Below are 57,671 nucleotides of genomic sequence, written 5' to 3'. Positions count from 1 at the left end.
ACACCCCTGTGTTTCCATGCTTAGCAACGTTTTGTCCAGCTCCAGCAACTATGAAAGAGGCTAAGGTGGAGATATTAAAAGTATCTTTTCCATCGCCACCAGTACCACACAGATCCATCGCATCATATGCTGCAATATCCACAGGAATACATTGCTCCAGCATGGCTTCTCTAAACCCACCTAGCTCTTCTACTGTCACAGACCTCATCATATACACAGTGAGAAAGGCCGCTATTTGGCTTTGATTGTACTCTCCGGATGTGATTTTGACTAGTACTTCTTTGGCTTGCTCTTTGCCCAATGTGCGATGCTCTATCAAATGGTTCAGTACTTCTTTCATGGTCTATTGGTGATTTTATTAAATGGTTGCAATGTGTATTTGATCATGTCTAGGAAAAGGCAATTAAATATGCTACTTAATACCCCATTGATTCCTAACTTATAACTTCTTGGATTTTGATTGAAAACTATCCTACTTGATACTATTCAGTTGGAACAGCAACTTATGATAAATGATTTCAAACGCTTTAGGGCTAGTTCCACTATCAGGAAAGCCAATTTTTCATCAATTCGATACCATGCTCTGTCAGTACAGATTCTGGATGAAATTGAAGACCGCGTACTTTATAAGCCTTATGCTTAACCGCCATAATCTGTCCATCAGGGGTACGTGCAGTTACTTCCAAGTCAGGGCTCAAAGTTTGTTCATTAATCACCCAAGAGTGGTATCTCCCAATTTTGAATCGCTCTGGTAGCCCTTGGAATAGAAGGTCTGACTTGACAGTAACTTCAGAGGCTAAGCCATGGACTACCTCCGACAAGTTGGTCAGTGACGAACCGAAGGCTTCCCCAATCGCCTGATGTCCTAAGCATATTCCAAGAATATCTTTTGTTGCTGCATATTTTTTTATCAGTTCAGGCATAATCCCCGCTTCTGAAGGCACTCCGGGCCCAGGTGACAAAAGAATCTTATCATATTCAGCAACTTCCTCCACGCTGATTTTATCATTTCTATAAATATCCATTTCATACCCTAAGGTTCTGATGATATACACTAAGTTGTATGTAAAGGAATCGTAATTATCAAGGACAAGTATTTTCATAAGTGATTTTAATCTTGGGAATTTTAAGATTGGTAGATTAGAGGATTACATGGTTGTAAAGTTGGAATTCGAAGACTTTAAGATTGGAGGATTTAAATAAATTACATATTTCTAAATCTTCAAACTTTTTTGGATCCTCCAAATTTTACAATTTTTAAACCTTCAAGTTTCTTTATTTTTTTGAGATTGCTATTCTGAGGTATAGCTAAACCAAACATTTAAACTTTCTTAATCAATTGAATATTGAATTCTATGTAAATAAAAGAGGTATGTCAGGTCATTACTTTTTGGTTTTCTAGATTTCTTCTGCTGCTTTCAGGGCTACTCGGAGGGCTTCTAGCTTGTTGGAGACTTCTTGAAGCTCTGATTGAATGGAGGATTTGGCCACCACACCTGCACCAGCTTGAAATCTAAGCTGATTATTTTCTGACACAAAAGACCTAATCAAAATCGCATGATTAAAGTCTCCTTTGAAGCCCAAGAATCCGATAGCACCACCATAGAACTTCCTAGAAGTATTCTCTAATTCATCAATCAGTTCCATTGCTCTAAACTTAGGTGCTCCAGACAAGGTCCCCGCAGGAAAGGTATCCGCTACAAGTTGTAATGGATTCGCTTGCGCTGGAAGGATTCCAGTGACTTTGGATACCAAATGAATAACGTGAGAATAATACTGTATTTCTTTAAACACCTCTACTTCTACTTTTGAAGAAGATCTACTAAGATCATTTCTAGCCAAATCTACCAGCATGACATGCTCCGAATTTTCCTTTGGATCATCATACAGCTTCATAGCAAGGCTTGCATCCGCTTGATCATTGCCTGTACGTTTGAATGTACCAGCTATTGGATAAATTGTTGCTTTATTGTTTTTGACCACAATCTGCGCCTCAGGAGAGCTTCCAAAAACCTTGAATGAACCATAATCAAAATAGAATAAATATGGTGAAGGATTAACCGAACGTAAGGCCCTGTAGACATTGAACTCGTCACCTTTGAACTTGGTGGTGAAATTCCTGGACAAAACGATCTGAAAAACATCTCCTCTAAAGCAATGCTCTTGTCCCTTTTTGAGAATATCTAGGAACTCAACATCCGTATAGTTTGATTGCTCTTCTCCTACTAAATTAAAGCTGTAAGAAGGTATATTTTTGTTTTTAAGCAAAGTTTCTATTTCACCCAACACTGGCTTCATCTCCAATCCTTCCACAGTATGTTCTATCAGATGCATTTCATTTTTGAAATGGTCTACCACTATCACGTGCTGGTAGACGGCATAATGCATCATCGGAATAGAAGATTCCTTTGTATTTGAAAGCTTGATATCTTCAAAACTCGCTACAGTATCATACTGCATATAACCAAATAGCCCATTGGTGATAAACTTATAATCTTGAGTAGAAGCTTCAAACTTTGCCGAAAACGCCCTCAAACTGTCTATCAATTTCTGCTCCTGGTTCAATTGAACATGTTGAGGGGATTCTCCTGGGAGCTTCTCTGTGATAAGTTTACCATCAAAAGAAAAAGATGCCAAAGGATTGAAACAGACATAAGAATAACTATTCTCCTGTCCGTGATAATCCGAACTTTCCAAAAGAATTGGATTGGCGTACCTATCTCTGATTTGGAGATAGATTGATACTGGAGTGATAGTGTCTGCGAGTAACTTCTTATGTTGCGTATTCAGTTTGATTTGAGCCATAGGTGGTTGCAATGCTGTTTGAGATTTTGGAATAAAAAAAGGCTTACCGGGGAAAACCAGCAAGCCTCAATATTTCTTTTACAAGTATAGATATTAGACAATAGCAATAGGTTCTTCCCCTAGAAAAGAATTCAAATGCCACCACCAATATTTTGCTTGATTGTATTTCATAACCATTAAGATGGCTCAAATATAGAAACAGCAAATTGAATGACAAAAGTCAAAGCAAAAAAATCAAGATATTTTTTTATCGAACCTAAATTTTGACATGAATTTTAAACCTGAAAAATAGAAAATTTTGAATCAGCACATAGAATTCTAAGAAACTGGAATAAACTCATTGGTCTACTTTTCGGGAAAATCATGATTTTACGATTTTTCTTTAGACCTTTGTCTATATCTACTGTGTGAATACTCAAATTGTGACTGCCTATAGTTTTAATCGATAATAATTGAATAATCAAACGCTTAGCCAGAAAAAAACAGAAAGTCTCTCAAATAAGATAGTTATGAAGCAACTTTTACTAATTGTGACATTTTTTATTTCTATAACTTTTGCTTTTGGTCAGACAATCAGCCGGATAGATGGCAGTATAATACCTGTGGATAGTTTGAATACAAAAATTGAAGACTTGATGGAAACTGCAAATGTTTCAGGAATAGCTATATCTGTATTTAACAACAATCAACCTGTTTTCAGCAAAACTTACGGACTAGCGAATGTCAAAGAAAACATTCCTATGCACCAGTCCTCAGTCTTGTATGCAGCATCATTTGCTAAAATGGTATTTGCTTATATCACCATGCAGTTGGTACAAGAAAAGGTAATTGACCTTGATAGGCCACTTGTAGAATACTTAAGCAAGCCCTTACCCGATTATAAAATTAATGGCTGGAATAGAGGGTACCAAGACCTAAAGGATGATGAACGATACAAGAAAATCACAGGCCGAATGTGCTTAATGCATATGACAGGCTTTCCAAATTGGCGTTGGCTAGAAGCAGACAATAAGCTTAAATTCAAGTTTGAGCCAGGTACTCGTTACAGTTATTCGGGTGAAGGACTTTATTTACTTCAATTTGTTATTGAACAAATAACTGGCAAAGACTATGAAAGCATTTCTCAGGAAAGGGTTTTTAAACCATTAGGTATGAGGAATTCAAGTCAAGTTTGGCAAACTCGTTTTGATACAAATATTTGTCTTGGCCACAACCCATTAGGAGAGCCTTATGAATTGATGAAATGGGAAGAAGCTAGTGCTGGTGGATCAATGAGTACTACTTTGGAAGACTTTAATAAGTTTTACACAACTTTAATAAGCAACAAAGGACTTTCCAAAAAAAGCTTTAAAGCAATGACAACCACACAAGTAAGAATAAAATCAAGAGCTCAGTTTGGCCCGCTTTCAAAAGAAGACAGTACTGACAATGATGATATTCAATTAGGATATGGTTTAGGAGTAGGGACTTTTAAAACACCTTATGGCAGGGCATTTTTCAAGGAAGGACATGATGATGGTTGGGGGCATTATTCAATTTGCTTTCCTAAGAAAAAAATTGCGATTGTCATAATGACAAACAATGATAACGGTGAAAGTATTTTTAAAGAACTTTTGGAATACAGCATTGGAGATACATTCACTCCTTGGCGTTGGCAGAATTACATTCCCTATGATCAAAAAAAATAATTTATTTAAAGTGGTTTTGAAAGAAGTATTTATCCATAAAAGAAAAAACATGTCAGCAATAGTAAGGTATTTCAAGAGAACATTTGACGATTATAAGGTATTGGTAAAAGTAAATCCGGAGGATTATACTGGAACAGAGCTGATCATACACCCTGATGGCAAAATCGAAAAAACTGAAATGGAGTTTGATGAAGAAATTTTTGAAGACTTAGCCGTAGATGAATTCGAAGAGTCAGGCGCAATGGAATTTAATCTCTACGTGGCTAATCTCAAATGAAGATTTCCAAAACACTAATTGAAAAAACCCTTGAAATGAGCTGTTCTCTCTTCAAGGGTCTTTTCTATACAATTATTGTTGGTTACCTACTGGAGGTGCGGCTGGCATCCAGCCTGGTGTTAATTCTCTTTCCTCTACTTTGATCAATGTGCCGTTTTCAAAAGTAGCCAAAACATAGAATCGGTCTCCCCTATCAAGTCTATACACTTTTAAAGGTCCTTCCATGTTACTCAATACAGCTGCTCTGTTTTGTCTCAAAAACTGACCTTCTGACATCCCCTCTCTGAATTCATGCCTAGGGGTAAAAACCGCACATGATCCTAACAAAAACACAGTAAATACAAAAACAATTGATTTTTTCATAGTTTGATTTCTTTTGTTCCAAAAATCGACAAAAACTTTGCCATACTTTTTCAATCTGACATTGAGCTGTTTAGATTTTGAATTAGAATATTCTAATATCCACTTTTGGAATAGCAGAAAATTGACTTACCTTTGTGACGGCGGTACGACCAGCTCCTGCTGAATCCCCCAGGTCCGGAAGGGAGCAAGGGTAGGCGGTTGTAGCGGTGCGATACCGCCTCTTTTTTTTCTCACCTACCAAGTCTCCTATTATCAGCTTTTTTTAATTTCAATCTTGCTTACACTTCCTTTTCCTTCTTGACAATCTTCACAGCGGTACCACTAGCTGTCACCATCAGCATACCATCACGGATTGTTTCATAATCTAGATCAATGCCCACAATGGCATTGCCTCCAAAAGCATTTGCTTGCATCTGCATTTCAGTCATGGCTGTGGTCTTTGCTTCACGTAACACCCGCTCATAAGCTCCTGATCTACCTCCAACTATATCTGTGATACTGGCAAAAAAGTCTTTGAATAAATTGGCTCCTATGATGGTTTCACCAGTGACTACACCTAGGTATTCTTTGATTTCATATCCTTCCAGGGATGGGGTTGTTGATACTATCATATTTATTGCGTTTAATGGAAATTTGTTCTTTTTCACGTACAATTTAGCACCCTGGTTTCCATTTATGAATGCTATCGGTGAAATTTCGGTGTATAATCAGAAATACTACCGAAGCTTGGCTATAACACAAAACAATTTTTGTAAAATCTTTTTGAAGCTGATATAATAGACAAAACTCAACACAAGTGGTATTCATCAAAATTTAAAGAGTTTATTCTCCTGATAGCGATTTTCAGCACATCCAAATTAATAGATTTAAAATAAACATACTATCTTTTATTCAACTGCTCCAGTCCTCCATCTATGGCAGCTCTATCTTCAGCAGCAAACCCTTCTCATTAGTCTACTTCATCTTCAATGTTAAAATCATCCAAATGCTACTTTCTTTCTGGAAAACTATCACACCAATCCTTGATGAACAGCTTGCAACAAATAGCCACAAAGCAAAGCGCCATAAGTTCCCACAGCATATCCTAATACAGCCATCAAAACTCCTACTGGAGCAAGTGCGGGATTGAAAGCTGAAGCCACAATAGGTGCAGATGCAGCTCCTCCTACATTAGCTTGTGAACCTACTGCAACAAAAAAGAATGGGGCTTTGATAAGAAAAGCGACAAGCAACATGATCAATACATGGAAAATCATCCAAATAATCCCAATCAAAAAGAATAGTGGATTATCAAAAATTGCCATAAGATCCATTTGCATACCTATAGTAGCTACTAAAACATAAAGCATCACAGAGCCCAATCGTGAAGCTCCAGCTCCTTCTAGCGCCCTGGCTTTGGTGAAGGATAATACCAAACCTCCAGTGGTAGCCAATACCACAATCCAGAAAAACGTAGAATCCAATGAATAATCACTCAAAGCTGGATAATGCTCCCCTATATATGGTGCAACATAATCGGCTATCAAATGAGCTATAGCTGTGATTCCAAATCCCAAACCTAATATCTTCATGGTATCTGCCATGGTTGGAATCTTTAAAATTCCTGCCCTATATTTCTCCACTTTTTCCTGAAGCTCTTTGATAGCTGAACTATCCGCTTTGAATAACTTATCGATTTTTTCTGGTTTAGCTGCCCAGTAAAGCAATACAGCCATCCATACATTGGCAACTAGGACATCCACGGCGATCATTTGTGAGAACAAAGTCGGACCCGCACCAAATACTTCAAGCATAGCTGTCTGATTTGCACCACCACCAATCCAGCTTCCAGCTATAGTTGATAAGCCTCGCCAGATTTCATCTGGACCTACTCCACCAAGAATTTCTGGATGAATCACAGAAATTATAAACAACGCCATAGGACCTCCAAGCACAATCCCCATGGTACCTGCCAAAAACATAATCAATGCTTTCGGCCCCAATTTTAAAATCCCTTTGAAATCTATGCTCAAAGTCAATAACACCAATGAAGTTGGCAATAAATACCTTGAGGCCATAAAATACAATTGAGAATATTCTCCTGAAATCAGCCCTACTGAATTGAGAATCGCAGGAATAAAGTAGCAAAGTAAGATCGAAGGAACTATCCTGTAAAACTTCATCCAAAATGGATTCTTACTAGAGGATGTGGAGAAAACTAAAGCCAAAATGGCCACTAAAATACCAAAAACTACTGCATCATTGGTCAAGAAAGGTGTCTCTTCTATCATTATATTGGGGCTAATTGAAATACATAAATACATCAAATGCCCGAAAAATCAAACTTTTACATTTTCCCAAAGGTACATAAACTCTCCGAGCATCATGGCAGTAGCTCCCCATACCATTTCGCTATCAATATCAAAATAAGGTGCTTGTAGCTTGTAATTTCCCCTAACCACAATTTCTCCTTCTTTCCTGATTTTCTTATCAATGAGTTGATTGACTTGGCACTGTATGATTCGATCTACTTCATAAGGGTCTGGAACAAATTTAGGTTTCTGGTTGATAAAACCGAGATATGGCCTAACTAAAAAATTACTAGGAGGTATAAACAAATCTGATAAATTACCTATCAACTCGACTTTCGCCGCATCTACTCCAATCTCCTCTTCTGCTTCTCTCAGCGCAGTAAAGCTCAGGTCTGCATCAGTATCATCCCATTTGCCACCAGGAAGTGCCACCTGACCGCCATGAGGTCCATCATAACTTGGTCTTTTGATAAAAGGGACGAAAGCATTTGATTTATCTGGATAAAAAAGTATCAATACCGCACCTTTTCTCACATCATCAGGCACCATATTTCCAAATCGTGACTCATCTACAGGTCTTGGTGACATCGAAAGCTGTCCCACTCTCCCTGGAAGCGGACTTTCTAACATCTTTTGCACCCTTTCGATCACTTTCTCAAACTCCATCTGATTGTTTTTCTACTGAAAACCTCTTGGTTAAAAACCCTTCTCGCCTGTAATCATCTGTCGTAAGGTTTGACTCATATTGATGAATCAATTGACTCTCAGGATAAATGATCCATGCTTTGGGAGATACACCTGCGTCACTTTCAAAGTGACCTACCACTAAGAGTGCCTCTGAATTTAACCATATGGCATCTTCGAATGCTCCAGAAGGTCCTATAAAAAGAAGCCTTTCTCGCATCCCATCAGAACGAAAATAGGTAACTTCAGAATCAGGGTTAAAATATGGCTTACCCTCTTCTGGGAAGGTGATTTTATAGCTATAAATATCTACAGTTCCCTTTCCATCTGGCTGATCTTTTAGATAAGCAAAAAAAGCGTTCCCCTTAGTGATGAAATTCTCTTCAGGCCTTTCTATGGTCTCTATACTATCTACTCTAGATAGCTTGAAATCATGCAGGTCAAAACCCGGAACTTGCCGCTTCCAATGAGCTGTCCATTCTGTGAGTTGTTGGAATCCATTCTCTAACAATTGCTTTTCTTCCAAAGACTCCTCCCCCGTTATAGTAGCATCTAAAGATGTCTCTTCATTAGACGATCCACACGACCACACAAGTAGCATAAGGTAAGCCATGAAAGTGAATTGGATGAGTTTAAATTGGCGCATATGAGTGTTAACAATGAGAATACGAAAAAAGTGTAAATTCTTTAGAAATCAAAAAAGGTTTGGACATTGCCCAAACCTTTTTTATCTCTCAAACCTATTAAACCTATTGTAGATATTCAGTATGTGAATAACATGGCGGAAAGGTAGAAAATGTTTTTTTATTGTACAAGCAATCGATTGCGAAAATTTTATTTTGTGTATAAAAATAGTTTCATTCGTTGAAAACCATGTCAATTTCGCTAAAAAACATTACAAAAAGTGCTCCTACAAGCTCAAGTATTTTGGGAAAGAAAACGCAAAATATCTTTTAACCCTTTTATGGATAAAATCCACCTTTGGTAAAAGTAAGTTAACATTACATTAATTTGATTGAAAAAACCTTATTCACTTAAATAAGCCCAACTTTATTCATAGAAGTTGTTTTTTTAATGGTATTCATGAATGCTTTGCATTTGTTTTTCTTATACAAGAATGGATATCCTTCACGATTTTCATAGGGAATACCTTTTCTATCACATAACAATTGATTCAGACAGCATTCTTGAATACAAATTAAAATTGATCCATCATGAGCAATCTGAAAGATTTACAGCCTGTCCTGTTTTGGGATACGTTTCTCCTGCGTAACAAGACAGTTTGTGAGAGGTTTGTGCGTAGGATTCTCCTTTACGACACTTTGCAATGACTTTTAAACCTTACTGATTAGTTTATATATTTCTGGTAGCCTATGATTGAAATAGTCTGGTACTTGATCAATCATGAGCACCATTTCTCCATTTTCAACTTGCAAAATATTGGTATACACATCATTTTGTTTTGAATTATTCACGAACAAAACATTGTCAAAAAAATTATAATGTAAGTTTACATTTTTGTAGCCAGCTTTCCATTTTAGCTCAATGGTTTTATTATCAACAAAGTGACCTTTGAATTCTGTCCTTACTTGAATCCTGTGTTTAGCAATATCCTGGCCGGCTAAGCAAAAGAAAATTAAATTTAGTTTGTAGCCATTTTCTTTAAATTTTCGCGGCCAAAAAATGGGGAGTGAATCAAAATTAGTCTCGTAACAAAAATCCATTTTTTTGAAATAGACGCTTCAATTATAGTCTCAAATTCCTTTGAGGTCTGATCTTTAGCAAATTTTTCTCTCAATTCGCTATCGGGAAGACTATTGTAATGCTCCAAAAATATCCTGTCATAATCGAAAGAGATTAACCCTTCGGGTAAAAATGATGTGGCAAAAGTTGACTTTCCCGCACCATTGCATACCGCAATCACTGTCAAATTATGAATTGGTTTTTAGGGCACTTATAAGCTCTTTACTCAACTTACCCTCTTTTTTTCGAATTTGAAACAGCTCTTCTCTAGGAATAACTTGACTATTCAGGATATTCCTAGCTTTACTCATTTGTTGAGCAACATTGATCCCAGTTATTAATTTTTCTTTACACATATTATAAAGTAACAAATTTTACTGCAAATTTATTCAATTAAAACATACTCTCTGAGCTATTTGCCATTTCATAAAACTTGGAATGATAAACCAAGTGTTTCCCGAACCACAAAAGGAAGTTTGATAAGACCACACTCAACACCCAAAAACAGTCAGGTTGATAGTGTTTAAGTCAGGAATCGGATAAATTATGAACCTGAGTATCCAACTCCTCTTAATTTACTTACAGGATCTAAGAAATCAATCATTGGTTCAGGGGCAAACTAGAAAACCAACCCAAATAATGGGTAGGGCGATAAGATCCTCAAACCAAAAGCCCCTCTTAATACAACCAAAAGCTAAAATAGACGTATGCACCAATCAGGGCTCATCAATAGGGGTCCATAACAAAGACTTTTCTCTGTTATGATAAATTTTGAGCTTAATTGTTTTTTATTTCAGTTTAGCGTTTAAATTTTTACTTTTCACTAATATTCGGAAGTCTTTTATATTTTCACCAAATGACTCTTTTGGTAAAACATTAGCTACTTGTCTGTTTTGGTAAATCAATATCCAATCCTTTAATTCTTTAATCTCATATGTCTTCCCCCAATCCAATTCAGAATTGAAAGTTTCTCCGGTAATTTTAATTTTCTCGCTAGTGAATTCATAAAAACCTTCTACCACTAAAATTAGATTCACTTTTTAAAACTTGAATTTTCAATAGACACAATTTGGAATATTAAATAGATTGTTAGAATTTCGATTAAGTTGAAACATTTGAAATGTGTTTTAAGATGAAGAAATTCATACAAATAAAAGCCTACTTTTAGATCAATTTCTGAAAAGCGGTACAAGTTATCAATTAATAGCTGGGTCTTGAAACACTTTTTATGAATTGGTTACTGGTATCCATTTGGATTTCTATTTAAAAATCTAGGCACCTTCATTTTGATAATTGATTTTAGAATAATGCAAAGTAATCCATTTTCTTTTTACATAATAGTACAGCTATGAATACCGAACGAGAAGTAAGCCTTACCACCACTACCATTAGTAAAATCACTGAAGGTTTTGATCATTATATCAATGAGTTCAAGAAGCTAACGGTCCTCGCCCCTGAATTTTTCAAATCAAGAAATTGGACAGAAATGCAAGCCAATCATAGAAAAAGGCTAAGGTTATATAAAGATCTAGTAAGATCTTGCTGCAACTCAATCTCAAATCTGAATACAAATCAACGTGAAGAAAGAACCTTTTGGGAAGAGGTCAAAAAAGGGTATTCCAAAGCTATCCTTGATCGACAAGACAAGGAATTGGCAGAAACATTCTACAATTCTGTAATTCGAAAATCTATGCCAAAACTGGCGGTGGATGAAGACTTGATGTTTGTATATGAAGGCTATGATACCTGTGACCTCCACCCTAATGAGAACCTTTACCATAGCTACCCATCTTCTTGGGGATTGCAAAAGATAATTCGGCAGATCATTCAAGATTTTGATTTTGGTGTACCATATTTCAACAAAGAAGAAGATATTCAACACTTGGTCAGAGCAGTCAGAGAAGTGATATTGAGCAGGTATGAACCTACAAAAGATACGGTAACTCAAGTATTAAAAAGTGTGTTTTATAGAAACAAAGCTGCTTACTTGATCGGAAGAACCAGAGTGGGTGATAAATGGATGCCTTTTATTATCCCATTTCTACACAATGACAATGGAGTCTATGTAGACACCTTGATTTTTGATCCAAAAATCATGGCACATATGTTCAGCTTCAGTAGGTCATATTTCATGGTTGAAGTAGACATACCGTCTCAAATGGTCTCTTTCTTAAATGCGGTGATAAGTCACAAACAGATTCATGAATTATACAATGCCATTGGGTTCAACAAACATGGCAAAACAGAGTTTTACAGAGATTTTCTACTACATCTTGAAGAAAGTGGTGATCAGTTTGAGATAGCCGAAGGCATCAAAGGCATGGTGATGACAGTATTCACCTTACCTAGTTACAATATTGTATTCAAACTGATCAAGGATCATTTTGAACCACCCAAAGACATGACTCGTCAGGAAGTAAAAGAAAAGTACAAACTCGTTTCCTTGCACGACAGGGTAGGGAGAATGGCCGACACACATGAGTTTGAGTATTTCACATTCCCTTTAGATAGGATGAGCCCTAAGTTGATTCAGGAATTGAAAAATACTGTCAATTCCCTACTGATCTTCACAGAAGATAAGCTTATCATCAAACATTTGTATACAGAACGCAAAATGATACCGCTAAACATGTATTTGGAAACTTGCGATCATGAGGATGCAAAGTTTGCAGTAGAGGATTATGGGAATAGCATCTTGCAGCTGGCACAAGCAAATATTTTCCCTGGAGACATGATGACCAAAAACTTCGGAGTTACCCGTCAAAAAAGGGTTGTTTTTTATGATTATGATGAAATTGAGTTTCTTACTGACATGAATTTTCGCTGGAAGCCTAGGCCCGAAAACTATGAGCAAATATATGCATCTACACCTTGGTACGACATCGCCAGAAATGACATTTTCCCAGAAGACTTCAAGAGATTTATGATCGGAAGAAAAGATGTAAAAGATCATTTCCTACAGTATCATGAGGACTTGTTCGATCCTGATCATTGGAAAAAAATCCAACAAAAGATCACCCAAGGTGAACTATTGCATGCCTTTCCATATCCTAAAGAAATCAGGTTCAGAACTGACCTCACTGCCTAGAAAGGATACCCAATAGCAAAATTGAATATTAAGTTTTCTCTTCTCCAGTCTCCACTTCCGATATCGAAAGTATTGCCCCACCTTTCATTTTCGGGCAAATACGGTACCCGAAGTGGAGTTGCCAAATCAAACCTTATGACAAAAAACTCAATATCAATTCTCATACCGAATCCAGCTCCTACGGCTAATTCTGACCACCAATCCGAAGTAAATTTCCCACCAGGAAGTGCTTCATTTTCATTCATCAACCAAACATTCCCAGCATCCATAAACAAGGCCCCTTTGAGTACTGATACGATAGGAAATCTATACTCAATATTTCCCTCAAATCTGATATCACCTGCCTGATCGAAGAAAGCACCTATCCCTGTATTCTCTGGTCTGTATGTACCAGGTCCTAAAGAGCGAATTCGAAAAGCCCTTACACTATTCGGTCCACCTGCAAAAAACTGCTTCACAAATGGCAGTGATTCCGAATTACCGTATGGCAAACCTACTCCGCCAAACAACCTCGTTGCAATGGTATGCTCTTCATTCATCCTGTAATAGTAACGAAGATCCACATCCCCTCTAGAATACTGTGCATAATTGAGACCTAAGAACCTTCCTTCTTCCCATCCTGCTAAGGAATTTGCTAGACCGAGTGCATTACCAGCAAAATCTAAGGTAGTCCCAACAAAAATCCCATGAGTCCTAAACCTTCCGGATAGCTTATCAAAATTGAAGGTATAATTGATCCCTGCGATAAATTGCTGCTCAAAACTCCTCCTCAAAAACGGGTTGCTATCTAGAATCTCTTCAAACTCAGGAGAAGTCCTTGTCAAGTTCACGACATTCAAGCTGATAGGATTGATTTCGTGAAACACAAATCGATTAGCATTCCAGAAATAACCATAATTGGCAGAAAATGTATTCAGTCTGTACAAACCTCCCCTACTTTGATACTCTGTACCCAAACTCATTTTTGTTTTTGGTACTGAATAGCTAAACTTCTCCTTGATAGGTACAAAGAAAATAACCCTTGGATAAACCAAATCAGCTTTGAGTCCTAGCTCTATGGAATTCAATCCAGATAGATCTCCACCCGCTAGTTGGGTTTCAAACCCAAATTTTCCTGTTAGACTTAACGTCTCTCCTCCTTTGAATAAATTCCTATTCCTATACACTAAATTCAGTGCAGGACCTGCAAAGTTATTGGATTTTGACACACCCTGAAGCTCGGCTCTCAAAGACCTTTTGGTAAGTGGCGACAAGTAAATATTGGCTTCAAGATTACCAAATTCTACGCTATCCTCCACCTCTTCGTAGCGTAAGTTTACAAAGCGGTAAGTTCCAATAGAACTCAATCTATTGCTAGTCAACCTGGATCTCAACGGGCTATACCTATCTTCCTTTTCCAATAGGATGTACTGCTCCAACAAGTTTGGTTTAAAGACCAGATTCCCTTGGATAAATTCCTTTCCGTCTACGACCACTGTATCGAGCTTATCTTCATCTTCAGTCACTGAGTAATTTGGAAAAACCTTTATTTTCTGCACTTTATATGGAATGATACCATGCTGTGGAGCACTTTTTCGAAACCTTAAAAACAAATCAAACTCGCGCTTGTCAGTGACATTCGTATCCGCCTCAAAAATCAAATAATTTGGATTGAAGTTATAATACCCTCTATTTTTCAATGCTTCATCTAAACGCTCTCGCTCATCATTGAGCTTTGAAAGATTGAACCTGGTCCCTGGCTGAAGCTCACTTTCCTCCATAAGCTCAATGATTTCCCGATCTACCTCCAAAGAATCCCTGTCTATTTTCAATGCTCTCAAGACATAAGGCTCAGTCACGGTAGCTTGGTAACTCACAGAAGTAAACTTCCCATTCCTATTTACCTCTGAAGAAGTCTCTGCAAAGAAAAACCCATTGTTTTCAAGCCTATTGAGCATCAGTTCTTCTGTCGTTTGGGGATTGACGCGACTAAAGTACACAGGTTCTTCTCCAAAACGCTTTTTCAAAAATCTATTGATAAACCCTGGTTTTTCCTTACTGCCTTTATAATGAGCCCATAAACCAAAGTACATTCCGAGAAATTTGCTATTCGGTTCTGGTCGAAACAATCCTTCTAGCTCTCTTTGGATTTCTTTTTTATCCTGGATGTCTCCTTCAGACTCAATCTCCAAATCAGAGCCAGTAAACAAGCTTTCATCTTCTGGAATGAATTTCTTTACACTACATCCATGCAGTATCACCACACCTAAAACTAGGCCTACTAAAAATTGATTAATCCTCATTTTCCTCCTTTTTCAAAGTTTCGGAATTGCTTTGATTACTAGTTTCTTCATTCTTTTCTTTCTCCTCATTCTCTACTCCCTCCTTTTCTTCCTCTTCCTTCTTTTCAGCTTCACCATTCTCTTTTTTCTTTTTCTCCTGCTTTTCCTCTTCTTCTTTCCTTTCTATGCTATCTATTGGATTTGTACCATTTTCGGAAGCATCTACTCCTTTCCAGAGCTCAAAGAACTCATTAAATTCCCTATTGAAAATCAAACCAAATCCTGTCACTATCAATTGACCATCGATAATACTTTCAAACTGATTTTTCCTAAATGCCCTAACCCTGTAGCGTCCATTTTCTGTAAGCATGTATTCTAAGCTGACATTTCCAAGGACTGCATTGGCTTGATCTGGATTCTGAGAACTCCCTTCTATATCCATTTGACTCCCAACTTGTACGATCAGCCTATCGTCAAAGAATCTTTTCCTCGCATTCACATTGAGTTGGGTTCTATCCTGACCAGTACCACTTTGGAAGTCCGTAAAACTATCCAAATCAAAGTCAAGCTCTAGACCACTATTGCCAAAGATATTGCTTGACAAAGCATTGAGCTGCCCTGAAAGCACTTGACTCACACTGCTCCTTGCAATAGCCGAAGTTCCCCCTCCGGACCCATCACTTCCTTGAGAAGGAAAAAATCTATTGAGCACCAAAAGTGAAAATACCTGCTTGTTCAACTCATCCTCCTGATCATTAACTTGTAACACCCTGCTGTACACATTTCCTCCCAAAGCACCGCGCTGATCTTCTGGCATATCCAGTCTAAATGATATCTCTGGCCTTAGAAGTTCTCCATTCACATTAAGAAAAACCATAAATGGCAATTCTTGCTGATATTGAACCCTAGCATCCGAGCTTGTACTGCTCAGTTGTGATGCCATCAGTTCCGAAGAAGCTGTTCTTACATTATAAATAGCTGATATATTCAAGTTTGCGTCCATCGGGTCGCCATTCCAAGAGATTGTACTACCTTCTGCTATTTCAAACCTCCTATTTACAAGGTTGTAAAGAGACATCTCATAGTGTCCTTTGGTCAACTCATAGGTACCACTAAGGGTGATCCTACCATTTGGATTGATCTCCATGTTCAAGTCTGCTTGACCAGACACGCTCAAGTTGTCTCCAGATCGTTCATCTACGATTACCTTGAAAACGGCATTTGGATCAACTTTCAACACTGCCCTTATATCATACCCTGTAAATGCATTGATAGATTCATCAGTCTGTCGTGTCAGGATATCAAATGGATCTTGGCGATTGACAAAGATTACTGTACCATCACGCTGCACCACATCCAATTGGGATTCTGGTATGATCACATTAAAATCTGTCCCATCTTTGATTTTCAACTCAGCTGTAACCCTTGGAAGATTCATGTCACCTCTGATTGTTACATCTGCATCAATGATTGCCGTCCCAAAAAAGAGGTCGTTATCATCTCTAGTAGAACTTACGGCCCTAAAGCTCTTAGCCAACAGCTTCAGGTCAAAACTAGGATTAGTCAGATCATCTGTCAAAATTGACCCATCTATAACGAAACTTTGATTATCCGCATCTCTAATCGTAAACTTGTTTAATTTGAGCCCTTGATTGTCTACTGAAAGCTTTTCATTGGATAAAGTGTATTTGGCATTCAGCTGTGATACTATAAAAGATGCATCGTTGAAAATCAAATCTCCATCATATTCTGGTGCTGTGGTACTTCCTGAGGCATTCACACTTCCTGTGAGGTTACCAGTAGCATCCCTCAGCTCTCCACCAGACAAGTCCGCCACAAGTCCCATCTCAATTTTATTGATATCCAAATCTAAATCGAAGTTGGCACCAGCCTCATCTGCAACAAAACTTCCACCTAAATCCAAATCAATTCCACCGTCTTTCAATGCAAGCTTTAACTTATATTCCCCTAAGTTTTCTGCCTCAGCATCTAAGCTTAGGTTTCCCATGGGGACATTCAAGGCTTTTAAATCCTGAATCTTCAATTCTGCCAAGAACCCAATTGCTCCAAACGGATTTTCAACGATGAGTTTCCCATTGAGTAAACCACCGGCTATAAGTTCATCAGGATTCAACAGACTCGTAAATGTCTCCAATCTAAACTCACTGAACTCCAGGGCGACATGCTCCTGAGCAACATCCTCCACATCATCTCTGATGCTTAGTGATTGATTATTCCTTGTAAACTCAAAATTCTCAAAGTGCATAAAGTTCGTAGCAAACAAAATCTCATTGCTCTCTGGAATATTCCACTCTCGCTTGTTGAGCATTAACTCCGCTGGTGAGATATGAATACTCAATGTATCACCAAACAAACCGATATCAGAAGCCACGTGCACCATTCGCTCATCTCCATCAAAGGAGTTGAAGTCAAAATAAAGTCTTGAATTGTCCAGTTCCCCCGTGAAGTAAGTCCTATCCATATCCAATGGACCAGTATTTAATTTCAAAAATCCGAATGCCAAATCGAGGTCTTCTTCGTCTGCATTGATCCTTAAGCCCAAGCTATCCAATTCTATACCTCCATATTTCAAATATGGGAAATCCAATCGCGTCGTCAATAATGCTGCTTGCAGATCAAAATCAATCTTCAACTTGGCTGTATCCAGCTTTTCCAATGCTGGCAAAAGGACTTGATTTAGAATAGGCGCTTGATTGATTGTAAAATCTATTTTCATTTTCACATCCTCAGCCATCAAGACTTCCAAGGTATCTTTTGTATCAATGTAAGTCCTGAGGTAGTGTGTCAAAGATTCGACAAGTAAGTCTGGTGAAGCATTGGCTTTCATCTCACCGTTTAGCATCAAGCTTTTGATATTCACGTTGGTCTCATCCTCACGAATCTTTGCGTCAATATCAAATTCGCCTAATGGGTATGTCCTTTGATCAAAAACAACGAGCGCATCAGACATTCTGGTTTTCAAATCAAAAGCTTTCTCATTACCATCAAACTGTGCTTCAAAAAGCAACTTTGCCCTAGTATCTTGAGGAGTGAAACCCAATGCGTACAAATCCGCTCCTTGAAGATCCAACTTCAAATCAACATTATAATTTACCGTATCTAATGCCAACTTGGTCAAAAGTTCAAATTTCAGATCTTCAGAATCAAGCCCCATTTTGATATCTCCATTGCCATCCACTAGCTCTCCTGATAGTTCTAAACCTGAATAATCATTGCCATTCAGTCTTAATCTTTCAAAGTTAGAAGTAAGTGTAGCGTTCAAGTTCGATAGATCTGACCCCTCACCTACTGCTTCCAAGCTAAAAGTGAGCGTATCCAGCATTGGGTTCTTGAGCAAGTTGCCAATCTGAAATTCATCAACTTTCACTTCTACATCAAAAGCCATGCTTCCAGCATCTTTATATTTAGCCAAAAGTGCCAAATTCCCAAGATCTGATTCAAGCTTAATTTCTGAAAGTAAATCTTCTACTTTTCCCTTTGCTCTGGCTTCAATTTTCACCATTTCAGGCAATTGATAGCTTTCTCTTTGAGTCTCTGAAAGAAACTTCCCAATCGTAGCACCGCTTGCCTGTAGGTTCACAGTTGGAAAATCAAAATAAAGCTGATCAGTATCCAATACATTTCTCAAAGATCCCTTGGCGGAAACTTTTGCATCTGACCAAGAAGTCTGGAAATCATTCACCCTCAATGCCGCCATGTTTCCTCTGACATTAGCTTTCGCCAAGATAGGCTGAGTACTGATTTTTCTAATCATCTCATCCCTAGACAGCTCAGGCTGGAAGAAAAAAGCATCTCTTACATCGGCTCTTAGGCGGTTTAACTTCAAATCCATGTTAACCAATTCTGGTTGCTCGATAAGTTGATCGATCGATGCATAAGACATATCAACTGAAGCCCTTAGCTCGCTGCGTGATGTGTTAATTGCCAGCTCATCTATCTCAAGGCTAGTATCATCAAGTTTTATGGCCACAGCAAATTGCTCCAAAGCAAATCCCCCAGCCTCCTGAAAATTAAAGTCTCTAAGCTTTAATTTTGCAGCATTGTCTGCCAGGGCAATGTTGGAAACATTTAGGTTCAAGTCTTGAAACTCCATGGATTCAGGATTAAAAAACCCTTGTCGTGGCGCTACATCTTTGGTTTTATATATCAAATTAATGTTTTCCAAATCAATATACCCAACTTCTACCAACCAATCAGGCCACTCAAAACTAGAAGGTGTTTCTTGCTGGACGGCTACTTGTGCATCCGTTGAAGTCTGTAGAGAAAAATCTTGATATGCTATATTTGACTTCTTCAAGTCAAGGCTATTTAAAATCACTTTTTGGCCTTCAAGGTCAAATTCAGGCATGCTAACTTCAAGCAATCCAAGCTTTACAGAGGCTTTTTGCTCATTGACTTGATCATCGTAAAGTAGAGAAACTTCTTCAATCTTGAGCTTTTTCAATGCAATCAGCAGGGGAATTGATTCAGAGGCTTGCTCTTCTTCTTTTTCCTCTGTTGGTTTTGATTGGATATAACTCACCTTGCTATTGACCAAAGAGACTTCATTGATATCAAATTCAAATTTTTCTAAATCCAAATGAGGCACATCAATCAAAAACTCCTTAAAACTCAAAAAAGCTTCCATACCAGCTTCTCTGTCAATATATTTCACTTCAAAATCCTTGAGCTTCACGGGAGCTATACTAATTTTGAGTGGCTCAGAAGACTCCTCAGTAGGCTGCACTTCAGGCTCATCCACACTGGCAGAAGTACTATCTTGGGGTGATACAAAAGCGTCAATGATAAATTGATAATTAAATTCCTCTTCACCTTCATCCCTGTGAACGTTTGCCCTTAGACCTTCCCAATCCAGCTTAGTGATGGCAATCTCCCCAGTTCTCAAAAATTTCACCAATCCAAAACCCACCTCTAAATCCTTGGAGTAAAGTAAAGTATCGGCTTCCATGTCCTCTAAATACAAGCCTTCCAAGTAAACATTTCCTTGAAATGTTACAAATAATCTATCAATTGATACTTCTGTACCTGTTTTACCAGATACGTACGCTGTAGCCTTGTTAACAATGATATCTTGCCCCCATGGACTTCGTATAAAAAGTATCAAAGCTACCAGTAAAAGCAGCAAAATGGTCATTGCAATCCCTGCAATTTTCAAAAACTTATATAAAAAGCGTTTGATATTATTCTATGTTTAGGTGAAATTCAAATATAACAGTTTCAAGATTTATTTAAGCAAATCAAGAGCCATTTCGTTACAACTTCAAAATAAATACGTGACTGAAGTCTGTCATTTTGTCGGTATTTTGTTAATTTCGCATCTTCAAATTGAAGTATTATATGGAAAATATCATCAAGGACATAGACATCATCTCAGCTCAGGAAGCACAGGCATGTGATTACAAGACTACTGAAGATGAAAACACAGGGAAATCGAAAAAGTTATACATCGAATCATATGGTTGTCAGATGAATTTCTCGGACTCCGAAATTGTCGCTTCGATCATGAAAGATAATGGATTTGATACAACTTCGGACTTTGAACAAGCAGACGTAATATTTTTGAATACTTGCTCAATCAGAGAAAAAGCAGAGACCACAGTCCGCAAAAGACTTTCACAATTCAATGCTATAAAAAAACATAAACCAGAGATGACGATTGGGGTCTTGGGATGTATGGCAGAAAGACTGAAAGAAAAACTCCTTGAAGAAGAGCAAATCGTAGATGTGGTAGTAGGTCCGGATGCTTACAGAGACCTTCCCAACTTGGTAGCCACAGCAGAAGAAGGCAACAAAGGAGTAAATACTTTCTTATCCAGAGAAGAGACCTATGCTGATATTTCTCCTGTCAGGCTGAATTCTAATGGTGTGAGTGCATTCATTTCCATCATGAGAGGTTGTGACAACATGTGCTCATTTTGCGTAGTACCATTTACTAGAGGAAGAGAAAGAAGTAGAGACCCACACTCAATTGTAAAAGAAGCACAGGAGTTATTTGATAAAGGATTCAAAGAAGTCACCCTACTAGGTCAGAATGTAGACTCCTACAAATGGTCACCTGAAGAGAATAATAAAGCTCGACTGAATAAAAAAGACGATGCAAGTGAGATTGTGAATTTCGCAAATCTACTAGAAATGGTCGCTTTGATTGACCCTAAGTTGAGGGTAAGATTCTCCACCTCTCATCCAAAAGACATCACTGACGAGGTACTTTATACGATGAAGAAGTACGACAACATTTGCAAATACATCCACCTGCCAGTGCAAAGTGGTAACTCAAGGGTGCTTGAGCTTATGAATCGTACTTATGATAGAGAATGGTATATCGAAAGAGTTTCAAAAATCAGAGAAATACTAGGTGAAGAATGTGGCATTTCTTCTGATATGATTGCAGGGTTCTGTACAGAAACAGAGGAAGAGCATCAGGACACCTTAAGCATCATGGATATTGTAAGATACGATTTCTCTTACATGTTCTATTACTCTGAAAGACCTGGGACCTTGGCTGCTAAAAAATTCAAAGATGATATTCCTTTGGATATCAAAAAGAGAAGGCTCAATGAGATCATCGATAAGCAAAACAAATTATCGGATGAAAGAAATAAAATGGATATAGGCAAAATCCAAGAGATTCTCATCGAAGGAGAATCTAAAAGGTCTACAGAGCAGCTAAAAGGTAGAAACACCGCCAATAAGGTTGTCATCATCGATAAAGGAAACTTCCAAAAAGGTGATTATGTAACCGTGAGAATCACAGATTGCACACCAGCCACATTGTTTGGAGAAGTAGTATCTTAAACCAAAGCTAGGAAAATGATCACAGCATCAGAGATTCAGAGTGTAAAGCAAAGATTTGGAATTATAGGCAATAGTCCATTGCTCAACCATGCCATACAAGTGGCTATGCAAGCCTCTCCTACCGACATGACTGTGCTCATCACTGGTGAAAGCGGTAGTGGAAAAGAATCTTTTTCCAAAATCATACATTCTCTCAGTGTCAGAAAGCACGGGAAATTCATTGCCATCAACTGTGGGGCTATCCCAGAAGGCACGATAGATTCAGAACTTTTCGGTCATGAAAAAGGATCCTTTACAGGTGCTCATGAAGCCCGCAAAGGGTATTTTGAAGTAACAGATGGAGGTTCCATCTTTTTGGATGAAATCGGAGAAATGCCACTTGGGACTCAGGCGAGACTGCTTCGGGTTTTAGAGAATGGTGAATTTATCAAAGTTGGCTCTTCTAAAGTTCAAAAGACCAATGTAAGGGTCATCGCAGCCACTAATGTCAATTTGATCAAAGCTGTGGAAAAAGGTAAATTCCGTGAAGACCTTTACTACAGGTTAAACACAGTACCGATCTACGTCCCTCCATTGAGAGAAAGAGGCGAAGACATGGTGTTACTCTTCCGAAAATTCACCACGGATTTCTCCGAAAAATACAGCGTCAAACCCATATCACTTGATGAAGATGCCAAGCAGCTCCTCATGAAATTCCCTTTTCCAGGAAATATTCGCCAGCTTAAAAACTTAGCTGAACAAATCTCTCTCCTAGAACAAGAGAGAGAGATAGATGCAGCTACATTGGGGAGATACTTACCTTCTGACCAAACTAGATTACCTGCGCCTTATACAGGAAGCGGAGCTAGCCAAGAAGGCAGCAAAGATTTCTCAGAAAGAGATATCTTGTATAAGGTGCTATTTGATATGAAAAAAGACATGAATGAACTTAAGCAGCTCGTTCTAGAAACATATCAGTCAGGTGAATTGAATGCAAATATCATAAACAAGCACCAAAATCTCTTCGAAGATCTCGAACATTCAGTCAAATTTGACGAAACAACTTCTCAACCTTCTTCACCAGTGAATTTCCCTTTAGTGATCGATCAGATGAAGAAGAATGAGGATCATGAATCATATGAAGAAGAAGCTATAGAGGATATCATCCATGAAGAAGACGATAATTCACTTTCGCTAGAGAAAAAAGAGAAAGAAATGATCGTAAAGGCATTGCAAAAGCATAATAATAAAAGAAAACATGCCGCCAACGACCTAGGAATCTCCGAAAGGACGTTATATAGGAAAATCAAGCAATATGATATTGATTAAATCACTCAAGAAAAGACTGGGCATTTTTATAATCCTTGCCTTTTCTATTCAAGCCTGTTCGGTGAAGTATAGTTTTACTGGAACCAACATAGATTACGACATCACGAAAACATTTTCAGTTGAGAACTTTTTCAATGATTCAGGAGGAGGTCCTGCAAACATGGGACAGTTGTTCACAGAATCATTGAAAGATTTCTATCAAAGAAACACACAACTAGAGCTAGTCAGAAGTAATGGGGATCTCCAATTATCCGGCGCCATTGTAAGGTACAACACGGCTCCACAAGCCTCTGTGACCAGTACTGATCCCAATGTCCCAGACAGGGCTGGTCAAGAAAGGTTGACCATTGTCGTTGAGGTAGAGTTTATCAACCTGCAAAATGAAGAAGACAACCTTAAAAGAAGCTTTTCATTCTTTTCAGATTACAACCCTAGAACAACTTCATTGCTTCAAGTAGAAAGCACATTGATAGAAGAAATATTTGAGAACATCATACAGGATATCTTCACCGCTACTGTGGCCAATTGGTAAAATTGATTATATTCGAAACTCGATAAGTAGAAATAAAGTGAACGCAGAACAATTTCAAGAAATCATCAAACATGGAAATCAGCTCACCAAAGAGCAGGTCAACCAGTTGATCAAGGTTCATGAAAATTTCCCTTATTTTCAAGTTCCAAATGTCCTTTTGGCTAAATATGAATATCAGCATTCAAAAGGCAAAGGCAATGAATTTCTACCATGGGCGGCAATAAGTAGCCCAAACAGGCAATGGCTGAAACAACTTCTTGAAAAAGACATCGCATTCCCAGAGCCAACAGACTACTCAACAAAGCTCCCGGCTAATCCAGAAATCAAAAGTGAATCTAAAGAACCACTTGATCTGGTCCCCACACCTTCTGAAGAGCAAAGCCCTAGTCAAAGGGCCAATATTCTGAAAAAATTAGATGAAGACCTCCATCAAAAGAGTGCCCCAGAGACGCCAGAGGATATTCCAGAGAAAAAAAAGGGAGTAAGTAAGAAAAAAACAAAAAGAGCAGGGAGTTCCGATGATCTGATAGAAACTATCAAAAGAAAAGAGAAGAAGGAAATTGTCGATAGTAAGAAAAAAGAACAGATAGATATCATCAAAGCCTTCAGCAAGAAAGAAATCAAGCTTGCTACAATCAAAGAGATTGAAAATGTTCAAAAACAAGAAGATCTTTCTGAAAAAAGCACCAAGCTTAATCCAAACATCATTTCAGAGGCCTTTGCCAAATTACTCGTAAAGCAAGGAAAAAAAGGAAAAGCTAAGGAAATTTATAAAAAATTAATTGTGAAATTTCCAAATAAAAGCACTTACTTTGCGGACTTGATAAAAGAATTAGAAGAATAAAGTTAAAAATATGTTTACCATTCTTATTAGCATCATCATTGTATTGGCCGTATTGTTGATTTTGGTCATCCTTTCGCAAAACTCAAAAGGTGGTGTAGGCGCAGCATTTGGTGGAAGCGCATCGCAAATTATGGGTGTTACTAAAACCGGTAATATTCTTGAAAAATCTACTTGGGTATTGGCTGTAGCCATACTTGTTCTTTCATTGGTAAGTTCTGCATTCTACACTTCATCAAGTGTGGATTCTTTCAGCTCGCCAAATATCGAGAATGCAAAGAGACAAATGGTAGCTCCTCAATTTGACAGTAATGAAGAAGGCGGTTCCCTTTTACCATCTACTCCAGCTGAGTCTGAAGGATCAGAAGCACCCGTAGAAGATTCTAACGAAGATTAATCTACCAAAAAAAATAGAATCAATGAAAAGGCTCTCCTCAACCGGAGAGCCTTTCTTATTCTACACTTTTAAGCAAAAGTCTTTTACTGATCGGGATTAGGCTTTCTTGTATCGGCACATGAAATTTGGAATGAATACGATAGGTCGCTGGATTTGGCAGTTCCTTATATTCCTTCACCAAGTTCATCTTGATTTGCTCAAAAGTATTAACCAAAGAAAGCCTCACATTTTTTATAAACTGAAGCATGATTCCTTTATAACGATCCACACTATTCTGAAACAAATTGACTTGATACCTATAAATTAAAATATCTTTGGTCTTCTCTTGAGACAACATCATGTAACCTTCTTTTTGATAAATGGGACATATACCCACTGGCTCTATAGACATCTCCCCTTCTAAGAAATCATAAATTCTTTTGCCCTCTTCAATACGATCCTTGAACTTTGGTAGAGCATATTGCACTATCTCCTCAAGCTGTTGCATCGTCTCATCATCAATATGAAGTGGCTTGTAATTGAATTTTAGCTGTTCCATATCAGCACTTGTGATGAGCTTTGGAAAAGCGGCTTTGAGTTGTTCCTTGTTCTCGGCAAATTGCCTCAGCCTGCCATAGTGATGAATCAAGTCTGCCAATGGCGGGTACAGCTTGACATTTTTAAAATCATGATTTACATCTTTCAGATATGCTAATAGCACATATTTCTTATACTCGAAATCTATCCAGCCCTCTGTGATCCAATTTTCAGATAATGTTTTCATAACGATCAATTTAAGCAATAAAAAGATAGTAAAATTCTGACAGATTTTAAAGTTATGATTGAAATTTTGACAGAAAAAAAATTAAAAAAATCATTTCTGACAGACTCTCGGGAGGCATTTTAAGACTTTATGGCAGGAACGAGCCAAGTTCGAGGATTGGCACAAAAAGTGAACAATGCTGCACGAAAGAAATTTGAACTAACCTTAATTAAAACTTATAATTTATGTCACAAGTCAACATCAAGCCTCTTGCAGACAGAGTTCTGGTAGAGCCTGCTGCAGCTGAAGAGAAAACCGCTTCAGGATTGTACATTCCAGATACAGCAAAAGAAAAACCTCAAAAAGGTACCGTAGTAGCCGTAGGCAGTGGCAAAAAAGATGAACCATTGACTGTAAAAGTAGGTGATACTGTACTTTACGGTAAGTATGCTGGTACTGAACTTTCTGTAGATGGTAAGGATTTCTTGATCATGAGAGAAGCTGACATCTTTGCAGTACTTTAATCATTCTATCAAAACATTCAAAAACCAAAAAAGAAATTAAAAAATGTCAAAGCAATTATTTTTCAATACCGATGCCAGAGATCAACTTAAAAAAGGAGTTGACGCCTTGGCCAATGCAGTGAAAGTAACCTTAGGCCCAAAAGGTAGAAATGTCATCATTGACAAAAAATTTGGTGCACCAACCATCACTAAAGATGGTGTATCTGTAGCCAAAGAAATCGAATTGGCAGAGCCAATCGAAAACATGGGAGCTCAACTAGTTAAAGAAGTTGCTTCAAAAACAGCTGATAATGCTGGTGACGGTACTACAACAGCAACTGTACTTACACAAGCCATCTTCAATGCAGGAATCAAGAACGTAGCTGCAGGAGCCAATCCAATGGACCTTAAAAGAGGTATCGATAAGGCCGTACAATCTGTGGTAGCTTCATTGAAGTCTAGCTCTAAAGTAATCTCTACTTCAAAAGAAATACAGCAAGTAGCCACTATCTCGGCAAACAGTGATGATGAGATCGGAAAGATGATCGCTGATGCTATGGAAAAAGTTGGTAAAGATGGTGTGATCACTGTAGAAGAAGCTAAAGGTACAGAAACCGAAGTAAGAACTGTAGAAGGTATGCAGTTTGACAGAGGATACCTTTCTCCATACTTCACTACCAATACTGAAAAAATGGAAGCTGAATTGGAGAGACCATATATCTTGATCTACGACAAGAAAATCTCTTCTATGAAAGAGTTGCTTCCTGTATTGGAGCCAGTAGCACAAGCGGGAAGACCTTTGGTAATCATAGCTGAAGATGTAGATGGTGAAGCATTGGCTACTTTGGTAGTTAACAAAATCAGAGGAGCTCTCAAAGTTGCAGCTGTAAAGGCTCCTGGATTTGGTGATAGAAGAAAAGCAATGCTTGAAGATATCGCTATCCTTACAGGTGGTACTGTAATCTCTGAAGAAAGAGGATACAAATTAGAAAATGCTACCATCGATTACTTGGGAACTGCAGAAAAAGTAAATATAGACAAAGACAACACTACCATCGTAAATGGTGCAGGTGATGCTTCTGCTATCCAAGCTAGAATCGCAGAGATCAAGTCTCAAATTGAAAAAACTACTTCGGATTACGACAAAGAAAAACTACAAGAAAGACTTGCTAAGCTTTCTGGTGGAGTAGCTATCCTATATATCGGAGCAGCTACTGAAGTAGAAATGAAAGAGAAAAAAGACAGAGTAGATGATGCACTTCACGCTACAAGAGCTGCAGTACAAGAAGGTATCGTAGTAGGTGGTGGTGTAGCTTTGGTAAGAGCTGCTGCTTCTTTGGACTCACTAAAAGGTGAAAATGAAGACCAAGATACTGGTATCAATATCGTAAGAACTGCCATCGAAGCTCCATTGAGAACTATCGTAGAAAACGCAGGTGGCGAAGGATCTGTAGTCGTGAATAGAATCAAAGAAAATTCTGGACACTATGGTTACAATGCAAGAACTGATGTTTACGAAGACTTATTCGAAGCAGGTGTAATCGATCCGACTAAAGTAACAAGACTTGCATTAGAAAATGCAGCTTCAATTGCGGCGCTACTCCTTACTACTGAATGTGTGGTAGCAGATGTGAAAGAAGAAGGTCCTGCTATGCCTCCAATGGGCGGTGGCGGAATGGGTGGCATGATGTAATCAATGACACCAATTCATAAATAAGTTTATAAAAAAGGGAGTTATGCTCCCTTTTTTTGTGGATTAGATCCAGTACATGTTTCCATCGAATTAGTTGATACATCTATGGATACACGTCAATTGAGCAATTTTTCTGGTATTATTTTTCAAACATCCGAATATAATTGTACTTTAGTAGGAAGTTACCCAAAGTTAAAGTCCACTTTTATCGCGATTAATATTAATGTATCAATTTTATTCCATCATTCTAGTAGACGATGACCCGATCAACAACCTGATCAATAAGAGGCTCATCTCCAAAATGAATATCGCAGAACAAGTGGAAGAATATCTTGAGGCTGAAAAAGCACTAGAAAGATTAGCTAGCATTTCACCTGACGAAAAAACACTTATTCTGCTAGACATCAACATGCCTGTGATGAATGGTTGGGATTTTCTCAATCAATATTTAGAAAAAAATAAGCACAGAAAAGACAAAATAATCATGCTTTCAAGCTCGATAGATTTCCAAGATCAGCAAAAGGCAAAAAGGTATGATTGTGTAGATGGGTTTATTGAAAAACCTCTTACACCAGAAAAATTCAAAAATCTTCTTTAAATTTCTGAATGGAAAATGCCACTTTGACGAGAAGTTTTGAGCTATATGCATTTGCAGAAAATCATTTTGAAAAGCATCACCTCAAAAGCATACAAGAAATCTCTGGTTTGATCACGCCAGACAAAAAATTCTGGCTCAACATTTACAAAGGCGATGATGATAAAGTATTTAAAGATGTTTGTGATTTTTTTGAAATTCACCCTGTAGCATTCGAAGATATTCAAAACACTGATCAAAGACCAAAACTTGAAGATTTCGACAATTTCATCTTGATTGTCACCAAGATGCTCTACACCAAGAGTTCCATAGAAGCACTGGAAATGGAGCAAGTAAGTATAGCCTTCAACAAAAACTTGGTCATCACCTTTCAAGAGCATGCCTATGATATCTTTGACCCAATAAGGGTTAGGTTAGAAAATCCCTACGGCAAAATGCGAAAATTAGGTACTGACTATTTTTCATATACCTTACTTGATGCGATACTAGACCAATACTATGTCATCTTAGAATTGATCAGTGACCAAACTGAAAAGCTAGAAGATGATATCATCAATGATCAAAAAAAGGTTCACCTTGCTGACATCTATAGACAACGGAAAAATCTTCAAGAAATAAAAAAAATCGTGTGGCCCACTAGAGAGCTTATTTCCTCTTGGCGAAAATCTGAAAGCCCTTTTGTCACCAAAAAAGTAAATCCTTTTATCAATGATATCTATGAAAGCGCCGTAGAAATCATCGAAAATCTTGAGATGCAAAGGGAATCCATTACCACTTTGGTCGAAATCTTCATGTCAAATATCAGCTTGAAACAAAATGAAGTAATGAAGACCTTGACAATCATTGCTACTATTTTCATTCCATTGACCTTTATCGCTGGAGTATATGGGATGAACTTTGAAAACATGCCCGAACTTAACTGGAAATATGGTTACTTGACCAGCTGGATTTTCTTCATAGTAGTATCTTTGCTCATGGTGATTTATTTCAAAAGAAAACGCTGGTTTTAGCAAATCTTCTAGAGCTAAAGCATATAAATGTAGCATTTCTACAAGTATCCGAGTAATATTGCAACAATTTGACAATTCGGATATGAATCAATTGAATTTTTGCGTAATCAAAATCGGGTCTAATGTATTGACAACCCAAGAAGGAAAGCCTGATTTTGAGAGAATGAAACACCTGACATCCCAAGTTGCATCTTTGGTCAGAAAGGGTACCAAAATAGTTCTGGTAAGTTCGGGGGCTGTTGCTTTTGGCCGTCAAGAGCTTAATATTTCAGATAAAATCAACCCAGTGATCAGAAAACAAATTTGGGCTTCCATGGGTCAAATCGAGCTGATCAACACATACAAATCCCTTTTCCAAGACCACCAACTGGCCATTTCCCAAATCCTAGTCACCAAAGAGGACTTTAGAGATAGAAAGCATTTTCTCAATATGAAAAACTGCCTGCTCGGACTCTTGGATCAAAATATCATCCCAATCATCAATGAAAATGATACAGTGGCTATTACTGAATTGATGTTCACTGACAACGATGAACTTGCGAGTCTTACAGCAGCCATGGTAGATGCGGATTCACTCATCCTTTTGACCAATGTTGATGGAATATATACAGGCCCACCAGCTGACCCTACCTCCGAACTGATCCAAAAAGTCGATGCCCAATCTGACAACCTGGCAAGCTATATATCAGCTACCAAATCTTCTTTTGGTAGAGGTGGTATGCTTACCAAGCTCAACATGGCAAAAAGATCTGCTAGCCTAGGCATACAAGTGATCATAGCCAATGGAAAAAAAGACAATATTTTAGATCAAATTCAAAACAAGCAAGGATCATTCACCTATTTTGAACCAAGCAAAGTAAAGCATGGTACCAAAAAATGGCTAGCTCATGGGGATCAATACTATAAAGGTGAAGTCATGATCAATGAAGGAGCCAAAGCCGCACTATCGAGCCAAAAAATCAGTAGCCTTCTGCCTATTGGAGTTGTCTTGGTAAATGGGGAATTTGAGAAAGGTGATATCCTCAGGATTATAGACCAAGAGGGTCAGAGGCTTGGTCTCGGGAGGGCTGAATATAGCGCAAAGACTATTCAAGAAAAAATAGGTCAGAAAAATCAAAAACCAATTATTCACTACAACTATTTGTACATTTTCTAACATGAATCACTTTCAAGATACTTTTGCAAAACTAAAAGAAGCCTCAAAGTCACTTTCAAGAATTCATCCCGACTTGATCAATGCGGCTTTGGAACATCTAGCTGACAATACTTTGGCATCTATGGGGGATATCCTTGAAGCCAATGAGAGAGACTTGGTGAAAATGCAAAAAAGTGACCCAAAATATGATAGACTTCTCCTCAATGAGGACAGAATCCGAAGTATAGTATCTGAAATCCTCCAAATCAAATCTCTGCCGTCTCCACTTGGAAAGTCCATCGAAAGTCGTTCCTTAGACAATGGGCTGCAGCTCAACAAAATTTCCGTTCCTCTTGGAGTCCTTGGGGTAATCTATGAAGCTCGTCCAAATGTAACATTCGATGTGTTCTGTATTGCCCTGAAGTCAGGAAATGGGCTAGTACTTAAAGGAAGCTCGGATGCAGCTGAATCCAACGAAGCCATTATCAAGGTAATTCATAGGACCTTAGCTCAGCTGGAATTACCTAAAGAAGCTTTTACCCTACTGCCAACAGATCGATCTGCTACAAAAGCCTTGCTTGAAGCTGTAGATTTTGTGGACATCATCATCCCAAGAGGTAGTCAGAACCTGATTAATTATGTCAGAGAGCATGCTAAAGTCCCTGTAATAGAAACTGGAGCTGGTATAGTTCATTGCTATTTTGACGAATCAGCTGATCTAGCAATGGGTAAAGCTATCATTCATAATGCAAAAACTAGAAGACCAAGTGTTTGCAACAGTCTAGACTGCTTAATCATTCACCAAAACAGACTCTCGGACCTTCAAGAGCTAGTTGAGGATTTGCTTGAGTCAGGAGTGGAAATTTTTGCAGACCAGCAAGCTCTGGAAGTACTTGAAGCGAACGATCAAATCAAAGCTGCCAACCAGACCCACTTTGGGACAGAATTTCTTGCTTTGAAAATGTCTATCAAAACGGTAAAAAGTATAGATGAAGCCTTAAAGCACATAGACCGATACAGTTCAAAACACAGTGAGTCTATCATCAGTAATTCTTCACAAAATCAAGAGCTATTCCTTCATGTAGTCGATGCAGCAGCTGTATATGTAAATGCTTCTACAGCATTCACCGATGGCAATCAATTTGGAATGGGTGCAGAAATAGGGATCAGTACTCAAAAACTACATGCAAGAGGGCCTATGGCTTTACCAGAACTGACCAGTTACAAATGGGTGATTCGAGGAACAGGTCAAATCAGATAACATCATAAACCCGTATCATATTGCAATAATCGATTGATCTATAGCGATAAAATCCTTATCAGATATCACGCAATGGTTTCTAATAATTGATTGGTAGTCAATAAAACCTGAAAGGTCTGCGGGTTTTAGAGATTATATAAATTTTCATAAAGATACCCCAGTGGAGAAACTGTTTATAACAAAGTCAATTGAAATTCCGCTGCCCCAATGGGTCAAATTATTTAAAACAAAGACAACAGAAATCCCCTGCCCCAACGGGGCAAACTGTTTGTAGAAAATAAATTAGCAACCATAAAATAGCTCCCTAGGTGCGACCTGTTAATACGATGCCCAATACCTATACACAAATTTACATACACATTGTATTTGCCGTAAAAGGCAGATAGATCCTTATTACAAAGCAAAATAGAGAAGAATTACATCAATACATTACAGGAATTGCACAAAACAGAAAACAAAAAATACTTTCCATTTTTGCAATGCCAGACCACACACAAGTGTTAGTTGAACTCAGTCAACTTAGCTTTCCAGCTTGGATCGTAAGAAAGCTTTCCTACAGCATAGAGATAGAGCACCTTCGAATACCTTAGCATAACTGGGATTAAGATAAGGTTGGCCACCATAACAGTAGATACATATACCCATACATCTGGGTCGTCAAAAAAGTAATTGAGAATTATCAATACATTGACCACCAAAGCAACCGAAAATGCATAGCTGATATACATGGCTCCATAGAAAAAATCTGGTTCGGGTGTGAGTACAGCTTGACATTTTGGACACCTATTATGTACATCAGACAACTTCCTATAGCTAAGCATAGAAACTGGGAAAATATTACCTTCTCTACATCTCGGGCAGTTTCCTTTGATAATTGCACCTCCTAAACTTTTATGACTCATGCTTTTTTATCTTTTCACAAAGATACAATACATCGTGCGAAAAGCTACTAAACAAAATGTTATTGATTTAGTAAAATACATAATTTCAAAATCTTTATATAGAATCACTATATTTGCAGTCATGTTGACCAAATCAAAAACAAGGAATCAGTTAATTAAGTGGATCAATATCCTCTTAGTGATTAATTTCATTAATCTGTCAGCAAATTTTTACAACTCCGACACGGTAGTACCTGACGGTATCAAAGTACATGATCCTATTGACACACTAGCCGAGATCATTGTAGAGTTTATTTTTGACATGGATAACGAAATCATTCCAGACACGGAGAGCTCTCAAAATGAAAGGAAGTTTAAGGACTTTAAACTTTTCTGTAATCAGTTTGCCCTAAAAGAAAAAAATGAGTTCAACTTGGTGAGCAAGTCATGGCCAAGCATAGCTGAAGCCATTCATTTTTCAAGTGCCAACGATGTCACTGGCCCACCTCCTGAAGCTTAAATTAAAGAACTACACATTACTCTTGGATCAAATAGGAACCTCGATTCTCCATTTCAAGAGAAAATTAATGCAAGTAACCAAAATTTAAGTTTAAAAAACAACATGAAATATTCAATACCCTATAAGCTTTGGATAGCTTGTAGCACTATATCTATATGCACCCTATTTACTGCTCCACTATTTGCACAAGAAGTAGAGCAAGATAGCGCCAGGCAAGAGAGAATACAATTAGATAGTATCTTTATCGCCGAGATAGAAATCCAAACCCCCAAACAAAAAGCAAAGGTACTTCATGCAGAACCATTGTACATAGACTTGATCAGAGATTTGGGGGCTAGAAAAGGAGAAAAAGAATGGAACTTGGGAATGGGCATGACAGACAAAAGAGGCTTTGATGAATATGAAGCTTTGGTAGAGTATGAATGGGCACCCATTGATAGATTAGGTTTTGAGATTGAGGTACCTGTTACACTGTATTCAGCTAGAGGAGACATATCTTCTAGAATCGATCGGCCAGAAAATCGCGTAGAATCCTTAAAATTAGCCACTCAATGGTCCTTCTTAGTATCTGAAAAAGCAAAAACTACACTTGCCCTTGGCTACATACATGAATTTGAATTTGTAGATCTTAACAGAATTGGTCGAGGCGAAGTTTTCAAGGGGAACATTTACAACCCATTTTTTGTAGCTGCAAAAAGATGGGGAAGAAATTATCATACTTTAGTGTACACAGGCCCTAGGGTAGAGAAAATCTTCAACGAGCGTAGAGAAATCTCCTATGAAGTTCATTCAAACTTCCACTACATGATCCCAGGAACACGTAACTTCATTGGTGTAGAATTCAACAAAGAGTTCCACCACAATGAGTTCATTGGTGTGTTACGGCCACAGATGAGGGTTGGTCTGGCAGAAAACCTAATGGTCGGTATCGTAACAGGTATCCCAGTGAGTGGTACTGAAAAAAGCATGAGTTCATTTGTGAGAATCATTTACGAGCCTGGCTTCAAAACATTCCATTGATATAAAATACCTTCTCTGTAAAAAAATGAAACCTTACAGTATCAAGCCTTTTGAAAGTACTGATCAAGAGCAAATTATAAAAGTCTGGGAAAAGTCCGTACTTGCGACCCATGATTTTCTCCGCCATGAGGATTTCGAAGAAATAAAAGCCCTAGTTAAAACCATTGATTTTAATCAACTGGAGATGTTTTGCTTAAAACGAAACCTAGAACTAGTTGGCTTTATGGGAATAGCTGAACAAAAAATAGAAATGCTATTCCTATCACCTGAACATATCGGAAAAGGCCATGGCAAACAACTTGTTCAATTTGCTATCTCTGAACTTAATGCAAATAAAGTGGATGTGAATGAGCAAAATCACAAAGCGCTGAAATTCTATGAAAAACTTGGATTCAAGACTTATGATCGAAGTGAAAAAGATGATCAGGGAAAGCCATATCCCATTTTAAGAATGAAATTTGGTTAAAATTGTTTTGGAACAATTCCCTTTCCAGTTTCTAAGCATTCATCAAGTTCATAATCTTTACCTTTGCCCCAGCGAAGCAATTCCTCTATGGTATAGGTCTCGGTAGTGTCGATGTCCTTTACTTTGAAATTGGAACCAGAAAGTCTTGCCAATATCTCAAGCTTTCTTACTTCTCCCATATTCTGAAAAGTATATATTCTCCCTACCCTTAAATTATCTAAAGCTATTGGCATTTTAATCTAGTTTGAGCAAGTTTATTCTTTTAATTGGGCCCGGACAGTAGTTACTATGACATGCCAGACAAGTACTTACTAATGCTTTGTAATTTTCTAATTGATCAGATTCATTACCTTCTTCTAGCTGCTTCAAATTGGCTAGGTACGCCATCCCCATACCATTGAACTGCTCAGTTTTCACAGCTGCATCTGTAGGCGTGGCAGTCAGCAATTGTTTATGCTTCTCTACATAAGATTTTATAGCTACTCCATCAGCGATTGAAGCTTTGATTTCCTCCATGTCTTCGAACATTTCCCTCATCAACAATGCAAGTGGTGCATCTTGATTAGGATAACGAACCGTTTGTACTTCATCCTTTTCCTTTGTCGAACAAGATGAAACTAAGCAAATGATAAATACAGCGAATGAAGAAAGCCTCAGATTCATGCCTAACTTTGCATCAAACGTTATCCTTGATCACCACTCCTACAGCTTCGAACGCATATTCTTCTTTAGGTGTAGTGATCTCATCAATTTCTTCTTTTGTTTTGCCTGCATCCTCGGCATAGTGTTTCAGCGTAGCCACATCTGTCACAGATCTTGTTGCTATCCCTTCGATGATCACTGGATACCCATGGGCATTTAAGGGAACAAAAAAGCCATAGTCTTTAAAAGTTACCCTCATCGTCTCTCCATTTGGTAGATCAAGTGTCATCCAGCACCCCTTCTTGGTACATACTTCTTTTATCTGACCTACTACTTTACCTTCAAACGCTCCATCTGCAAGCAATTCCTTATACATCTGATCCATGGATACCACTCCATTGTCAGAGACAAATTCTCCATAGTTCCCAGAAACAGTTGATTCGGTGTCAGTATCGGTTACAACTTCTTCGGTAACCTCTTCATTGCTTCCTTTTTCACAAGCAAAAAGCAAGGGCAAAATCGCCAAAATTAGAACGGATAACTTTTTCATAATTCGAATATTTAGAGTCCAAATTTAATCAGAAAATCGAAACGTACACTGATTCGAAATAAAAATAGGTAAACTAAAGGAGATGAGTTAAATCAAATGGAAGTTTGAAATATCAATGTCTGTTTTCCAGCAAACACTTTTCAACCTTGATTTGTGTCCTCACAAACCGAAACGACTTCTTAGCTTACCCTTGTTTTGCATAATCAACAAACAAAACACTATGTACCCTTACAAATATTTTATCATTGTCAGTTCTTCAGTTTTTCAGCAAACACTTTTTTAAACTTATCAACTTTTGGCTTGATAACAAGTTGACAATAAGGTTGTGTTCCATTATCCTTGAAGTAGTTCTGATGATAATCCTCCGCTACATAGAAATTGGAGAAAGTGGTGATTTCAGTCACGATTGGCTTGGGGAATGATCCTGATTCATTCAATTTCTTCTTAAAGAATTCTGCCTTCTCTTTTTGTTCGTCATTATGATAAAAAATAGCTGACCTGTATTGAGGACCTACATCAGCACCTTGCCTATTCAAAGTAGTAGGATCATGCGTAGACCAAAATATCTCCAAAAGTTCTTCAAAGCTTATCACTTTTGGATCAAAAGTGAACTGTATCACCTCAGCATGGCCAGTGGTGCCAGAGGTAACTTGTCTATAGGAAGGCTTTTCTATATGTCCTCCACTATATCCTGACTGTACGTTAGTGACACCTTCGATATCTTGATATATAGCTTCAATACACCAAAAACAACCAGATCCAAAAGTTGCTATTTCTTTACCTTCAGGTACACTTATACTGGTTTGAGGGATTTTTTCCATGGCTTTATTATTCTTTGATTGCTGTCCTGTAGAAGGTTTGCATGCTACTGCAAAGCTGAAAATCATACAAATTACTATCCTGATCATGAGCTCATATTTTTGACATCATAACCAAATTCTAATCATCAAAGTTTAACTTTTGCCTGATATTTTGAACAAAGTGCTATTCAATGGATTCAAATCATCATCACATGGAGAAAGCAAAACTTTGCCTGCTTCACTCATTAGTCTCGCTTCACTTGCAACATCATCCACGAAATATTCCCATGCATCTGGATACAGCCATTGAGCCACTTGAGTTGGTTCAAATGATCGCTTAGGGTTCATTCGAATCATCTCCAGAATGGCCAACTCCAAAATCGGTATATCTACAGGATATTTCAAATAATTATTGACAAATCAATATAAAAACTGGCGGAAAATTCTTTAAGGTAAAGGTGGCATTTACCTTGGTGAAATATGATTCAAATTGATGCTTAAGAAAATAGGAATAGCATATCTGAATCAACTTACCTTGTGTCGAAATAGAAGCTTTACTTTTTTGATAGATGTTGCTTCTTACTGGCTTTGGAATCAATGATAATGGCAAAGAGGATAAGATAAGATCAGCATGTTTGCCATCTAAATACTTATCTATATTTTCCGCGGAATCATTTATGATTTTTACATTTGCTTGTGAAAATTGAAGCCTAAGGTTATCACAAAATTTCTCTGAAATCTCAAATACAAGTAAGCTTGCATCGGGCTTCATTCTGTCTACAATTCCCTGCGTGATACTCCCATCACCCCCACCTAATTCTACGATAACATTAGCTGATTCAAAATCTGCATATGATAACATTTTATCTACCAAAGCTTTGGAACTAAAAGTCACAGCACCAGTAGTAGAAATATTGGTGAATAATTCTTTAAATAATTTAAATTTAGACATACATAGTATTTAACGAACAATCAAAAATCTTTTTACTCTTAATACAAGTTCATTGGGATTAAAAGGTTTCGAAATAAAGTCATCTGCCCCTAAACTAAAAGCTTTATCGACAGCGTTTTCTTCGTCTCCAAGTGATGATAAAATCAAAATAGGAATGTTTGGAAACTCCTTCTTGGAAAGGTGAGTAATCTCAAGACCAGATTTATAGGGAAGCATGATATCCGTAATCACCAAATCAGGCACATATTGACGTATTGCTTTGATTCCACTATCTCCATCTTTAGCAATATAAATCTTAAAACCAGCTTGCTTAAGCTTGAATTCCGTCATTTTCAAAATCAGTTCATCATCTTCTATAAGCACTATGGTATAAGTCTTTTGTTCTTCCATGCTGTCTATTTATCAAAATCTATACTGCAAATTTAGCGTACCCTCAAATTCTTGTTGAGTTCTGCCTGGGAAAAATTCCTGATGGTTATACATAACCTGTATTCCTATAAGGACATTCTGTCTTATCGTTTGATAATAACCTAATCCAGCCCTATAAGAATCCAATGCCACCCTGTTTTCAAATTGTCCTAAAGTGGTTCTTTCATCAGGAGATGTCCCGTATCCTGCGATAAAGGTAAGATAATCAAATCTACCACCAAAATAATATCTTGTGGTCAATGTGAATGCTGGATAGAAGCTTTCTTCCTCATTTTGGACAAATGTCCTTAGGTTCAACCAGTAAGACCCAAGGTACTTACCAACACCAATAATTCCGGACCTGAACGTTCGGTTTTCCCCTGGAGGTGTCACTTGAGTATACCTTAAGCCTAACTCTCCTTCCCAGCCATTTTTGAAGTTTTTGAAGTACGAATATCCAAGTCTAAGCTTTGGGAAAACAATGTCGTTGCTGTAGGCAGCACCAACATAAGAATACGACATTTTTCCAGTGAAAAAATAAGATTCCAATTCATACTGAACTCCATTGGAAATTGACTGGCCACCGCTGAGTCTATCGGCATAGTTGACCCTGCCAATCAAGCTCCCCCACTCTCTCTCTCTGATATACTGTAGCCCAACAAGATGCCATGGTCCGACTCCATCTCTATCGAAACCTGTGAAGCTATAGTTGACTCCCACCCGATCAGAATTGAATCTTGCATCAAGAAAGTTGAACCTTTGCCTGTATGCAGATTGGTCTGGATTGGCAATGAGCAAATTTTTCAAATACTCATATTCAGCCCTGATGTCACCTGACTGCATCAACAACTCATGCTCATATTTGACCAAATAATCAGCAGTTATGCCTTGGTTTTTAGCTGATGTGATCCATTTATTAGCCGCCGCTGGATTTTGCTTTGCTATCTCTACTGGAATGATATACTCATATACCTCATAATAAGCTGTATTCCTTTCCAGTACATAGTTATAGTAGTAGCTAGCACTATCTAATTCATTTTGTTTCTGATATATTCTACCCAATAGCACATGGTAATCCAAATAGTCTGGTGCTATAGCAAGTGCAGTCCAAGCCATTTCTTTGGCCTTGTTTGGGTTATTATGCTGATTCAGCTCCTTGTAAGCAGCGACAAGTAAGCTATCTGTATCTATTTGTTGTGCAAGCAATCCACGGGTACTACATATCATCATAGAAATGCATACCCACAAAATCAATCTCTTCATAACTATTTCTTTTTAGTCTGGAAACCTGTCCTCTGCATATTGCCCCATTTTTGTTCTTTGTTTGCAAAATAGTGCCAATATCCTTTGATTGCAGCATAAACGACAAAAGGGTGATATGTAAATGGTTCAATTACTCCCTTCAAAATCAATTTGAACAAATCCATCCTTGTTCTATAGTATTTATTGAACATTTCGTCAAGAAGTACAGAACTGATTGTAATGATCAAGTAAAATAAATATACTGCTAAAATCAGTTTCAAAACAGCTACTACATTCACTCCTAATATAAATATGCTGAATATGATTACCAAAAGACCAAACACTTCCAAAATTGGTACAATAAACTCGAAAAAGAAGAAATAAGGCATTGAAACGAATCCAGTAATACCGTATTTAGGGTTAAAAAACATTCCTTTATGCAAATTCAAAGTTTGTATCAAACCTCTCGCCCATCGTACTCTCTGACGTAGAAGTACTGCCTTGGTAGAAGGCACTTCTGTCCAACATAAGGTCTCAGGGATATAGAGAATTTTGAATTTTTCACCTTGATCATGCATGTATTTCCTCATCCGAGAGATCAAATCCATATCCTCTCCAAGGGACTTATGCCAGTACCCACCCACCTGAATCACTATCTCTCTATCGAACATACCCAGGCCACCAGATACTAGCAAGAGCGCATTGATCTGCCCCCAAGCCATTCGACCAAACAAAAATGCCCTGATATATTCGAGCTCTTGAAAACTTGCCCACCAATTATCAGGAAACTGAACATCCACCAAAAACCCATCTTTAACCGTACAGGAATTTGACGGCCTCAAAGCTCCACCTGTTGCTATTACTCTTGTCTTGGACTCCATGAATGGCTTAGCCAACTTCATAATGGTATCATTTCTAAGAATACAATCCACATCAGTACAAATAAAAAGTGGGTATTTTGCAGAATTGATGCCTGCATTAGAAGCATCAGCCTTACTTTTCCCATTTTCTTTGTCCACCACTAGTAGGTGACTGTAAACAGGATTTGTGGATTTGTAATGGCCTCTTACAAGCCTTGTTTCTATCTTGGCCTCATAGAAAAAATCCACTTTTACCAACTCAAATTCATCTATAAGCTTCTGCAAAGTATCATCAGTACTTCCATCATTTACGATAACAACTTCGAATTTGGGATAATTCAAATTCATAAGAGAGCGTACATTGTGTACTATATTCAGTGCTTCATTGAATGCAGGAGCCACAATTGAAACACCTGTTACGTGATTTGATTTGACAAAAATATCATCTTTGAAAAAGTACTTATTGTTATTGTAATCCTTGATAGCCAGAAATGCCAATAAACCCATCAAAACATATAACGACAGGTATGCTGAAGAGTAAAAGAATATAAACCATTCATAATACTCCATAAAAATCTTAAAGTAATCTACCATTTTCTTAAATATTTGGATCTAAGACATGTTTTTTGACTGAAGCCAAAACTGATCCCTCGGGATATTCTTGAGAGAACAATTCAGAATTCAATTCCTTCAACCCCTTCATTGCTGCCAAGAGTAACTCTGACCTATTTGGTGAATTTACAATTTGAAACAAGAACGCTTCACTAAATTTTGATCCTATTTGAGCTAGAGACGCAATGATATTTATTTTGACTTTATCTTCCTCTCGATCATATATATTGATCAGTGTTTGCTCTGCATCTGCTATAAGCAACCTTCTGGTCACCTCTACCGCACTTTCTCTAATCCTAGGATTTTCAGAATTCAACAAAGCTATCACATTTGCTTTGAACTCAAGTGCATTGTAATGTGCGATAAGCTTCAAAGCAAAAACCACATGAGAAGGGCGTTCATGAGCTAACCATTCACCAATAAAGCTTGGCTTTTTGATCTTTTTTCTTTGGATAATATCCAAAAGCTTGATCTCATCTATTGGACTGATTCGATCAGCATAATCATCCAAAATATGGAGTGGATCTTTATCAGATAGTGAGATGTATGCTAGCAATGCTGCCGTCCTAATTTGTTCATTTTCATGCTTGACATATGGATAAATAATCTTAGCACTCGCGCTATATCCTAACTCCCTCCAGAAATAGATAACCTTACTGATATAGTACGGTTTCCCTGATTCAAGTAAGCTTTTCATGTAGTTGAACAAGCCTAATTGTAGGTATGTCTTTGTGAGCAGATGATTATAGCTTCCTTTTAGGTTTTTATCCAAATCTATGATGTTCTCTATCATGAGCTCCTTACACCATGATTTCTCAAAAGGTATTTTTTGTTTAAACTTTTGGATCTTTTCATTAAACAAATCATCTCCTAATTCTTCTTCAAAAAGTAATTTTGAAAAGAATCCATAAATTTTGTATTGGGTAACTTTTTCTTGGTTATCCGCATCAATTCTATTCTTGATGATTTTAAAAAGATAAAATATAATCAAGACAAATAAAATAAGCAAAAAGACCAAAACAAAATCCAATGCAGTCCTATACTCAAAAGAAAAACGAAAGAGCAACGTGCATGAAAGAAAACCAAAATGAAAGTAATTCATTTAAAATATCATAAAGGAGAAGTGCAGAAAATAGCTTTATTTAGGTACTCTAGGGCTTATTATTGATCGAGTTAATAATTGTATCATCAAAATATCACAAATTCAAAATGGTCTTGAAAATATTTACCTTGAATAAAGCAAGAATTTGAAATTCGATGCATACTTATACCATAACCAATATATTAAAATAGATTATGTTGGACATTTTGATCACCCGCCTCTAAATCAGAAAATTAACAAGCATATTTAAGCCATTTTTTAACCCTAAACGAAAGTTCATTCGGCTTGAATGGCTTAGGAATAAAGTCTGAAGCTCCTTTTGAAAATGCTTCTAAAACAGTACCTTCTTCTTCTCCTAAAGAGCTCAATACAATTACAGGAACTTTAGGTCTTACCATTTTTGCATGATGAATGATCTCTAAGCCATTTCTAAAAGGCATCACTACATCAGTGATGATTAGATCAGGTGATTGTGAATTGATAGCATCTATTCCTGCCTGCCCATCTTCAACGATTGTCACCTCATACCCATCTTTTTTGAGTCGAAATTTAACCAAATTGGAAATTAGCATGTCATCTTCTATCAATAAAACATTTTTCATGAGCTACATATCTAAGGGTGAGATCGAAATTTAATAGGTTTTTTTCATAAAAAAACATTGTCCAAATTCTACAAATAATACAATTTGTACATAAATAAAATACAAAGATAAGGAATTGACTTATAACTTCACTTTTTTGCCGTTCTTACCAGAAATAGACATTAAAAAAAAATATAATTTTTCTAAAAAAAATCTTTTACTAGCTTACAAGATTGAAAAGTCAACCAAATCATCAATAATATAGAATGAAAATCTGTACAAATCCAAAGCTACTTAGTAGCTTAATTGTTGCTGTTTTTTTCATACTAAGCTTAAAAACCCACGCACAAAGTGATCCAAGTGGATCAAGGAGGGTGACAAGCTCATATGCAATTACAAATGCAACAATCACCACTTCGCCTGGTCAAACTGTTCAGGGTGCCACTATCCTTTTCAAGGATGGCTTAATCACAGCAATAGGTACTAATGTTACCATTCCAAAAGGTACGGACGTACTCAAAGGAGACTCTTTATTTATCTATCCAGGGTTTATAGATGGTGCTAGTTCTGCAGGTGTAAGCAGACCAGCCGACCCAGAGAGACCCGCCAATTTTGATTCTTCAAATCCTTCCGATGAGCAAGCAGGAATCACGCCATGGAGATCTGTTTTGGATCATCATGATGCGCAGCAAAATGCTATTGGAGACTGGAGAAAAGCTGGGATCACCATCGCACAAATAATTCCAGATGGAGGTATGCTCCCTGGAAAAGCATCAATCATAACTTTCGGAAGTACTAGCTCTACCAATATTTTGGCAGAAAACACAGCACTTGCAGCCAAGTTTCGAGGCTCACGTGGTGTATATCCAGGCACTCCTTTAGGAGTCATGGCCAAGTTTAGAGATGTGTACAAAAACGCTGAACTTTCATACACCCACACCAAGCTATTCTCTAACAACAATGGCTTAAACAGACCAGAAATCAACAAAACTTATCAAGCGCTATTCCCAGTTCTTGATAAGAATATTCCAGTGATTTTTGAAGTCTCCAATGATCTTGAGATCAGAAGAGCACTTAGACTTCAAAAAGAACTCGGGTTCAAGTTGGTCCTATCTGGTGTGACAGAGGTAGAGCATTTGATTTCTGAAATCAAAGAAGCTAAAGCAGTCATTTTACTTTCTCTTGCCCTGCCAGAGGACAAAACAAAAGCTAATGAAGATGCGACTGAGGAATACAAAGCAAGAACAGCTAGGGTAAAAGAAGCATATGAACAAGCCCTAAAACAAGCCGCAATTTTGGAAAAAGAAGGAATCAAATTTGGATTCTCCACAGCAGGATCCAAATCTGGAGACCTTATGAAGAACCTTCAAATCATGATTGAAAATGGTTTGACTGAAAAAACTGCCCTTGCAGCTCTATCCATTCACAATGCTGAAAATTTAGGTATCCAAAAGTATGCGGGAACTTTGGAAAAAGGCAAACTCGCTAACATGGTAATCACCACAGCACCCCTATTCTCCAAAGATGCACAGGTGAAGCACATCATTGCTGATGGCTATGTATTTGACTATGAGACCAAGTCTAAAAAAATCTCTTCTGAAAAATCAAATTCAAGTAATGGTGACATCGCTGGTGAATGGGAATATACCTCTGACACACCAGCAGGAAGCTCTGGAGGCTTAATGAAAATCGAAGGAAGTGGATCCAACCTTAAAGGAAGCATCACTTATGATGATCCTGCTGGTAATGGCACTGCTCAAGCAGATATGAAAGACATCAAATTTCAAGACGACAACCTTAGCTTCAGCTTTGATGTAAGCGCTGGTGGTATGGATATCAAAGTCAATGTATCAGGAGAAATAGATGGAAGCCAGTTTTCTGGACAGATTTCTTTGGGTGAATTTGGAAGCTTTCCAATGAATGCCAGCAGAAAACCAACTACAAGAACAACTTCTAAATCACTTTCAAAATGAAAAAGCTGAACATACTCATAGCCGCTATTTTGACCTTGGTTTGGACACCTTCTCAAGGACAAACAGAAAAAGGATCAGTGCTTATCAAAAACGCAACGGTTCTCACAGTAACTAATGGCACATTGGAAGACACAGATGTACTGGTCGAAAATGGGGTTATTAAAAAAATTGGTAAAGGTCTAAGTGCAAATAATGTCACTACTGTAGACGCTAAAGGAAAGTTCCTTATGCCAGGAATAATAGATGCTCACTCCCACGTAGCCCTAGATGCTGTCAATGAAGCTACTGCACCTATCACTTCGGAAGTTCAGATGGCAGATGTGGTAGACCCCTTTGATATTGGCATCTACAGGGCACTTGCAGGTGGAGTAACTATCTCTCATGCCATGCATGGCTCTGCTAATGCCATCGGTGGTCAAAACATCACACTAAAACACCGGTATGGTACTTACAATCCTGAAGACCTTTACATGAAAGAGGCGCCAAGGACTATCAAGTTTGCCCTAGGAGAAAACCCAACTAGAGTTCATGGCAGAGGCAAAAATATCCAACCTAGAACCCGTATGGGTGTAGAAGCAATCATAAGAAATGGCTTCAATGAGGCACTTCAGTACAAGAAGTCTTGGGAGAAATACAATAACGATCTAAAGCAAAAAGGCGCTACACCTATACCTCCAAAACATGATGCTAGGTTACAAACCTTAGTAGATATTTTGGATGGAAAAATCATCATCCATTGTCATTCGTACAGAGCAGACGAGATATATGCTTTGATCAATACATGTAGAGATTTTGGAATCACCAATATCGTATTTTCTCACGTAAATGAAGGGTTCAAAGTAGCTCCAGAACTGGCAGCGTATACCATGGGAGCTTCGGTATTCGCTGACTGGTGGGCATACAAATTTGAAGTTTATTACTCTACAGCTTACAATGCAGCTATCCTTACTGAAAACAATGTAATCACGTCAATCAACTCGGATTCAGGTGAACTCATCCGTCACTTATACCACGAGGCTGCCAAAACACAGCGATATGGACAACTAAATGATGAGCAAGCACTTGCCCTTATCACTATCAATCCTGCAAAGCAGTTAGGCATCGCTGACAAAGTAGGTTCTATAGAAGAAGGTAAGCAGGGTGATCTTGTTCTCTTTAATGAGCACCCTCTTTCAGTTTACGCTATTCCACAAATGACCTTTGTGGATGGGGTCAAGTACTTTGATATCGAAGATGATGCGGATGATATGAGGATCAAAGTAAGTGCTACGGATACTGTAGAACCAATTTTCCTAAAAGAACATGATCACAATTGTATGCATGGGGTAGATTTCTTTTTCAACAATTTTGGAAGAAGCTTATTCCAGCATTCACATTAATAGGTTCAAGGACAATTCAAAATTCAAGAAATCATGAAGAAATTCAATTCAATCATATATCTATTGGCCTTGATATTCATTCCTGTGATGGCACAGGCACAGTTTGACGGTGAATTTATAAAGCCAAGAAATGGTAAATTCCTCCTTCAAAATGCTACTGTGGTAACAGTTACCAAAGGAGAAATCAAAAACGGCAGCGTTCTTATCGTCAATGGAAAAATAGAATCAGTAGGTACAAATATCTCAGCTGGCGATGCCGAAGTTATCGACTGTACAGGACAATACATCTATCCAGGACTATTCGACGGGGGGAGCCGTCTGGGTTTGGTAGAAGTCAATTCCCTTCCAGAGACCCAAGATTTTGCGGAAATCGGTCAAGTTACTCCAAACATGAGAGCCCTTGTTGCAGTCAACCCTAACTCTGTAGCAATCCCAGTTACCAGAGTGAGTGGTGTGACTACTACCCTAGCCTCTCCGTCTGGAGGGCTTTTCCCGGGCACAGCAGCCTTGATCAACCTCAATGGCTATACAGGAGATCAAATGTTTGCAGGGTTTGAGGGCGTAATCCTCAACTTCCCTACTTCAGCAAGAAGAAGTACTTGGGACAGAAGAAGTGAAGAAGAAGTCAAGAAAGATGCAGAGCAAGCACAGAAAAACTTGAACGAGATCTGGTCAAAAGCAACCAAATACCAAGAGCTCAAGGCTGCTGAAGCTGAACTTACTTTCTATCCTGAAATGGATCAGTTGGCTAAAGTGATCGCTGGTGAATTACCATTGCTTGTAGAGGTCAATGCTGCTGAGGATATCCTCTCTGCCATCAAGTGGATAGAAGAGAAAAAGGTAAATGCAATCTTAACAGGTGTAGCTGAAGGTTGGAGAGTGGCAGATAAAATAGCCCAAGCAAACCTTCCTGTGATCACAGGACCTATGCTTTCTATTCCAACGCGTCAGTCTGACAGATTCGATGCAGCCTACACCAATCCAGGCAAAATGGCCAAAGCAGGTGTAAAAGTAGTTATAAGATCAAATGACGCTGAAAATGTAAGAAATTTACCTTTCAATGCTGGATTTGCCGCTGCATATGGCATGGGTAAGGAAGAAGCACTCAAAGCTGTCACAATCAATGCTGCTGAGGTTTTTGGCGTAGCTGATAAATTAGGCTCTATTGAAGCTGGAAAAGATGCTACACTGTTTGTGTCTTCTGGTGATCCATTTGAGACCAGATCACAAATCTCCCACGTATTCATAGATGGATACCGAGTGCCGATGAGCAACAGACACATCAAACTCTACCAAGAATTCCTTCAAAGATCTCCTGGTCTAGAGAAATAAATGACCTCTAATTTGTTCAAAATCGCAAGCTGATTGATATTAGCTTGCGATTTTTTTATTCTTTTGTAAAATAGGAGAACGTAACCTTCATAAGGGCTAGTAGCCATTTGTAAAGGGGCTAGATCAAAACCCAGTTAGATTATACATGCCCAATGATATAAATTCAATTGAAATTAATTGGTTTAGTAGGTATCAAATTACAATTACATTCCCTTTTTGAAAGTTAAATCTTAAATAAGTTAAAAGCTATCATGAGAATTAAATCAAACAAACTATACCTATTGCTTATGGCTGTAGCCTTTTTTGCAGCATGTTCAGATCAAAAATCAGATCGGGTCAATGATAGTATAGCATCTTTTCGTAGCAACCTTGCCCCAGACAAAAGAGTTGCCATATGGGATATAAATTGGGATGGCAAAGTCCTGAGTGGAGAGACGGATCAAGAAGAAGGTTTGTTGGCATTTTTGAATCAACTAGACAGCTTGAATATCAACTATGACAACCAAATCACACTATTACCAGCAACAGAACTTGGAGACCTAACAGGCGCCATTGTTACCATATCTGTCGCCAATATCAGAAGTGAAGCCAAACATTCAGCCGAACTTGCTACGCAAGCTGTGATGGGAACACCATTGAAAGTTTTGAAAAAAAGTGGCAGCTGGTACCTCATTCAAACGCCCGAAGGGTATATTTCATGGGTAGATGCCGCAGGCATTGCACTTAAGAGCCCTGATGAAATTCAATCTTGGAGTAAAGCACCCAAAGTTATCTTCACCGAACTCATTGGCTATGTATATTCTGACACTGCAAAAGAAGAATTTGTGAGTGACTTGGTTGCTGGAAACATTCTTGAAGTAATCGGTGAAAACGATAAACTCTGGCAAATCAAACTTCCTGATGGAAGATCTGGCTGGATTGAAAAAGACCAAAGTGAACCCATAGATCAATGGTTAGACAGTAGAAATCCTAGTGATGACAACCTTATCAAAACAGCTAAATCCATGATGGGCGTACCATACCTTTGGGGTGGAACATCCATCAAAGGAGTGGATTGCAGCGGTTTTACCAAAACCATCTATTATCTCAATGGCGCTATTATTCCAAGAGATGCCTCTCAGCAGATACATGAGGGTGAAGAAGTGGACACTTCTGCAGGATGGGATCATTTGAAGGTTGGTGATCTTTTGTTTTTCGGTGAAAAAGCTACTGAAGACACAAAAGAACGTGTCATCCATGTAGGCATGTGGATTGGTAACGATTCATTTATTCATGCGAGAGGAAGGGTAAGAATAAGCAGCTTTGATCCCGCTAGTCCTGACTACGACGAGTATGAATTGAATAGGTACTTGAGATCCAAAAGGATCAAAGGGTTAGAAAGTAATAACATCAAAGCAGTAAATGAATTGTTTCTGAACTTCCCAAGTTTTGACTAAGACCCAATGCGTTGAAATTTAATTTCCAAAATGTATATTTGACTCCATCACTTTATTCATCAGAAAAACATGGAAACCGAGGAAATCTGTTCAAATTGTCAGTCATCATTCACTGGGAATTTTTGTGGGAATTGTGGTCAAAAGAAATTTCAAAGAATCAACAGAACTTATATCTGGGATGAAATTCAAGACACAGTTCTTCATACCAATAAAGGCTTTTTATATTCATGTCTTGAAATTTTGAAAAACCCAGGTCGTACAGCTAGGGAATTCTTAGAGGGAAAACGCATCAAGCATTATAGACCACTCGTGCTCACATTTGTGCTAAGTGGTATTTCAGCATTTATCTCATTTCGTGTTCTTGGATTGATGGATATGATGAGCAACTACTATGCTGATGATGCGAACCTGAACTCGAACTTCATGAAAGATTATCTTTCGGTCTTTTCTAGTTACAACTCAGTGATCATGGTACTCCTACTTCCTATTTTTGCATTTTTAACAAAATTAGGTTTGAGAAAATGGGGTCAAAATTACTATGAACACATCATCATGAATGCTTATTTACTGTCATTCTACACGCTCATCAGTATATTGTTGGTCTATCCACTTATGTACTTTTTGCAGTCAGATGAATCACTGATCATAAGCATCAGCATGTTTCAGTTGTATACTTCCCCACTTATTTTGATATGGTTTTACAAGGGGTTTTATCCAGATAAGACATGGAAGAGTATTCTTTGGAAGGTAATTTTACTCCTCCTCCTCTTTCTTGCAGGATTTATCGGGATTATCATCTTAGGGATCCTAGTAGGTGTGGTGCTTTCAATTTTGTATGGAGATGAAGTGATTAAATATTTTCAACCAGTGTGATTGAATTTCTATTCCCCTCGATTTGTGTCATTACAAACCGAATGTGGTACGCTAACAACCTTTGAGGTCATTTTTTGACCTCGAAGTTTTTCCTCAAACCCTATTTTAGCAAAAGCGGATCGGGAAGGCATGTAGTACTTCTACTTGTTTGTCGTAATCAGACTCACCCTGCCACTTGGCCCTATGCTAAAAATATTCCCCCTCGGTTTGTGTCCTCACAAACCGAATGTGGCACTCTAATAACCTTTGAGGTCTTTTTTTAACCTCGAAGGTTTTACCTCAGCCCCTGTTTTAGCAAAAACAAATCGGGATGGTACGTAGTATTTCTACCTGTTTGTCGTAATCAGGCTCACCCTGCATCCTGGCCCAATGCAAAAAATATTCCCCCTCGGTTTGTGTCCTCACAAACCGATTGAAGTATTCTAACAACCTTTGAGGTCTTTTTTTGACCTCGAAGGTTTTATCTCAGCCCCTGTTTTAGCAAAAGCAAATCGGGATGGTACGTAGTTTTTTTCATCTGTTTGTCGTAAACAGGCTCGCCCTGCAACCTGGCCCAATGCTAAAAATATTCACTGAATATTTTCTTAACGCATCGTCCTCCTTGTTTTAGTGGATGTGGTACTCTGACGAGCAGGAATATAAAACCCCTGCGAATCAATTCTTCAGTCTTAATCCTTGTTTTAGTAGATGTGGTACTCTGACTAAAATTAAACAGAAAGTAAACGTCGGGGAAATTAAGTCTTAATCCTTGTTTTAGTGGATGTGGTACTCTGACAGTCATAAGTTCCCATGATCCAATGGAAGTGGGATGTCTTAATCCTTGTTTTAGTGGATGTGGTACTCTGACTCCTCAAACAGTTGAGTTAAAAACTTGGTCTACAAAGTCTTAATCCTTGTTTTAGTGGATGTGGTACTCTGACGGGGAAAGAGGGGTGTGATGGTATGGTGTCTTAATCCTTGTTTTAGTGGATGTGGTACTCTGACAATGGTAAAATATATGATTATGGTTATTTAGATCATAGTCTTAATCCTTGTTTTAGTGGATGTGGTACTCTGACATAATTATTAGAATCCAAGAAATCAAAGAAGCAAGTCTTAATCCTTGTTTTAGTGGATGTGGTACTCTGACCAAACACCTCATAACACGGGTATACAGAAAATATGAGGGTCTTAATCCTTGTTTTAGTGGATGTGGTACTCTGACATTCGTTGAACATAATTTGAAACTTTCTTGATAACTAGTCTTAATCCTTGTTTTAGTGGATGTGGTACTCTGACGTATCACAACGATAAACAACAACCTAATAAAAATCGTCTTAATCCTTGTTTTAGTGGATGTGGTACTCTGACAGTACTTTTTTGAAACTTTCTTCTATAATAAACCAAGTCTTAATCCTTGTTTTAGTGGATGTGGTACTCTGACTTAAGATTGGAAAACAAAAGCTTCTCTTTAAACCTGTCTTAATCCTTGTTTTAGTGGATGTGGTACTCTGACGACAAGCGTCTTCTTGTACAGCAACAGCATTCTCTGTCTTAATCCTTGTTTTAGTGGATGTGGTACTCTGACAATTAAATCAAGATAATTTCGCAAAATTTATGTTGTCTTAATCCTTGTTTTAGTGGATGTGGTACTCTGACTCAAAGTGACTATCCATAGGTTTTACACCTTTGAGTCTTAATCCTTGTTTTAGTGGATGTGGTACTCTGACCATCAAAAACAATAACCTATCGGAAGGTCAAAAAAAAGTCTTAATCCTTGTTTTAGTGGATGTGGTACTCTGACTATGAAAGTAATTATTGGAATACAAGAAATCAAAGAGTCTTAATCCTTGTTTTAGTGGATGTGGTACTCTGACTATACTATAATTGAAGTAAACAGCCACATAACAATGTCTTAATCCTTGTTTTAGTGGATGTGGTACTCTGACTCCTTCTGAAGCTCCAATTTATACGAAGTATATAGTCTTAATCCTTGTTTTAGTGGATGTGGTACTCTGACAGTTGGTGACCTCCTATACAGGGTTCACTCCTGAGGGTCTTAATCCTTGTTTTAGTGGATGTGGTACTCTGACTATGAAAAATATCATTATTAATGTCCAAGAAATCAAGGTCTTAATCCTTGTTTTAGTGGATGTGGTACTCTGACTGTAAAGAATATGGTGAAAACTTCTTTTATAACGTCTTAATCCTTGTTTTAGTGGATGTGGTACTCTGACGAGTGAATCAAGCTGCATTCGGTAAAACATTGGATAGTCTTAATCCTTGTTTTAGTGGATGTGGTACTCTGACCTCCTAAAAGATAATCCATTAGTTAAGGATTATCTAGTCTTAATCCTTGTTTTAGTGGATGTGGTACTCTGACTTTCTTGGTTTGGTTCTTTAATCCCATTCTTTATTGTCTTAATCCTTGTTTTAGTGGATGTGGTACTCTGACGTTGGTCGAGATTTAACTACGCTTATGTTACTGAGTCTTAATCCTTGTTTTAGTGGATGTGGTACTCTGACCAAGTTACAACATTAGAAAAGAATTTTACAACTAAAGTCTTAATCCTTGTTTTAGTGGATGTGGTACTCTGACAGCCAACTCCAGTTTTGATTGATTTTCAAACGCTTACAAATGAAAAACCTATCAAAAATTCTTAGTTTTACAAAAATAAAACGCATAAGTGACTGTCTTTTGTTCAAATCTACACCTTTTTTAGGTTTTACAAATACCCGAATCATGCCTTTTATCCCGCACCGACATAAAAAAACTCCCAAAGGAAATGAATCCCTGGGAGTACCCAAGCGCTACTGGCAGTTTCAGGCTGCCTCCCCATAAATATTCATTCAAATTGCTACTTTTCATACCACACTTATATGCTTAAACATCAAGTCACCCTTCAGCCTTACACCCAAACCCGCCTTAAATCCTGCTCGATAATACTTCATAGCTCGCTCTACATAACCTTCTCCCGTGACCGCCAAATCCTTCTGCAACAACAACTCCCGCTCCTTCGCCTTCAATGACTTGTACTTCGTCTCCAGCTCTCGGTAAATCCCAGGAATAGTCTCTCTCAAACGCTCCTCAAGTACTGCCTCCAACTCAGAAAGCTGATAACTTACTTTTGCAAGCTCCTTATCATATGCCTCCCGGAAATCCGCTGCAATCAACTCCAACTGTAGGTCCATCCTCGAAAAATCCTTGAACTCATACCCGTCTTCCTTACCCATACGCTCATAATCCCTGCTCTTCAACTCCTCCAAGATAGTTAGCGTCTCCTCCCTACTTCTTTTTGGCTCAGGTGCTGCCTCTTCTATGAAAAGAGCTCTATCAACTACGGGAGCTTCTACTACTTTCGGCTGCTCTTGCACTGTAGCCACTGCCGGTCTTTTTCCGAATAATCTGCTGAAAATTGTCATAACCTTATATTTGTTTAAATTGAACATTACAAACTTACTTACCCACTAGGAAACCAATCTTCCCACTTTCACACCAGTTCTGAAAATGTGGGGCTAAAAAATTCGTACCAGGCCCATCCATCAAAAAATACCCTGAATCATCCCACATCACGACTAATCAACCTCTTGATTTTTGACCGATCTTGCCCCAAAACCTCAATCTCACGAACCGTCTGCTCCCGTGCCATCCGATACGCATCCAATTGCTGTAAGGCATACTCCTCTTCGGCCTGTAAGAAACTCTCAAAAATGGTCTCCGAAACTGCCATCTTATACAAGATAAAGTAGGACTCAATTAAAAACACAAACCCAAAGAAAAACAGATAGATAACCAAGGTCATCGTACTGCTACATACAAATTCGTGCAAATCAGTCAATTTACTTAGCAAAGCATCGGAGCGCTTTTCCGCCATTTCCTCTCCATATACCAAGGAGCGTTCCTCTAATTCCCTGACAGCCTCCTCATACTTTTGCCCTACTTGGGCCAGATAAACTGCTGCTTTATCCTTTTCTTGAGCCTTAGCCTGTGCCACTTTTCCAAATCCCTTTTTACCTGTACCTCCTTCACCATCCATTTCTTTGATGTGGATATCCCTTAAGGCACTGAATACCTGAGCCGCACGTTCTTTTTCACTTAATAGTCTACTTACTTCACCCTGATGCTGCTCTTTATAAGATTCCGCATGAACCACTCGCTCATCAGTACCCTTCTTTTGCCTATACTCCTCCAAATCCCCTGAAAATAGTGCCATATCAATAGCCAAGGAACCCAAAACCGTCGAAAATACAGCAAAGGTGATCCGAAGTATCCCTAATCCAGTTTTATGCTTTGTCTGAGGACTTGAAATAAAGCTTCGGTCTATGATAAAAATAAAGCCACCCAATACCAACGCTACCAGCACGGAAGAAACCAAGTCCAACCCAATCAAGGCATAACTAAAGTAAAAACCTGAAAAAACCCACATCACCAATGGAATCAACAACAATTGACCCAAGGTTACTATTTTCTGCTTGCTACGCGTTGGCTGCTTCTGAACCGTTGAAAAATCGTACTGAAATATTGTCGAGAATAATTTTAAGAAAGTTGTCATGATCGTAGAAATTTAAATGTGAATGATTTTTTAAACAGAAATTATTGGAACTTGATATTGTCCATGTCCAGCTTCATGGCAGCGTTGACATAAGGTCACTAATAGGCTGGCCTCATACTCCCAGGGCTTTTTCCAAACTCCAGAAAAACCAATAACATGGTACTGTCGATGATGCACCTGAAGGGAATCCTCTCTCCCACAAGACCTGCACCTGCCAGCATCCCGCTCAATAATCTCCTGCCTAAGTGCTCTCCACCTCGGATCAAGTAACTGTTCCATGTATTGCTCCGCTGCTGTTGTTTCAATAACTGTCATGATTGGCCTCCTTTCTTCGATTTGATTCTATTTCCCTAATTGTTGACACAAAATAAAAGCCTAAGAAGGAAGTCTATCTTCCTACTTAGGCTCTCTGATTAAGTTCTTTAATAAAATTTTTGAAACTACAACAACCTATTTACAGTCAATTATTTAAATGAAAAAATTTAACTTATAAATAATGCTCCTTCATTTCGGTAATCAGCTCTTTCATTTTTAACCGTACTGACTTCGGCCCTACAACTTTTAACCTAGGTCCATAAGAAATCAATAAAGCAAACATTTCATAATTAGGTTTGACATGGATTTTAATTGAAAACCAGTCAGGATGATCGGTAGGGTTATGTGAACGTTGGGACTCATGCAGCAATTTGGTAGTGAGGTAGGGTAGTAAATTTTTATATACATACAACTCTACTACTTCTACAGGCACACGCACATCATTCGTAACACCAATAATATCTTCAAAAAACTCTTGCGGTTCCTCCCCAGGACCAGGATATGGATCAAAGGTGTGGTCTGAAGGCTCAAGCCCTTTAATTCGGTCAAGAGGTAGGGTAGTTACATAAGACAAACCTTCACTGGAACATAAAACAAACCATCTTCTGTTAAATTGCTTGAGCAAATAGGGTGAAATACGGTATTGCTTGATTTCAGGGGAAGAAAACTCCTGATATTGCACCAATAGTGACTCTTTTTTTTCGATAGCTTGATATAAAGGAATGATAAATGAGCTACCACCCGCATCTTGATCTTGATGATCAAACTGTACAAGTACAGGAGCAGCTGTAGCATTTTTTTGCTGTTCATCTAATTGCTTCTTCACAGGCAATGTCTTAATCCGTAATTCGAAATCTTCAATCCAGAATTGGTCATGAAAAGTACCTCCGAAACGTTGTAATAAATATAAAGAAGATTTAAGATTGGAAATATCCTCTTCATTCAGTGGACTTTTGGAAATACTAAAACTAGCATCTTCATAGTAGAAAAAATTTCTATTTTCCCCAGGTATCTTTTCCGAAATAATGGGCGCTTCAAATCCTAAGTCACTCTCCATGAAGTTTAAGTCATTCCTTATTTGCCGGGAACTTACACTATAAGTATCACCCAAGGATGCGATTCGGTCTACACCCTCGGTACACCTTTTTGTAAGATATTCCAATGTGTTACGCTTATTCTTAACCTGTAAAATTTCATCTAATATCCGATATCGAATTTGAGCATATTTAGTAGCAGGCATACGTAAATTATTTGATCAGTTAAAATATGAAAAATTTGTCATGTATCACTAAAAGTACAACAACAAAAAACTAACTGCAGCCAACAGACCCTCTCAATCCAAAAAATGACTGCCGTACCATACACTCAGTGCATTCAAGCATCCATCTAAGTTTCGCCGACAACTCCCTGTCTTGACTACTTCTTCTTTTCCAGTTCTTCGGCTATGATCCCTAGGACCACGAGAGCGATGACGATCGCCTACCGAATTAATATCGTGATTATGAATTTTTCTATGCTTTAGAAGTTAGTGAAAACATCCGATTACATATTCACGGCTGCTGGCACAAACCCGAGCACCGTACCAACTCGCTACGTAGCATTCCTGCCACCCTTTGGATTTTCAGAAACACCCCAGGTTTCTTACTTTTCCTTTTGCATCAACTTTCGGAGAATCTCCAGCGCTCCCACCAACACAATCTCAATGATCTCCTCAGTCGTTTTTTTAATTTCAGTTGTCATAATTTTAAATAGTTTAAAGTTTAACTGCGATTGAACATTACAAAGAAAGTCTTGAAGTAGGAAATCTATTTTCACAACAACAACTCCCCCTGAAAAAAATCTATCCTGAGAAAAATTAACGGCAGTCATCAGACCCTCTCAATCCAAAAAATGACTGCCGTACCATACATCCGGCGCATTCAAGCACCCATTTAAGTTTCGCCGACAACTCTCTGTCTTGACTACTTCTTCTTTTCCAGTTCTTCGGCTATGATCCCTAGGACCACGGGAGCGATGACGATCGCCTACCGAATTAATATCGTGATTATGAATTTTTCTATACTTTAGAAGTTAGTGAAAACATCCGATTACATATTCACGGCTGCGGGCACAAACCCGAGCACCGTACCAACTCGCTACGTAGCATTCCTGCCACCCTTTGGATTTTCAGAAACACCCCAGGTTTCTTACTTTTCCTTTTGCATCAACTTTCGGAGAATCTCCAGCGCTCCCACCAACACAATCTCAATGATCTCCTCAGTCGTTTTTTTAATTTCAGTTGTCATAGTTTTAAATAGTTTAAAGTTTAACTGCGATTGAACATTACAAAGAAAGTCTTGAAGTAGGAAATCTATTTTCACACCAACAACTCCCCCTGAAAAAAATCAATCAAAAGGAAAACTAACGGCAGCCAACAGATTCTTTCAATCCAAAAAATGACTCCCGTACTATAGACCTGGCGCATTCAAACATTCGACTAACTACCGAAGTTGGGAATAAAAATAGTGATTGATTCTTTTTGTATTGATTCTTTGCTTTTTTCTTCTGGAACCTTGTTGTCTATTCTCTAAACTCTCACTTCTCAAGAATAGCGAAGGCGGATCGGGATGGTACGTAGTTTTTTCATCTGTTTGTCGAAAACAGGCTCACCCTGCAACCTGGCCCAATGCTAAAAATATTCACTGAATATTTTCTTAACGCATCGTCCTCCTTGTTTTAGTGGATGTGGTACTCTGACTAGGGAGTTAAGGGAGAAAAGAAGGGATGAAGTACGGTCTTAATCCTTGTTTTAGTGGATGTGGTACTCTGACACTCCTACTAGGGGTTCATAGAGAACTAGGAAAAAGTCTTAATCCTTGTTTTAGTGGATGTGGTACTCTGACAATAACCTATCTGAAGACCAAAGAAAAGAGATACTAGTCTTAATCCTTGTTTTAGTGGATGTGGTACTCTGACTGGAAGTTAATTCTTTCAAAGGTTTTTTAGTTTGGTCTTAATCCTTGTTTTAGTGGATGTGGTACTCTGACAAATAATGAAATATGATTATACGCTACTTTGCCAGTAAGGCTGAACTGACGCAATAACAAGTCTATCAAATAGTTTTTCTCCAAAATATCTTCTGTTTAGCCTATAACAGAACTCATCGAGGTAGTTTTGGATATA

The 57,671-nt window shown here is 38.1% G+C and carries 53 protein-coding genes, 1 other RNA gene, 1 pseudogene and 2 CRISPR repeat arrays (1 of these 57 running past the window's edge); of the genes and pseudogenes, 25 read left to right on the top strand and 30 right to left on the bottom strand.

All coding sequences use genetic code 11. The features are described 5' to 3' along the window. The 3 genes from trpD to MM239_RS07775 form a co-directional block, all read right to left on the bottom strand. Window positions 1-340, bottom strand: the 5' portion of a protein-coding gene (gene trpD, locus MM239_RS07785) for an anthranilate phosphoribosyltransferase (protein WP_241347635.1). It extends 671 nt beyond the left edge of the window; only the first 340 of its 1,011 coding nucleotides appear in the window; its start codon is at window positions 338-340; the stop codon falls past the left edge of the window. A gap of 205 nt (window positions 341-545) precedes the next feature. Beyond that, a complete protein-coding gene (locus MM239_RS07780) occupies window positions 546-1,103 on the bottom strand; it encodes an anthranilate synthase component II (protein WP_241347634.1) in 558 nt (185 codons plus the stop codon). A 295-nt stretch (window positions 1,104-1,398) separates the two neighbouring features. Beyond that, window positions 1,399-2,805, bottom strand: coding sequence for an anthranilate synthase component I family protein (locus MM239_RS07775; protein WP_241347633.1), 1,407 nt, complete (start codon window positions 2,803-2,805; stop codon window positions 1,399-1,401). A gap of 509 nt (window positions 2,806-3,314) precedes the next feature. On the opposite strand from MM239_RS07775, the gene MM239_RS07770 reads away from it, so the two are divergent. Further along, the gene (locus MM239_RS07770) at window positions 3,315-4,493 is read left to right on the top strand and encodes a serine hydrolase domain-containing protein (RefSeq protein WP_241347632.1); all 1,179 of its coding nucleotides are present in this window, start codon (window positions 3,315-3,317) and stop codon (window positions 4,491-4,493) included. A 49-nt stretch (window positions 4,494-4,542) separates the two neighbouring features. Then, window positions 4,543-4,770 (top strand): hypothetical protein, encoded by a 228-nt coding sequence (locus tag MM239_RS07765; RefSeq protein WP_241347631.1) that lies wholly within the window; start codon window positions 4,543-4,545, stop codon window positions 4,768-4,770. A gap of 72 nt (window positions 4,771-4,842) precedes the next feature. Here MM239_RS07765 and MM239_RS07760 read toward each other — a convergent pair whose 3' ends face one another. Continuing rightward, on the bottom strand, window positions 4,843-5,133 hold the full coding sequence (locus MM239_RS07760; RefSeq protein ID WP_241347630.1) for a hypothetical protein: 291 nt from the start codon (window positions 5,131-5,133) through the stop codon (window positions 4,843-4,845). 136 nt (window positions 5,134-5,269) lie between these two features. Between MM239_RS07760 and ffs the strand changes: the two genes are divergently transcribed. Next, window positions 5,270-5,358, top strand: an RNA gene (gene ffs / locus MM239_RS07755) — signal recognition particle sRNA small type. A 53-nt stretch (window positions 5,359-5,411) separates the two neighbouring features. Here the strand turns inward: ffs and MM239_RS07750 are convergent. The 6 genes from MM239_RS07750 to MM239_RS07725 all read right to left on the bottom strand — a co-directional run bounded on the left by MM239_RS07750 (window position 5,412) and on the right by MM239_RS07725 (window position 10,888). After that, complete coding sequence (locus MM239_RS07750) at window positions 5,412-5,744, bottom strand: YbjQ family protein (RefSeq protein ID WP_241347629.1); 333 nt, start codon at window positions 5,742-5,744, stop codon at window positions 5,412-5,414. A gap of 399 nt (window positions 5,745-6,143) precedes the next feature. Then, window positions 6,144-7,403 carry a DUF819 family protein gene (locus MM239_RS07745; RefSeq protein ID WP_241347628.1) on the bottom strand — a complete coding sequence of 420 codons (1,260 nt, stop codon included), beginning with the start codon at window positions 7,401-7,403 and terminating at the stop codon, window positions 6,144-6,146. Window positions 7,404-7,451: 48 nt separating this feature from the next. Next, window positions 7,452-8,090 carry an NUDIX hydrolase gene (locus MM239_RS07740; protein WP_241347627.1) on the bottom strand — a complete coding sequence of 213 codons (639 nt, stop codon included), beginning with the start codon at window positions 8,088-8,090 and terminating at the stop codon, window positions 7,452-7,454. Then, window positions 8,080-8,721 (bottom strand): bifunctional isocitrate dehydrogenase kinase/phosphatase, encoded by a 642-nt coding sequence (locus MM239_RS07735; RefSeq protein ID WP_241347626.1) that lies wholly within the window; start codon window positions 8,719-8,721, stop codon window positions 8,080-8,082. Before MM239_RS07735 ends, MM239_RS07740 begins: the two co-directional genes overlap by 11 nt. 721 nt (window positions 8,722-9,442) lie before the next feature. Further along, on the bottom strand, window positions 9,443-9,832 hold the full coding sequence (locus MM239_RS07730) for a hypothetical protein (protein ID WP_241347625.1): 390 nt from the start codon (window positions 9,830-9,832) through the stop codon (window positions 9,443-9,445). Between the two features lie 807 nt (window positions 9,833-10,639). After that, window positions 10,640-10,888: a YcxB family protein gene (locus MM239_RS07725; RefSeq protein WP_241347624.1), complete on the bottom strand. Its 249-nt coding sequence runs from the start codon at window positions 10,886-10,888 to the stop codon at window positions 10,640-10,642. A 311-nt stretch (window positions 10,889-11,199) separates the two neighbouring features. Between MM239_RS07725 and aceK the strand changes: the two genes are divergently transcribed. Next, the gene (gene aceK / locus MM239_RS07720) at window positions 11,200-12,939 is read left to right on the top strand and encodes a bifunctional isocitrate dehydrogenase kinase/phosphatase (RefSeq protein ID WP_241347623.1); all 1,740 of its coding nucleotides are present in this window, start codon (window positions 11,200-11,202) and stop codon (window positions 12,937-12,939) included. Here aceK and tamL read toward each other — a convergent pair. Together tamL and MM239_RS07710 are read right to left on the bottom strand one after the other, a co-directional pair. After that, a complete protein-coding gene (tamL, locus tag MM239_RS07715; RefSeq protein WP_241347622.1) occupies window positions 12,936-15,221 on the bottom strand; it encodes a translocation and assembly module lipoprotein TamL in 2,286 nt (761 codons plus the stop codon). The two genes, aceK and tamL, sit on opposite strands and share 4 nt — an antisense overlap. After that, on the bottom strand, window positions 15,211-20,355 hold the full coding sequence (locus MM239_RS07710) for a translocation/assembly module TamB domain-containing protein (protein WP_241347621.1): 5,145 nt from the start codon (window positions 20,353-20,355) through the stop codon (window positions 15,211-15,213). The genes tamL and MM239_RS07710 overlap by 11 nt, the downstream gene beginning before the upstream one ends. A gap of 203 nt (window positions 20,356-20,558) precedes the next feature. Between MM239_RS07710 and miaB the strand changes: the two genes are divergently transcribed. From miaB to secG, 5 genes are read left to right on the top strand one after another with little or no spacing between them, the layout of a single operon-like run. Continuing rightward, on the top strand, window positions 20,559-22,016 hold the full coding sequence (miaB, locus tag MM239_RS07705) for a tRNA (N6-isopentenyl adenosine(37)-C2)-methylthiotransferase MiaB (RefSeq protein WP_241347620.1): 1,458 nt from the start codon (window positions 20,559-20,561) through the stop codon (window positions 22,014-22,016). A gap of 15 nt (window positions 22,017-22,031) precedes the next feature. Continuing rightward, window positions 22,032-23,324 carry a sigma-54 interaction domain-containing protein gene (locus tag MM239_RS07700; RefSeq protein ID WP_241347619.1) on the top strand — a complete coding sequence of 431 codons (1,293 nt, stop codon included), beginning with the start codon at window positions 22,032-22,034 and terminating at the stop codon, window positions 23,322-23,324. Beyond that, the gene (locus MM239_RS07695; RefSeq protein ID WP_262918464.1) at window positions 23,311-23,856 is read left to right on the top strand and encodes an LptE family protein; all 546 of its coding nucleotides are present in this window, start codon (window positions 23,311-23,313) and stop codon (window positions 23,854-23,856) included. The genes MM239_RS07700 and MM239_RS07695 overlap by 14 nt, the downstream gene beginning before the upstream one ends. Window positions 23,857-23,893: 37 nt before the next feature. Further along, window positions 23,894-24,700, top strand: a complete 807-nt coding sequence (locus MM239_RS07690; protein ID WP_241347618.1) for a hypothetical protein — start codon at window positions 23,894-23,896, stop codon at window positions 24,698-24,700. 10 nt (window positions 24,701-24,710) lie between these two features. Then, window positions 24,711-25,094 (top strand): preprotein translocase subunit SecG, encoded by a 384-nt coding sequence (gene secG, locus MM239_RS07685; protein ID WP_241347617.1) that lies wholly within the window; start codon window positions 24,711-24,713, stop codon window positions 25,092-25,094. A gap of 55 nt (window positions 25,095-25,149) precedes the next feature. Here the strand turns inward: secG and MM239_RS07680 are convergent, their stop codons facing one another. Continuing rightward, entirely contained in the window at window positions 25,150-25,857 is a 708-nt protein-coding gene (locus MM239_RS07680) for a hypothetical protein (protein ID WP_241347616.1), read from the bottom strand. 224 nt (window positions 25,858-26,081) lie between these two features. Here MM239_RS07680 and MM239_RS07675 point away from each other — a divergent pair, with 224 nt between their 5' ends. The 7 genes from MM239_RS07675 to MM239_RS21080 all read left to right on the top strand — a co-directional run bounded on the left by MM239_RS07675 (window position 26,082) and on the right by MM239_RS21080 (window position 32,623). Continuing rightward, entirely contained in the window at window positions 26,082-26,360 is a 279-nt protein-coding gene (locus MM239_RS07675; RefSeq protein ID WP_241294477.1) for a co-chaperone GroES, read from the top strand. A 43-nt stretch (window positions 26,361-26,403) separates the two neighbouring features. Beyond that, window positions 26,404-28,032 (top strand): chaperonin GroEL, encoded by a 1,629-nt coding sequence (gene groL, locus MM239_RS07670; protein ID WP_241347615.1) that lies wholly within the window; start codon window positions 26,404-26,406, stop codon window positions 28,030-28,032. A gap of 223 nt (window positions 28,033-28,255) precedes the next feature. Then, window positions 28,256-28,630 (top strand): response regulator, encoded by a 375-nt coding sequence (locus MM239_RS07665; RefSeq protein ID WP_241347614.1) that lies wholly within the window; start codon window positions 28,256-28,258, stop codon window positions 28,628-28,630. 8 nt (window positions 28,631-28,638) lie between these two features. After that, window positions 28,639-29,637, top strand: a complete 999-nt coding sequence (gene corA, locus MM239_RS07660; RefSeq protein WP_241347613.1) for a magnesium/cobalt transporter CorA — start codon at window positions 28,639-28,641, stop codon at window positions 29,635-29,637. 82 nt (window positions 29,638-29,719) lie between these two features. Beyond that, window positions 29,720-30,793, top strand: a complete 1,074-nt coding sequence (gene proB / locus MM239_RS07655; protein WP_241347612.1) for a glutamate 5-kinase — start codon at window positions 29,720-29,722, stop codon at window positions 30,791-30,793. A gap of 1 nt (window position 30,794) precedes the next feature. Next, entirely contained in the window at window positions 30,795-32,033 is a 1,239-nt protein-coding gene (locus MM239_RS07650; protein WP_241347611.1) for a glutamate-5-semialdehyde dehydrogenase, read from the top strand. A 386-nt stretch (window positions 32,034-32,419) separates the two neighbouring features. Beyond that, complete coding sequence (locus tag MM239_RS21080) at window positions 32,420-32,623, top strand: transposase (RefSeq protein WP_317235621.1); 204 nt, start codon at window positions 32,420-32,422, stop codon at window positions 32,621-32,623. On the opposite strand, the gene MM239_RS07640 is transcribed toward MM239_RS21080, so the two are convergent. Then, the gene (locus tag MM239_RS07640) at window positions 32,534-32,935 is read right to left on the bottom strand and encodes a DUF983 domain-containing protein (protein WP_241347610.1); all 402 of its coding nucleotides are present in this window, start codon (window positions 32,933-32,935) and stop codon (window positions 32,534-32,536) included. The two genes, MM239_RS21080 and MM239_RS07640, sit on opposite strands and share 90 nt — an antisense overlap. A gap of 178 nt (window positions 32,936-33,113) precedes the next feature. Between MM239_RS07640 and MM239_RS07635 the strand changes: the two genes are divergently transcribed. The 3 genes from MM239_RS07635 (at window position 33,114) to MM239_RS07625 (ending at window position 34,920) form a co-directional block, all read left to right on the top strand. After that, a complete protein-coding gene (locus MM239_RS07635; protein ID WP_241347609.1) occupies window positions 33,114-33,434 on the top strand; it encodes a hypothetical protein in 321 nt (106 codons plus the stop codon). Window positions 33,435-33,536: 102 nt separating this feature from the next. Further along, a complete protein-coding gene (locus MM239_RS07630) occupies window positions 33,537-34,454 on the top strand; it encodes an HAEPLYID family protein (RefSeq protein WP_241347608.1) in 918 nt (305 codons plus the stop codon). Window positions 34,455-34,479: 25 nt separating this feature from the next. Continuing rightward, entirely contained in the window at window positions 34,480-34,920 is a 441-nt protein-coding gene (locus MM239_RS07625) for a GNAT family N-acetyltransferase (protein WP_241347607.1), read from the top strand. On the opposite strand, the gene MM239_RS07620 is transcribed toward MM239_RS07625, so the two are convergent. From MM239_RS07620 to MM239_RS07570, 11 genes are all read right to left on the bottom strand, one after another. Continuing rightward, entirely contained in the window at window positions 34,917-35,153 is a 237-nt protein-coding gene (locus tag MM239_RS07620; protein ID WP_241347606.1) for a hypothetical protein, read from the bottom strand. The two genes, MM239_RS07625 and MM239_RS07620, sit on opposite strands and share 4 nt — an antisense overlap. Before the next feature lies 1 nt (window position 35,154). Beyond that, window positions 35,155-35,583 (bottom strand): hypothetical protein, encoded by a 429-nt coding sequence (locus tag MM239_RS07615; protein ID WP_241347605.1) that lies wholly within the window; start codon window positions 35,581-35,583, stop codon window positions 35,155-35,157. 13 nt (window positions 35,584-35,596) lie between these two features. Then, on the bottom strand, window positions 35,597-36,112 hold the full coding sequence (locus MM239_RS07610; protein WP_241347604.1) for a DUF4920 domain-containing protein: 516 nt from the start codon (window positions 36,110-36,112) through the stop codon (window positions 35,597-35,599). A 248-nt stretch (window positions 36,113-36,360) separates the two neighbouring features. Further along, complete coding sequence (gene msrA / locus MM239_RS07605; protein ID WP_394801498.1) at window positions 36,361-37,020, bottom strand: peptide-methionine (S)-S-oxide reductase MsrA; 660 nt, start codon at window positions 37,018-37,020, stop codon at window positions 36,361-36,363. Window positions 37,021-37,065: 45 nt separating this feature from the next. After that, the gene (locus MM239_RS07600) at window positions 37,066-37,317 is read right to left on the bottom strand and encodes a hypothetical protein (protein ID WP_241347603.1); all 252 of its coding nucleotides are present in this window, start codon (window positions 37,315-37,317) and stop codon (window positions 37,066-37,068) included. Between the two features lie 4 nt (window positions 37,318-37,321). Further along, window positions 37,322-37,864, bottom strand: a complete 543-nt coding sequence (locus tag MM239_RS07595) for a class I SAM-dependent methyltransferase (protein WP_241347602.1) — start codon at window positions 37,862-37,864, stop codon at window positions 37,322-37,324. Between the two features lie 9 nt (window positions 37,865-37,873). Beyond that, a complete protein-coding gene (locus MM239_RS07590; RefSeq protein WP_241347601.1) occupies window positions 37,874-38,254 on the bottom strand; it encodes a response regulator transcription factor in 381 nt (126 codons plus the stop codon). 12 nt (window positions 38,255-38,266) lie between these two features. Next, a complete protein-coding gene (locus tag MM239_RS07585) occupies window positions 38,267-39,535 on the bottom strand; it encodes a YaiO family outer membrane beta-barrel protein (protein WP_241347600.1) in 1,269 nt (422 codons plus the stop codon). 2 nt (window positions 39,536-39,537) lie between these two features. Further along, window positions 39,538-40,968, bottom strand: coding sequence for a glycosyltransferase family 2 protein (locus MM239_RS07580; protein WP_241347599.1), 1,431 nt, complete (start codon window positions 40,966-40,968; stop codon window positions 39,538-39,540). 4 nt (window positions 40,969-40,972) lie between these two features. Next, the gene (locus tag MM239_RS07575) at window positions 40,973-41,977 is read right to left on the bottom strand and encodes a HEAT repeat domain-containing protein (protein ID WP_241347598.1); all 1,005 of its coding nucleotides are present in this window, start codon (window positions 41,975-41,977) and stop codon (window positions 40,973-40,975) included. 344 nt (window positions 41,978-42,321) lie between these two features. Then, window positions 42,322-42,690, bottom strand: a complete 369-nt coding sequence (locus tag MM239_RS07570; RefSeq protein WP_241347597.1) for a response regulator — start codon at window positions 42,688-42,690, stop codon at window positions 42,322-42,324. A gap of 245 nt (window positions 42,691-42,935) precedes the next feature. Here MM239_RS07570 and MM239_RS07565 point away from each other — a divergent pair, with 245 nt between their 5' ends. The 6 genes from MM239_RS07565 (at window position 42,936) to MM239_RS07540 (ending at window position 52,483) form a co-directional block, all read left to right on the top strand. Beyond that, window positions 42,936-44,642, top strand: coding sequence for an amidohydrolase family protein (locus MM239_RS07565; protein WP_241347596.1), 1,707 nt, complete (start codon window positions 42,936-42,938; stop codon window positions 44,640-44,642). Next, window positions 44,639-46,021, top strand: coding sequence for an amidohydrolase family protein (locus tag MM239_RS07560; RefSeq protein WP_241347595.1), 1,383 nt, complete (start codon window positions 44,639-44,641; stop codon window positions 46,019-46,021). Before MM239_RS07565 ends, MM239_RS07560 begins: the two co-directional genes overlap by 4 nt. 33 nt (window positions 46,022-46,054) lie before the next feature. Further along, window positions 46,055-47,353: an amidohydrolase family protein gene (locus MM239_RS07555; RefSeq protein WP_241347594.1), complete on the top strand. Its 1,299-nt coding sequence runs from the start codon at window positions 46,055-46,057 to the stop codon at window positions 47,351-47,353. A 251-nt stretch (window positions 47,354-47,604) separates the two neighbouring features. Next, window positions 47,605-48,789, top strand: coding sequence for a C40 family peptidase (locus tag MM239_RS07550; protein WP_241347593.1), 1,185 nt, complete (start codon window positions 47,605-47,607; stop codon window positions 48,787-48,789). A gap of 69 nt (window positions 48,790-48,858) precedes the next feature. After that, the gene (locus tag MM239_RS07545) at window positions 48,859-49,662 is read left to right on the top strand and encodes a DUF3667 domain-containing protein (RefSeq protein ID WP_241347592.1); all 804 of its coding nucleotides are present in this window, start codon (window positions 48,859-48,861) and stop codon (window positions 49,660-49,662) included. 591 nt (window positions 49,663-50,253) lie between these two features. After that, a CRISPR array of direct repeats spans window positions 50,254-52,240; the repeat unit is 37 nt; unit sequence GTCTTAATCCTTGTTTTAGTGGATGTGGTACTCTGAC. Between the two features lie 39 nt (window positions 52,241-52,279). Continuing rightward, entirely contained in the window at window positions 52,280-52,483 is a 204-nt protein-coding gene (locus MM239_RS07540) for a hypothetical protein (protein WP_241347591.1), read from the top strand. A gap of 23 nt (window positions 52,484-52,506) precedes the next feature. Here MM239_RS07540 and MM239_RS07535 read toward each other — a convergent pair whose 3' ends face one another. From MM239_RS07535 to MM239_RS07515, 5 genes and pseudogenes are all read right to left on the bottom strand, one after another. After that, a complete protein-coding gene (locus tag MM239_RS07535) occupies window positions 52,507-53,064 on the bottom strand; it encodes a hypothetical protein (RefSeq protein ID WP_241347590.1) in 558 nt (185 codons plus the stop codon). A gap of 137 nt (window positions 53,065-53,201) precedes the next feature. Beyond that, window positions 53,202-54,194 (bottom strand): DUF4407 domain-containing protein, encoded by a 993-nt coding sequence (locus MM239_RS07530; protein WP_241347589.1) that lies wholly within the window; start codon window positions 54,192-54,194, stop codon window positions 53,202-53,204. A gap of 98 nt (window positions 54,195-54,292) precedes the next feature. Further along, window positions 54,293-54,499, bottom strand: coding sequence for a hypothetical protein (locus tag MM239_RS07525; protein ID WP_241297065.1), 207 nt, complete (start codon window positions 54,497-54,499; stop codon window positions 54,293-54,295). A 182-nt stretch (window positions 54,500-54,681) separates the two neighbouring features. After that, window positions 54,682-55,749, bottom strand: a complete 1,068-nt coding sequence (locus tag MM239_RS07520) for a helix-turn-helix transcriptional regulator (RefSeq protein ID WP_241347588.1) — start codon at window positions 55,747-55,749, stop codon at window positions 54,682-54,684. A 1,460-nt stretch (window positions 55,750-57,209) separates the two neighbouring features. Continuing rightward, window positions 57,210-57,535: a CRISPR direct-repeat array (repeat unit 37 nt; unit sequence GTCTTAATCCTTGTTTTAGTGGATGTGGTACTCTGAC). A gap of 16 nt (window positions 57,536-57,551) precedes the next feature. Further along, window positions 57,552-57,671, bottom strand: a pseudogene (locus tag MM239_RS07515) (IS1595 family transposase); the annotation flags it as partial.

Source organism: Belliella filtrata (assembly GCF_022549775.1).
GTDB classification, from domain to species: domain Bacteria; phylum Bacteroidota; class Bacteroidia; order Cytophagales; family Cyclobacteriaceae; genus Belliella; species Belliella filtrata.
This window is presented reverse-complemented; position numbering and strand designations above follow the sequence as displayed.

What these genes read in the sequence shown, in the direction of transcription:
- aceK (WP_241347623.1), top strand. Translation starts at nt 11,200, where the DNA reads ATGAATACCGAACGAGAAGTAAGCCTTACCACCACTACCATTAGTAAA.
- MM239_RS07555 (WP_241347594.1), top strand. Translation starts at nt 46,055, where the DNA reads ATGAAGAAATTCAATTCAATCATATATCTATTGGCCTTGATATTCATT.
- MM239_RS07780 (WP_241347634.1), bottom strand. Translation starts at nt 1,103, where the DNA reads ATGAAAATACTTGTCCTTGATAATTACGATTCCTTTACATACAACTTA.
- MM239_RS07550 (WP_241347593.1), top strand. Translation starts at nt 47,605, where the DNA reads ATGAGAATTAAATCAAACAAACTATACCTATTGCTTATGGCTGTAGCC.
- MM239_RS07520 (WP_241347588.1), bottom strand. Translation starts at nt 55,749, where the DNA reads ATGCCTGCTACTAAATATGCTCAAATTCGATATCGGATATTAGATGAA.
- MM239_RS07570 (WP_241347597.1), bottom strand. Translation starts at nt 42,690, where the DNA reads ATGAAAAATGTTTTATTGATAGAAGATGACATGCTAATTTCCAATTTG.
- MM239_RS07675 (WP_241294477.1), top strand. Translation starts at nt 26,082, where the DNA reads ATGTCACAAGTCAACATCAAGCCTCTTGCAGACAGAGTTCTGGTAGAG.
- MM239_RS07615 (WP_241347605.1), bottom strand. Translation starts at nt 35,583, where the DNA reads ATGAATCTGAGGCTTTCTTCATTCGCTGTATTTATCATTTGCTTAGTT.
- MM239_RS07535 (WP_241347590.1), bottom strand. Translation starts at nt 53,064, where the DNA reads ATGACAATTTTCAGCAGATTATTCGGAAAAAGACCGGCAGTGGCTACA.
- tamL (WP_241347622.1), bottom strand. Translation starts at nt 15,221, where the DNA reads ATGAGGATTAATCAATTTTTAGTAGGCCTAGTTTTAGGTGTGGTGATA.
- MM239_RS07640 (WP_241347610.1), bottom strand. Translation starts at nt 32,935, where the DNA reads ATGAGTCATAAAAGTTTAGGAGGTGCAATTATCAAAGGAAACTGCCCG.
- MM239_RS07610 (WP_241347604.1), bottom strand. Translation starts at nt 36,112, where the DNA reads ATGAAAAAGTTATCCGTTCTAATTTTGGCGATTTTGCCCTTGCTTTTT.
- MM239_RS07585 (WP_241347600.1), bottom strand. Translation starts at nt 39,535, where the DNA reads ATGAAGAGATTGATTTTGTGGGTATGCATTTCTATGATGATATGTAGT.
- MM239_RS07730 (WP_241347625.1), bottom strand. Translation starts at nt 9,832, where the DNA reads ATGGATTTTTGTTACGAGACTAATTTTGATTCACTCCCCATTTTTTGG.
- MM239_RS07650 (WP_241347611.1), top strand. Translation starts at nt 30,795, where the DNA reads ATGAATCACTTTCAAGATACTTTTGCAAAACTAAAAGAAGCCTCAAAG.
- miaB (WP_241347620.1), top strand. Translation starts at nt 20,559, where the DNA reads ATGGAAAATATCATCAAGGACATAGACATCATCTCAGCTCAGGAAGCA.
- MM239_RS07590 (WP_241347601.1), bottom strand. Translation starts at nt 38,254, where the DNA reads ATGGAAGAACAAAAGACTTATACCATAGTGCTTATAGAAGATGATGAA.
- MM239_RS07765 (WP_241347631.1), top strand. Translation starts at nt 4,543, where the DNA reads ATGTCAGCAATAGTAAGGTATTTCAAGAGAACATTTGACGATTATAAG.
- MM239_RS07545 (WP_241347592.1), top strand. Translation starts at nt 48,859, where the DNA reads ATGGAAACCGAGGAAATCTGTTCAAATTGTCAGTCATCATTCACTGGG.
- MM239_RS07540 (WP_241347591.1), top strand. Translation starts at nt 52,280, where the DNA reads ATGAAAAACCTATCAAAAATTCTTAGTTTTACAAAAATAAAACGCATA.
- MM239_RS07565 (WP_241347596.1), top strand. Translation starts at nt 42,936, where the DNA reads ATGAAAATCTGTACAAATCCAAAGCTACTTAGTAGCTTAATTGTTGCT.
- MM239_RS07775 (WP_241347633.1), bottom strand. Translation starts at nt 2,805, where the DNA reads ATGGCTCAAATCAAACTGAATACGCAACATAAGAAGTTACTCGCAGAC.
- MM239_RS07530 (WP_241347589.1), bottom strand. Translation starts at nt 54,194, where the DNA reads ATGACAACTTTCTTAAAATTATTCTCGACAATATTTCAGTACGATTTT.
- MM239_RS07630 (WP_241347608.1), top strand. Translation starts at nt 33,537, where the DNA reads ATGAAATATTCAATACCCTATAAGCTTTGGATAGCTTGTAGCACTATA.
- secG (WP_241347617.1), top strand. Translation starts at nt 24,711, where the DNA reads ATGTTTACCATTCTTATTAGCATCATCATTGTATTGGCCGTATTGTTG.
- msrA (WP_394801498.1), bottom strand. Translation starts at nt 37,020, where the DNA reads ATGATCAGGATAGTAATTTGTATGATTTTCAGCTTTGCAGTAGCATGC.
- MM239_RS07700 (WP_241347619.1), top strand. Translation starts at nt 22,032, where the DNA reads ATGATCACAGCATCAGAGATTCAGAGTGTAAAGCAAAGATTTGGAATT.
- MM239_RS07625 (WP_241347607.1), top strand. Translation starts at nt 34,480, where the DNA reads ATGAAACCTTACAGTATCAAGCCTTTTGAAAGTACTGATCAAGAGCAA.
- MM239_RS07760 (WP_241347630.1), bottom strand. Translation starts at nt 5,133, where the DNA reads ATGAAAAAATCAATTGTTTTTGTATTTACTGTGTTTTTGTTAGGATCA.
- groL (WP_241347615.1), top strand. Translation starts at nt 26,404, where the DNA reads ATGTCAAAGCAATTATTTTTCAATACCGATGCCAGAGATCAACTTAAA.
- MM239_RS07735 (WP_241347626.1), bottom strand. Translation starts at nt 8,721, where the DNA reads ATGGCTTACCTTATGCTACTTGTGTGGTCGTGTGGATCGTCTAATGAA.
- MM239_RS07560 (WP_241347595.1), top strand. Translation starts at nt 44,639, where the DNA reads ATGAAAAAGCTGAACATACTCATAGCCGCTATTTTGACCTTGGTTTGG.
- MM239_RS07620 (WP_241347606.1), bottom strand. Translation starts at nt 35,153, where the DNA reads ATGCCAATAGCTTTAGATAATTTAAGGGTAGGGAGAATATATACTTTT.
- corA (WP_241347613.1), top strand. Translation starts at nt 28,639, where the DNA reads ATGGAAAATGCCACTTTGACGAGAAGTTTTGAGCTATATGCATTTGCA.
- MM239_RS07770 (WP_241347632.1), top strand. Translation starts at nt 3,315, where the DNA reads ATGAAGCAACTTTTACTAATTGTGACATTTTTTATTTCTATAACTTTT.
- proB (WP_241347612.1), top strand. Translation starts at nt 29,720, where the DNA reads ATGAATCAATTGAATTTTTGCGTAATCAAAATCGGGTCTAATGTATTG.
- MM239_RS07580 (WP_241347599.1), bottom strand. Translation starts at nt 40,968, where the DNA reads ATGGTAGATTACTTTAAGATTTTTATGGAGTATTATGAATGGTTTATA.
- MM239_RS07750 (WP_241347629.1), bottom strand. Translation starts at nt 5,744, where the DNA reads ATGATAGTATCAACAACCCCATCCCTGGAAGGATATGAAATCAAAGAA.
- MM239_RS07595 (WP_241347602.1), bottom strand. Translation starts at nt 37,864, where the DNA reads ATGTCTAAATTTAAATTATTTAAAGAATTATTCACCAATATTTCTACT.
- MM239_RS07680 (WP_241347616.1), bottom strand. Translation starts at nt 25,857, where the DNA reads ATGAAAACATTATCTGAAAATTGGATCACAGAGGGCTGGATAGATTTC.
- MM239_RS07710 (WP_241347621.1), bottom strand. Translation starts at nt 20,355, where the DNA reads ATGACCATTTTGCTGCTTTTACTGGTAGCTTTGATACTTTTTATACGA.
- MM239_RS07665 (WP_241347614.1), top strand. Translation starts at nt 28,256, where the DNA reads ATGTATCAATTTTATTCCATCATTCTAGTAGACGATGACCCGATCAAC.
- MM239_RS07745 (WP_241347628.1), bottom strand. Translation starts at nt 7,403, where the DNA reads ATGATAGAAGAGACACCTTTCTTGACCAATGATGCAGTAGTTTTTGGT.
- MM239_RS07740 (WP_241347627.1), bottom strand. Translation starts at nt 8,090, where the DNA reads ATGGAGTTTGAGAAAGTGATCGAAAGGGTGCAAAAGATGTTAGAAAGT.
- MM239_RS07695 (WP_262918464.1), top strand. Translation starts at nt 23,311, where the DNA reads ATGATATTGATTAAATCACTCAAGAAAAGACTGGGCATTTTTATAATC.